Genomic DNA, 44,403 nt, shown 5'->3' with positions numbered 1-44,403 from the left:
GGTGCGGGTTCAGGCGCGGAACGCGGAGGCGCCGCTGATGGGCGCCGTCCCGTGTGCCCACCCGTCCCGCCCCAGCGGGACGATTGCCCACACGGAGGTGGGCGAGGGGCACCGCCCCGCCGGGCGCGGGTCCCGCGGGCAGGGGCGCCGCCCCGGCGAGCGCGGGGCCCCGTGGGCGCGGGGCCCCGTGGGCGCGGGGCCCGGCGGGCGGCTGGGCTACAAGCGCAGTCGCGCGCGCAAGCCCGGTGTGCGTTCGTCCGTGTCGACCGCTGCCGCCCCGTCCGCCACCGTCTCGTACACCGCCAGGATGTCCGCCCCGACCGTCGCCCAGTCGAAGCGCCGCACGTGGGCCGACCCCCGGGCGCTCAGCTCCGCCCGGCGGGACGCGTCCCCGAGGAGCGCGATCGCCGCGTCCGCGAGCGCGTCGGCGTCCTCGTTGGCGAAGAGTTCGCCCGCGGAGCCCTGGTCGAGGACCTGCGCGAAGGCGTCCAGGTCGGAGGCGAGGACGGGGGCGCCGGCCGACAGCGCCTCGACGAGGATGATGCCGAAGCTCTCGCCGCCGGTATTGGGCGCCACGTACACGTCGACGCTGCGCAGCAGCCGCGCCTTGTCCTCGTCGCTGACCATGCCGAGGAACTCCACCCGGGAGCGCATCTCGACGGGCAGCGAGGCCACGGCCTCCACCTCGTCGCCGCGTCCGGCGACCAGGAGCCGGGCGCCGGGGCGCTCGGTGAGGATCCGGGGCAGCGCCTTCATCAGGACCGGCAGGCCCTTGCGCGGCTCGTCGATGCGGCCGATGAAGCCGAGGGTCTCCCCCTGCCACTCCTCCTTCGGTTCGGCGCGGGCGAAGAAGTCGACGTCGACGCCGTTGGGGATGACGACCGCGTCGCCGCCGAGGTGCTCGACGAGGGTGCGTCGCGCGTACTCGCTGACCGCGATGCGGGCGCTGATCTTCTCCAGGGCGGGCTGGAGGATCGGATACGCGGCGATCATGGCCCGCGAGCGCGGGTTCGAGGTGTGGAAGGTGGCCACGATCGGCCCCTGCGCCGCCCAGCAGGTGAGCAGTCCGAGCGACGGCGAGGTCGGCTCGTGGATGTGGACGACGTCGAAGGTGCCGTCGTGGAGCCAGCGGCGGACCCGCGCGGCGGAGAGGAAGCCGAAGCTGAGCCGGGCCACCGAGCCGTTGTAGGACACGGGCACGGCGCGGCCCGCGGAGACGACGTACGGCGGCAGCGGGGTGTCGTCGTCGGCGGGGGCGAGGACGGAGACCTCGTGGCCGAGCCGGACGAGGTGCTCGGCGAGGTCGCGGATGTGGAACTGGACGCCGCCGGGCACGTCCCAGGAGTACGGGCAGACGATGCCGATCTTCACGCGCCCGGTCCCTCCCGCTCGTCCAGGTCGGAGAGCCACAGTCGTTGCAGCATGTGCCAGTCCTCCGGGTGGTCGGCGATGCCGCCGGCGAACGCGTCGGCCAGGGCCTGTGTCATCGAGGACGTCTTCTCGGCGCGCGTACCTGACTCCGGCACCTCGATCGGCGCGTGGATCCGCCCCTTCATGACCGGGGTGTCGTCGTACCAGAGCGTCACGGGCAGCAGCAGCGCGCCCGTCTGCTGGGCGAGGATCGCCGGGCCGGCCGGCATCCGCGCCGTGTCCCCGAAGAACGTGACCTCGGTGCCGGAGGCCGACAGGTCGCGGTCGGCGACCAGGCAGACCAGGCCGCCGGCCCGCAGCCGGCGCGCGAGCGTGCCGAAGGCGGAGCCGCCGGTGTGCGGCAGGACCTCCATGCCGAGGGACTCGCGGTAGGCGACGAACCGGTCGTACAGCGACTCGGGCTTGAGCCGCTCGGCGACCGTCGTGAACGGCACGCCGACCGAGCGGGTCACCCACACGCCCGCGAGGTCCCAGTTGGCCAGGTGCGGCAGGGCGAGGACGACGCCGCGCCCGGAGGCGAGGCCGTCCTCCAGGTGGTGGCGGTCCTTGACGTCGATGGACCGCTCGACCCGCTCCTTGCTCCAGGTCGGCAGCCGGAAGGACTCCATCCAGTACCGCATGTACGAGCGCATGCCGGCCTTCGACAGCTCGGCGAGCCGCTCGGGCGTGGCGTCCGGCACCACGCGCGCGAGGTTGGACTCCAGGCGCAGGACGCTCTTGCCGCGCCGCTTCCAGGCGAGGTCGGCGATCCGCCGGCCGAGGCCCGTCGCCACCGGCTCCGGCAGCTTCTTCACGGTCGCCCACCCGGCGCCGTACAGCCCGTCGCTCAGGCGTTCCCTCAGGGTGCTCACGAGGCAGCCCCGCCGCCCCCGGCCGCGGCGGCGTCCGCCTCGGCCGATTCCCGGCGCACGGTCACGACGCGCTGGCCCAGGGTGACGGCGCTGCCGACGGCCACGATCCACAGGGCGATCGGGAGCAGGACCTCGATGCCGGGCACGCCGAACGCGTGGAGTCCGGCGAGGCCGGCGGCGACCAGCGAGATCACCAGGCGCTCGGCGCGTTCGACGAGGCCGTTCACGGCGACGGGCAGGCCGATCGATTCTCCTCGGGCCTTGGTGTACGAGACGACCTGGCCGCTGGCCAGGCAGAAGATCGCCACCGCGCACAGGACGTCGTCGTCGCCCCTGCCCGCGTACCAGAGCGCGAAGCCGCCGAAGATCGCGCTGTCGGCGACCCGGTCGAGCGTCGAGTCGAGGAAGGCTCCCCAGCGGCTGGAGATCCCCGCCTGCCGGGCCATGTTGCCGTCGACGAGGTCGGAGAAGACGAACAGGGTGATGACGATCGTGCCCCAGAAGAATTCTCCGCGGGGGAAGAAGACCAGCGCACCGGCCACCACCCCCGCCGTGCCGATGAGCGTGACCGCGTCGGGGCTGACGCCCCGCCGGAGCAGAAACGCGGCGAACGGTGTGAGGACACGCGTGAAAAAGGCACGCGCGTACTTGTTCAGCATGGCCTTCCCGAGGTTCGGTGGGCCGCGCGGCCCCTACGACCACCGGCTCGCCCATCGTAGCCACGCGCGTCCCGGCGCACCGGCGGGCACCCGCCCCGTCGCGTCGGCGTCCCGCCGACGTCCCCCTCGGGGGCCCCGGCGTGTACGACGTATGGACGCTTCCCCACGTCGGTGCAAAGCTCGAAGGACCACCGCGGGCACCGCAGGAGCCGTACCGCGACACACCACTCCCCCGCGCCCGCGTCCCGCCGCATCGTGCGAGCAGTCGGGAGGAAACATCATGGGTGACAAGGCGAAGACGCCCGCCGGAGCCGCCGGCAGGGCTCCTACGGCCGACCGGCCCTCGGCCGTGCGGAACGTGGTGCTGGTCGGCCACAGCGGATCGGGCAAGACGACCCTCGTCGAGGCCCTGGCGCAGACCGCCGGAGCGGTCAACCGGGCCGGGCGGGTCGAGGACGGCGCCACCGTCTCGGACTACGACGAGATCGAGCACCGCCAGCAGCGGTCCGTACAACTCTCCCTCGTCCCGCTCGGCTGGGACGGATACAAGATCAACCTCCTCGACACCCCGGGGTACGCCGACTTCGTCGGGGAGCTGAGGGCCGGTCTGCGCGCGGCGGACGCGGCCCTCTTCGTCGTCTCGGCGGCCCAGGAGGCCGACGCCGTCGCCGCCTCCACCCGCATGATCTGGGAGGAGTGCGCCGCGGTCGGGATGCCCCGCGCCATCGTCGTCACCCACCTCGACACCGCGCGCACCGACTTCACCGAGCTCACCGCCGTCTGCGCCGGGCTCTTCGGCCGGGACGACCCCGACGCCGTCCTCCCCCTCTACCTGCCGGTGCGCGGCGCCGAGGGAGCCGACGGGCACGCGCCGGTCACCGGCCTGGTCGGCCTGCTCTCGGAACGGATCTTCGACTACTCCTCCGGGGAGCGCCGGGAGGTCCCGCCCGACGAGGCGCAGCGGGAGCTCATCGCGGAGGCCCGCGCCCGGCTCATCGAGGGGATCATCGCCGAGAGCGAGGACGAGACCCTCATGGACCGCTACCTCGGCGGCGAGGAGATCGACCTGAAGACCCTCGTCGACGACCTGGAGAAGGCCGTCGCCCGGGGCGCCTTCCACCCGGTGCTCGCGGCCGCCCCCGCCGCCGACGGCGGGACGCAGGGCCTCGGCACCCTCGAACTCCTGGAGCTGATCACCGGCGGCTTCCCCTCCCCCCTGGAGCACGAGGCGCCCACCGTCACCACCCCCGACGGCCGCTCCCGCCCCCCGCTCACCTGCGACCCCGAGGGGCCGCTGGTCGCCGAGGTCGTCAAGACGGCCGCCGACCCCTACGTGGGCCGGATCTCCCTGGTCCGGGTCTTCTCCGGCACCCTGCGCCCCGACGAGACCGTGCACGTCTCCGGTCACGGCCTCGCGGACCGGTCCCACGACGGCCACGACCTCCACGAGGCGGACGAGCGGGTCGGCGGCCTCACCTCCCCCTTCGGCAGGCAGCAGCGCCCGCTCGCGGAGTGCATCGCCGGCGACCTGGCCTGTGTCGCCCGGCTCGGCCACGCCGAGACCGGTGACACCGTCTCCGCCAAGGACGATCCGCTCCTGATGGAGCCGTGGACCATGCCGGAGCCGTTGCTGCCGCTGGCCGTCCAGGCCCACGGCAAGGCCGACGAGGACCGGCTCTCGCAGGGCCTCGCCCGGCTCGTCGCCGAGGACCCGACCCTGCGGCTCGAACAGAACCAGGACACCCGGCAGGTGGTGCTGTGGTGCCTGGGCGAAGCCCATCAGGACGTCGCCCTGGAGCGTCTGCGCGGCCGGTACGGCGTGCAGGTCGACGCCGTGCCGTACAAGGTGGCGCTGCGCGAGACCTTCGGGAGCGCCGCGTCGGGCCGGGGCCGGCACGTCAAGCAGTCCGGCGGCCACGGCCAGTACGCCATCTGCGAGATCGACGTGGAGCCGCTGCCGCCGGGCAGTGGCATCGAGTTCGTCGACAAGGTGGTCGGCGGGGCCGTCCCGCGCCAGTTCGTCCCCTCCGTGGAGAAAGGGGTGCGGGCGCAGGCGGCGCGCGGGCTCGCCACCGGCCATCCGCTCGTCGACATCCGGGTCACCCTGCGGGACGGCAAGGCCCACTCCGTGGACTCCTCGGACGCCGCCTTCCAGACCGCCGGGGCGCTCGCGCTGCGCGAGGCGGCCGCCGACGTGCCCGTCCACCTCCTCGAACCGGTCGCCCAGGTCGACGTCCTCGTCCCGGACGAGTACGTCGGGCCGGTCATGAGCGACCTGTCGGGGCGGCGCGGCCGGGTCGTCGGGACCGACCAGGCCGGTCCCGGGCGGACCGTGGTCAGGGCCGAGGTGCCGGAGATCGAGATCGGGCGGTACGCGATCGACCTGCGTTCGATCTCACACGGCACCGGCCGGTTCGACCGCACCTACGCCCGGCACGAGCCGATGCCGCCGCAGCTGGCGGCGAAGGTCCGCGAACAGGCTGAAAAGGGCTCATAGTTGACGGAACACCAGGGGCACTCGTCCGCCCGGCGGCTGCCGGGCGGACGTCATTCGGCCGACGACATCCACAGGCCGTGACGCATCCGGCCGTACCCGGTTACGCTGTGGTGCCCAGCTCAGAAGGTGTGCGGGGGGCGGCAGTTGGGAACAGCCCGCACAGGTACTCGCTCGCGATGGGGGCGGCAGTGGCGATCGACGGTTTCGGACCGGGGGCTCAGATCCCCCTCCAGAACTCGGGGGGCGGCACGGGCGCGACGAACGCGCTCGCGTCCGCCGCGTACCGGGACAGCCCCCTCAAGACGATCCAGGAAGCCGACAACGAGCTCTACAAGACCACGATCAAGGAGGGGAAGTGGGGGCTCTTCAGCCCCGACCTCGGCGAGGCCTTCTCCCGCGCGGTCCAGGTCCGCATGCTCGGCGGCGCCCGCAAGGCCCTGATCCAGTCCTTCGGGGCCGAGCCGCAGCCGGTGGTCGAGCACTGCCTCGCCGCCACCCACCTGCGCAGGCAGCGCGACGTCAAGCTGACCCTGGTCACCTTCTTCTGCGGCGTCCTCTTCCTGCCCGGCCTGCTGCTCTGGCTCGGCGTCATCCAGCTCCGCCGCCTCGTCGCCGGCTCCGACAACAAGCGGAACAGCGCCCTCGGCACCGCCCTCCTGTGGGCCGCCGGGCTCTTCGCGGCGCTCGTCCTGATCAGGCTGCCCTTCGACGGCATCCTGCCGAACTACCTGCGCGCGATGGTCGTCGCCCCCGTCGTCGGCTGGTACCTCGCGAGCCGGATCTGCCTGAACGCCGCGGTCGACCTGCGCGAGCGCTGGTCCGGCCTGCTCGGCGGCGGCGGGATCGGCCCGCACGTCCCCAAGTCCGTCCCGAAGGACCCGGGCGAGAAGGAGGCGGAGGCCCTCCGGCTCAACCTGGAGAAGCTCTCCGCGGAGCAGCAGTCCAACATCGTCTTCTACGCCGGCACCAAGGGCATCCTCGGCCTGGGCACCCGCTGGGGCAGCTGGACGCTCGCCGAGGAGCTGGTCCCCCAGCCCGGCCGGGAGATCCACGCCTTCCGCGCCTGGGACGTCATCCGCAGGATCCACGACGAGCTGACGCTCCTGGAGCGCGGCTCCCTGAAGACCGGCTTCCCCAAGCCGACCGTCAAGCACTGGATCGTCTCCCCGGTCGGCGAGGGCGCCGACGAGGTCACCCGCCCCGAGGGCGACGACATCGTCCACTACCAGGTCAAGCCCCACGAGATACAGCGCATCTGCAACGACCAGCAGTTCGGCGCGGGCAACCGTCACTACCTCGGCGTGCAGTTCACGCTCTGGGACGGGAACCTCGTCCTCACCATGATGGTCACCGTCACCTCGCTCCACCACACCCTCCGGATCGAGGTGACCGGCCACGCACTCGGTCCCGTCCACAGCCTCTTCACCACGAAGCCGAAGGCGAAGACGAGGGAGGTCTCCAAGACCGTCCGCTTCTGGGAGACGAGGGAGATCCAGCAGCCGCTGCTCACGACCAACGACATCGTGCGGCTCGCGGTGCGCGCCCCGTTCACCTGGTACCCGCCGGTCCTGGAGTTCCTCGGCGGCAAGATGACCCTGCCCGAGCCCTTCGGGCTGCGGCACGTCTGGGCCGGGCCGCTCTGGAAGAACCGCTTCATGGCCGACGACGCCATCCGCATGGCCACGCCCGTGCTCCGGGCCGTCCACGCCGCCACGCTCAAGGTGCTCGACGAGCACAACGTGGACACGGAGCGCTTCACCGCCCGCTCGCTGTTCCTCAGCGGCGGCGTCCAGGACCCGGGCCCGAAGAAGGCCGACGTCTACGAGGCCTGACCCGGGTCCTCCACCGCGCTCAGCGCCTCACAGGGTGGCCGGCCAGGCGTCGGCCAGCATCTTCCGGGTGTCGGCGAGCAGCTGGGGCAGCACCTTGGTGTGCCCGACGACCGGCATGAAGTTGGTGTCCCCGCCCCAGCGGGGCACCACGTGCTGGTGCAGGTGCGCGGCGATGCCCGCGCCGGCGACGGCGCCCTGGTTCATGCCGATGTTGAAGCCGTGCGCGCCGGACGCCGCCCGCAGCGCGACCATCGCCCGCTTGGTGAAGGCGGCGAGCTCGGCCGTCTCCGCCTCGTCGAGGTCGGTGTAGTCGGCGACGTGGCGGTACGGGACGACCATCAGGTGACCGCCGTTGTACGGGTAGAGGTTGAGCACCGCGTACACGCCCTGGCCGCGCGCGATCACCAGACCGTCCTCGTCCGACTTCGACGGAATCACACAGAACGGGCAACCGTCCTCGGACCCCGGCCCGGTCGGCTTGTTCTCGCCCTGGATGTACGCCATCCGGTGAGGCGTCCACAGGCGCTGGAACGCGTCCTGCGTCCCCACTCCGATCTGCTGTTCCGGCTCAGTCGTCATGCCGAGCAGCATATTGCGTCGTCCGTTCGGAACGTGTCGCCGGGGCGGAAGATCCATCCTGCGGCCATGCTGATCCGATGAGAGAAAGGCCGCTGATCCCGCCCGCGCAGGAACGCTGGGACGATCTGATGGAGACCCCGCTGACGGTGATGGCCCTGGTCTATCTCGCCGCCTACGCGCTGCGGATCCTCGGTCATGACCTGGCGGGGCCCCTGCGCGACCTGTGCCTCGTGCTGACGTACGCGGCGTGGGCGGTCTTCATCGCCGACTATGTCGTACGGGTCAGGCTGAGCGGTCTCGGCCTGTTCCGCTTCATGCGCCACCACTTCCTCGACACGGTGGTGGTGCTGCTGCCGCTGCTGCGCCCGCTCCGGGTGGTGAGCGTGTACGACCGGGTGCAGCGCCGCCGCGACAAGCCCCGGCTCACGCTCTACGCCCGGGTCATGGCGTACGCGGGAATGACGGCGGGGCTGCTGGGCTTCGCGGGGGCGCTGACCGTCTACCACTACGAGTACACCGCCCCGGGCGCGACGATCCGCACGTTCGGGGACGCGGTGTGGTGGGCGTGCGCGACCCTGGCGACGGTGGGCTACGGAGACGTGACCCCGGTGACGCCGATGGGCCGCCTGACGGCGGTGGGCATGATGGGGGTGGGGCTCGCCCTGCTCGGCGCGGTGACGGGTTCGTTCTCGTCCTGGCTGATCCAGGCGTTCACCCGGGAGGACGAGAAGGAGGACGGGAAGAGGCCCCCGGGGGATTCCCCGGGGGCCTCCTGAAGGATCGGGTCGTCAGACCTGGACGCGGTCCTCGACGATCTTGGCGAGCTTGGCGATCGCCTCGTCGACGGGGATGCCGTTCTCCTGCGAGCCGTCGCGGTAGCGGAAGGAGACGGCGCCGGCGGCCATGTCCTCGTCACCCGCGATGATCATGAACGGGACCTTCTGCTTCTGGGCGTTCCGGATCTTCTTCTGCATCCGGTCCGAGGAGGAGTCGACCTCCACCCGCAGGCCCTGCTTCTTCGCCTTGGCGGCGAACTCGTGCAGGTAGTCGACGTGGGCGTCGCCGATCGGGATGCCGGTCGCCTGCACCGGGGCCAGCCACGGCGGCATGGCGCCCGCGTAGTGCTCCAGGAGCACGGCGAAGAAGCGCTCGATCGAACCGAACAGCGCGCGGTGGATCATGACCGGGCGCTGCTTGGTGCCGTCCGGCGCGGTGTACTCCAGGTCGAAGCGCTCCGGCAGGTTGAAGTCGAGCTGGACGGTCGACATCTGCCAGGTGCGGCCGATGGCGTCCCGCGCCTGCACCGAGATCTTCGGGCCGTAGAAGGCGGCGCCGCCCGGGTCGGGGGTCAGCGGGAGGCCCTGCTTCTCGGCGACCTGCTGGAGGACCGCGGTGGCCTCCTCCCACACCTCGTCGGAGCCGACGAACTTCTCCGGGTCCTTGGTCGACAGCTCCAGGTAGAAGTCGTTCAGACCGTAGTCGCGGAGCAGGTTCAGGACGAAGGTGAGGGTCTTGTCGAGCTCCTCCGCCATCTGCTCGCGGGTGCAGTAGATGTGCGCGTCGTCCTGGGTGAAGCCACGGGCCCGGGTGAGGCCGTGGACGACGCCGGACTTCTCGTACCGGTACACGGTGCCGAACTCGAACAGGCGCAGCGGCAGCTCGCGGTAGGAGCGCCCGCGCGCGTCGAAGATCAGGTTGTGCATCGGGCAGTTCATGGGCTTGAGGTAGTAGTCCACGCCCTCGTCGAGCTGCATGGGGGGGTACATGCCCTCGGCGTACCAGTCCAGGTGGCCGGACTTCTCGAACAGCTTGCCCTTGGTGGCGTGCGGCGAGTAGACGAACTCGTAGCCCTCCTCCTCGTGGCGCTTGCGCGAGTAGTCCTCCATGACCCGGCGGATGATGCCGCCCTTGGGGTGGAAGACCGCGAGGCCGGAGCCGATCTCGTCCGGGATGGAGAAGAGGTCGAGCTCGTTGCCCAGCTTGCGGTGGTCGCGCTTCTCGGCCTCGGCCAGGAAGTCGAGGTGCGCCTTCAGCTCGTCCTTCGACGGCCAGGCGGTGCCGTAGATGCGCTGGAGCATCGGGTTCTTCTCGCTGCCGCGCCAGTAGGCGGCCGCGTTGCGCATCAGCTTGAACGCCGGGATGTTCCGGGTGGTCGGCAGGTGCGGACCGCGGCAGAGGTCCTTCCAGCACAGCTCGCCGGTCTTGGCGTCGAGGTTGTCGTAGATGGTCAGCTCGCCGCCGCCCACCTCGACGTTCGCGCCGTCGTCGGTCGACGCGGAGCCCTTGATGCCGATGAGCTCCAGCTTGTACGGCTCGTCCGCCAGCTCCTCGCGGGCGGCCTCGTCGGTCACCACGCGGCGGGCGAAGCGCTGGCCGCGCTTCTGGATCTCCTGCATCTTCTTCTCGATGACCTTGAGGTCCTCGGGGGTGAAGGGCTTCTCGACGTCGAAGTCGTAGTAGAAGCCGTCCCGGACCGGCGGGCCGATGCCCAGCTTGGCCTCGGGGAAGAGCTCCTGCACGGCCTGGGCCATGACGTGCGCGGTCGAGTGGCGCAGGATGTCGAGACCGTCCGGGGAGGAGATCTCGACGCCCTCGACGACATCGCCGTCGCGGAGCTCGTACGACAGGTCCTTCAGCTCGCCGCCCACGCGGGCGGCGATGACGGTGCGGTCGTCGGCGAACAGGGCGCCGGCGGTGGTGCCCGCGCTCACCGCCCTCTCCTCTGCCTCCGAGGCGGACTGGACGGTCACACGGACATCAGACACGGGTACTCCATACATAAGGGCGCAGGCAGACACGAGGTGCCGGCGCCGGCGACGCGCGGCAGAGACGAGGTGCCGCGTCGTCACCGATCTTACCGAGCGGCCCGCACCGCCCGCGAAACGGTTTCCCGTCCCCGACCCGCTCCCGCCGCTCCTCCGCCTCCGTCCCCGGCCCGCTCCCGCCGCTCCTCCGCCTCCGTGCCCGACCCGCTCCCGACGTTCCTCCCCGTCCGCCCCCGGCCCGCTCCCGCCGCTGCTCCCCGTCCGGCTCCGCACCCCTGCGAGCCGACCGCTCCCCGTCCGGCCGGGCTCCTCACTCCCCGTCCGGCTCGCACATCTCCTCGAAGAGGTCGAGGTGCTCGTGCAGGCCCTTCAGGAGCCGGTCCCGTTCCGTCTCGTCGACCTGGACGGGGACGACCCCGGTGGCGTCGGTGAGGCGGCGGAAGCCGCCACGGCTCTCCAGCCGGCCCGCGACCCGGATCGGGAGGCCGACGAGGTGGGCCTGCCCGGCCGTCCGGTACGCCTCCTCGTCGAGGGCGACCCGGACGTGCGGCACCTCCGCGCCGGCGAGCACCCGCAGCCGCACGATCCCCTCGCCGCGCGGCCCGGAGCGGCGCATGCGGACGACGACGCCGGTGAGCCGGACCGGCACGGACGGCTCGTCGGTCAGATAGCGGGCGCTCGCCTCCCGCAGGGCGGGCAGGTCGCCGGGCGAGAACTCGACCGGTTCGGGCCGGGCCGCGCACCCCTCGGGCGCGCCGGCGGCCGGCGCCCACTCCAGGGCGACGCGGGCGCCCTCGGTGCCCCGGACGAGCGCGACGAGGGCCTCGGTGAGCTCGCGGCTGACGCCCGCCTCGACGGCGGCGTCGAAGGCCTCCATGCCGCCGGTGGCCCGCTGGTAGTCGGTGGCCTCACGGGCCGCGTGGAGCGCGTGGTAGAGCCGGACGGCGATCGGGCGGCCCGGTTCGACCGGCAGGAAGGCGGTGAGGCCGCGGCCGCCGGGCGCCGCGCCGACGACGACGGTCTCCAGGGAGGCCCGGGCGGCCCGGCGGTGGCGGGCGCCGTGGTAGCCGGCCTGGCCGCGCACGGCGAGGGCGCCGGCGAGGAGGAGCTGGCGGGCGGCGGACCTGAGCTGCTCCTGCACGGTCCAGGGGACGGTGCCGGCCGGCCCCGGGGGGACGTCGCGCCACCAGCGGATCTCGTCGCTGGGCACGGAGAGGCCGGTGAGGACCTCGCGGGCGGAGGGCGTGGCGCTGTGGGCGAGGGCGGTGAGCGCCTCGCCGAGCAGGTCCTCGCAGTCCGGGAAGGCGCGGCTCTCCGGGACGAGGAGGCTGGTGCTGGTGCCGCTGCCGGGCGGGGTCCAGCGGCTGTAGCGGCCCGCGGCACCGCCGCGCCGCCGCCAGCCGTGCCGGGCGAGCAGCGCGCCGAGCACCCGCGGGTCGACCCTGCCGGGGTCGGGCGCGCCCTGGGTGTCGGCCCAGGGGCCGACGGGCGGGGCGGGGACGCCGGTCCAGGGTCCGGGGGTCTCGCCGGGTGCCGGATGGGGTCGGTAGGGCGGGGGGACGGGGCCGCGCCCGGCCCCGTCCCCCTCGTGCCCGAATCCGGGTTCGTCGATCGGTCGGTGCATCAAGGTCTCCCTCCCACGCCGACCCGGGTCATGATCTCGCAGAGCGCCCGGTCGTCGAAGATCCGCGTCGTCGGGATGCGCACGGTGGTCCGGCGCCGTCCCGTGACCGGGTGCCCGGCCAGGTTGATCCAGTAGCAGCAGTGCCGCAGGTCGAGCCGGTCGTGGCTCGCCCTCAGCCAGTCGTCCTGCGACCTCGGGACGAGCATCACGACCAGGATCTTGTGCACGGACACCGGTGTCCGGGCGAGTTTCACCAGGTGGTCGTTGTCGAGGGTGAACGAGAACGTGCTGCCCGGCGGGCGCGGCGGTATCTGGTAGGTGCACTTGAGCTGCACCTTGATGGTCACTTCGTCGTCGACGGTGTGCCCGGGAGCGCTGTGGCTCACGTGCCAGTCGATGCCGTTGTCCGGAAAGGGCTGGGACAGCGAGCAGCCGGCCGCGGCGGCGACGGCGTGCAGGTATCCCACCTGAAGGGTCTCCATGCAGGCGGTGGTGGCGAGTGAGCCGCGCGTCGGTACCGCCCGCTGGGGCGGCAGCCCTCCCGACTCGGGCTGGGCGAGCGCCATGTCGTCTTCCTTCCCCGTCCCTTGTGTTGTGACCGGTCCGCGTACGACGCAAACAGTCCGGGTATCACCGTTTCGGGGCAGGGGGTTGGCCATCTGCCGCACGTGTGCAGGGAGTTCGGGGATGTCGATGCACTGGTACGAAGGGCCCCTGGCGGCTTTCGACACGGAGACCACGGGAATCGACGTCGAGGAGGACCGGATCGTCTCGGCCGCCCTCGTCGTCCAGGACACGGAGGGGGCGCGTCCGCGGGTGACGCGCTGGCTGGTGAACCCGGGCATACCGGTGCCGGAAGGGGCGACGGCCGTCCACGGCCTGACGGACGATCACCTCCAGCGGAACGGCCGGTGGCCGGCCCCGGTGATGGAGGAGCTGGCGCGCGCGCTGGCCGAGCAGTCGGCGGCGGGGCGGCCGCTGGTGGTGATGAACGCGCCGTTCGATCTGACGATCCTGGACCGCGAACTGCGCCGGCACCGGGCGTCGACGCTGGGCGACTACACGGCGGCCAACCCCCTGTGCGTGCTCGATCCGCGGGTCCTGGACAAGCACCTGGACCGCTACCGGAAGGGCCGCAGGACGCTGACGGACCTGTGCGCGCACTACGAGGTCGAGCTGTCGGGCGCGCACGACGCCGCGGCGGACGCGACGGCGGCGATGGACGTCGTACGGGCGGTGGCGCGGCGCTTCTCGTCCCGTCTGGAACGGCTGACGCCGGCGGAGCTCCACACGCTCCAGGCGGTGTGGCACGCGGCGCAGGCGCGGGGGCTCCAGGCCTGGTTCACCCGGCAGGGCACGCCGGAGACGGTGGACCCGGCGTGGCCGCTGCGGCCGGAGCTGCGCACGGCGGCGTGACGGGGCCGGAAATGCGGAAGGCCGGTCCGCCTTTCGACGGACCGGCCTCTCCCGGTGGGCGATACTGGGATCGAACCAGTGACCCCTTCGGTGTGAACGAAGTGCTCTCCCGCTGAGCTAATCGCCCGGGAACGGGTTGAACCATACAGGCCCGCGCGCCCTTCGTTCAAACCGCGCCGAGCAGGGCGGCGAGTCCGCGCCGTCCCCCGCGCATCATCAGGGCGTGGTTGGCGCGGAAGACCGGCCGCCCCGGGACGGCGAGGGCCCGCAGGAGACGGGTGCGTACCTCCACCTCCTGCTCGTACAGGGCGCGGGTGCCGGCCCCGTCCGCCGTGAGGGTCCAGCGGGCCCATCCCTCCAGGTCCCCGCCGAGGCCGATCTCCAGGACGCCGGCGTCCGGGTCGCGGCGCAGGGCCCGGACGGTGACGACGAGGTCGTACGGGAGGAGGGAGCGGAAGCGGGCGGTGCCGGCGGTGTCGTCGAGGGGGGCGACCTCACGGACCTGGGGCCACCAGCGGGGGTAGTCCTCGGCGCGTTCGAGGACCGTGTAGACGGCGTCGGGCGGGGCGGCGAGCCGCCAGACGCAGCGGAAGCGGTACCGGCACCAGTCCATGCCCCCAGTGTGGGCGTACTCAGGCGGGAATCTGAGTACCGGGACGCATTCCGGCCGGCTGTGGCCGGAGCCACACTCCGGGTATGGACAACTCCCTGCCGCCCGCGGACGAGCTGGTGCTCGTCGACCGCGAGCTGGCGCAACTCGACGCGCGCCGGTCCCAGTTGCTGGCCCGCCGCGCCTGGCTGATCCAGGTGCTGTACCCGCCGGTCGCGGCGGCGGCCCCGCTCCGCCCGCGACCGCCGGTCGCGGACTCGACGCCCCGGAGCGCGCAGAACGTGCTGCTGATGCTCGGCGGCACGCTGCTGACGATCGCCGCGGTCGCCTTCACCCTGGTGAGCTGGGGCTCGATGGGGATCGGCGGCCGCGCGACGGTGCTGGCCGTGGTGACGGGCGCGGCGCTCGCGGCGCCGGTGGCGCTGCTGCGCAGGGGCCTGGCGTCGACGGCCGAGTCGGTGGCCGCGCTGGGGCTCGTCCTGACGGTGCTCGACGCGTACGCGCTGCACCGGGTGGCACTGGCCGAGACGGACGGCCCGGGGTACGCGGCGGTGGCGTCGGCGGTCCTCGCGGGCGTGTGGGCGGCGTACGGCTCGGCGCTGTCCCGGCTGCGGACCCCGCTGCCGGCCGCGGTGGTCGCGGCGCAGCTGCCGCTTCCGCTGGGTGTGCTCGCGGCCGGGGGCGGGGCGACGGCCTTCGCGTGGGCGGCGCTCCTGACGGCGACGGCGGACGCGGCGGTCGTGCTGTGGACCCGGCCGGTGTCCGTCCGGATCACGGCGGGCGCGGCCGCGACCGCGCTGGGCGGCTGGGCCCTGCTGACGGGCGGCTGGCTCTCCCTCGTCACCCCGTGGAGCGGCGCGCCGCTCCTCCTGGCGGGCGCGGCGGTGACCCTGTACGCGGCCTGGCGCGTCCCCGCCTTCGCGGCGGCGGCCTCGGCGGTCGCGGGTCTGGCGGTCCTGGCGGCCGCGGGTGGCCTCCTGCGGGCGGCCCTCCCACCGGACTGGACGGTACCGGGCTACGTCCTCTGCGCCCTGGCCCTGACCTCGACGTGGCGCCTGGGCGGTGCGCAGCCGGTCCGGCCGGAGCCCGCCCCGGCGGGCACGGCCCTCGGTCCGGTGGCCCCCGCCGGGGAGGCCGGTCCGGCCGACGTGCGGCCCGGCGCGGTCGGTGCCGGCTCGGGATCGGCGGGCGCGCGGTCCGTCCCGGCGGCTCCCGTCGGCGCGGGCGGCTTCGGAGCGCGTGTGCCGCGTGGGATACGGACCGGCCTGGCCGGCGCGGGTGCCGGTGTCGTGGCGCTCGGGGTCGTGTGGGCGCTGCCGCCGGTGGTGGCGGGGCTCCTCGGGCCGGTGGCCCGGACGACCGGGGTCTGGTCGGGCGAGCACGCCGCGCGTCCCCTGGCCTCCTTTCCGGCGACCGCCCTCCTCGTCCTCGCGGCGGCCGTGGCCGCCCTCGCGGCCCTCCCCCGCCTCTGGGCCCGGTGCGGGGCCCTCGCCCTCGCCTGGGCGCTGCTCACGGCCCTGCCGGTCTCCCTCGGCCTGCCGTACGCGGCGACGCTCGCCCTCCAGCTGCTGACCTCGGCGGCGGCCCTGTGGCTCGCGGTCCGTCCCGGCCCGCTGAGCCGCGGCCTGCGCCCGGCCACTGCTCCGGCCGGACGCGCCCACGCGCCGGGTACGGACGCGCGGGACCCGCACGCCGCTCCCCGGGAAGCCGCCGGCCCGGCCGTGTCCGGGGCCTCCGCGCCGACGACCGCCGGCCCGCCGGTCCCCGGGGCCGGGACCTCCTGGCCCGCCTGGGCGCCCTCCCGGCCCCGGGCGCAGGCTCCGGCCGTGGAGCCGGCGGCCGTGCTCGGGTGGACGGCGTACGTCGTCGGGCTCGCGTCCGCCGGGAGCGCGGTGGCGCTCGCCCTGGACGTGCGGGGCGCCACCTTCGCCGCGCTCGGCGTGGTCCTCGCGCTCCTCACGGGCGTCGCGGTGCTCGGCACGGACGCCCGCCGGGTGGTCTCCGCCGTCGGCGCGGTGCTCGCGGCGACGGGGCTGGTGTTCGCGGTGGCGGCCGCCGGCGGGTTCGAGGACCGGTGGACGGCTCTCGCGCTGCTGCTCGTCCCGGCGGCGACCGCCGCCCTCGGCTCCGGGGCGCCCCGCCCGGTGGCCCTGGCGGTCGAGGTCGCGGGCGGGTCCGTGGGGCTGCTCGCCCTCGGGATCGCCGCGTCCCGGCCCGCGTTCCTCGCGCTCACGCTGGCCCTCGGCGGGGTGATCGCGGCGGCCACGGCCGTACGGCCCGAGCGGCGGCGGTTCGCCTCGTGGACGGCGGCGGTGCTGTTCCTGCTGGCCACGTGGGTGCGGCTGGCGGTCTGGGACGTGACGGCCCCGGAGGCGTACACGCTGCCGGTGTCGGTTCCCGCGCTGGTCGTGGGGTACCTGCGGCGGCGCCGGGACCCGGAGGCCTCGTCCTGGACGGCGTACGGCCCCGGTCTGGCGGTGACGCTGCTGCCGAGCCTGCCGGCGGCCTGGGTGGACCCGGAGTGGGCGCGCCCGCTGGCCCTGGGGGTCGCGGCGCTCGGGGTGACGCTCCTCGGCGCCCGTTTCCGGCTCCAGGCGCTCCTGGTGCTGGGCGGCGCGGTGCTCGCCCTGGACGGACTGCACGAGCTGGCGCCGTACGTGGTGCAGGTGGTGGGCGCGCTGCCGCGCTGGCTGCCGCCGGCCCTGGCGGGGCTGCTGCTGCTCGCGGTGGGTGCCACGTACGAGCAGCGGCTGCGGGACGCCCGGAGACTGCGGGAGCGGCTCGGACGGATGCGGTGAGACGCCGAAGGCCCGGAGACGGTGTGTCCGTCTCCGGGCCTTCGGGCCGGGTGGTGGGCGATACTGGGATCGAACCAGTGACCCCTTCGGTGTGAACGAAGTGCTCTCCCGCTGAGCTAATCGCCCCGGCGCACCGCAAACATTACCGCATGTCAGCGGTGTTTCCGAACCATCGGAAGGTCACTCGTCGATCTTCCACGGCATGACGAAGCCGAACTTCCAGAGGTAGACGCCCAGCAGGGCGGCGACGATCACCAGACCGATGGTGGTGAGGATGATGTTCCGGCGGCGGACCTTGGGGTCGAGGGCGCGCTGTGCGGCCTCCGTGACCTTGCGCTTGGTCCAGCGGAGCACGAGCTGGGCCCAGACGAACTCGGTCGCCCAGATCGCCATGCCGCCGAAGATGACCAGCCAGCCGGGTCCCGGGAGCGGCAGCATCACCACTCCGGCGCCGACCACGGCGAGCCCCACGACGAAGACGCCGACCTGCCAGCTCAGGTGCAGGCCTCGCCGGGACTTGATGAACTCCGGCGCGCGGGATCCCAGTTCGGCTTCCTGGCCGTCCGCGGACTCCCCGGCGCGCTCGTCACTCTCCGCATTCATGCCCCCAACCTACCGGACCGGGGGGCCGCACCGGAATGGAGGTATTACCGCAGGTCACACACCCCCATACGAGCTACCTGAACACGCACAAAAACGACAGAGGGGTTTACAACGCCACCGGAGGTGGCATGTCGATTTCGCCGACGTGCGAATCCCCGAGCGCACACTGAGCGAAAGGCCCTGGCGCTTATGAACACCACGGTCAGCTGCGAGCTGCACCTGCGCCTCGTTGTGTCGAGCGAGTCCTCACTGCCTGTACCCGCGGGCCTGCGGTATGACACGGCCGATCCGTATGCCGTGCACGCCACCTTCCACACCGGAGCCGAGGAGACGGTCGAGTGGGTCTTCGCCCGCGACCTTCTCGCCGAGGGGCTGCACCGGCCCACCGGCACGGGCGACGTCCGCGTCTGGCCGTCCCGCAGCCACGGTCAGGGAGTCGTCTGCATCGCGTTGAGCTCCCCCGAGGGAGAAGCCCTGCTCGAGGCCCCGGCGAGGGCCCTGGAGTCGTTCCTGAAGAGGACCGACGCCGCCGTGCCACCGGGCACCGAGCACCGGCACTTCGACCTGGATACGGAGCTCTCCCACATCCTGGCCGACAGCTGAGCCAGGCCGAGAGCCGCACGGCGCCGTCCGACTCGGGGAGACGGCGCCGCGCGGACAGTCACATAGGCACGAGATCCGGCGCTCCCACCGCGCAGCCGGCGCGGTGGTGGGCGCCGGTGTCGTTTTCCGGGGCGCGCTAAAGTCAGCGCCATTCCGCAGGCGCCCGCCCGCGGCCGGCCAGGGAGCGAATCGTGCTGATCCCCCACGACACCCGGATCGCCCTCGACACCGTCGTCGATCTGATGAACACCGCGCCCCAGGGCGACCGCGCCGACGAGCTCGCGGGCGTCCCGGCGCTCCACGACTTCCTGCGCGCGCACAAGGTCAGCGGCGTGGGCGAGCTCGGCCCCGACGACCTGCGCGCCGTGCGCGAGGTGCGCGAGAAGTTCGCGGCGGTCTTCTCCGCCCCCGAGGCCCGGATCGCGGCTCCCCTGATCAACCAGCTGGTGGCGGGCGCGGGCACCACTCCCCAGCTCACCGACCACGACGGCTACGACTGGCACGTGCACTACTTCGCGCCGGGCGCCTCGGTGGCGGACCACCTGGCGGCCGACTGCGGCATGGCCCTGGCGTTCATCGTCGTGGCGGGCGAGCAGGAGCGGCTGCGGCGCTGCGAGGCGCCGGACTGCGGCCGGGCCTTCGTGGACCTCTCGCGCAACCGCTCGCGCCGGTACTGCGACAGCCGCACCTGCGGCAACCGTCTGCACGTGGCCGCGTACCGGGCGCGCCGCAAGGAGGCCGCGGGCTGAGCCCCGCCGGGGGGAGCCCAGCCCGGGAGGGAGCCCAGCCCGGGAGGGAGCTCCGCCCGGGAGGGTCGGAAAGGCCGGAGGGTCAGAGCACGAAGAGGTCGTGCACGGCGGCCATCAGCAGCAGACAGCCGATCACCCCGAGGAAGATCATCAGCGGGGGCTGGGAGAGCGCGAACAGGCAGCCGCGCGGCTCTTCGGCAGGGGCGTCGGTGGCGGCGGGCACGGGCTCCCGCGAGGTATCCAGCATCTCGGGGGGATGATGACGCACCCCGCACCCGGCGAATCCCGCAACACGCCCCACCGCGGGGGCCGTTCACCCCTTCCCGTGGTTCACGGAAAGGGGACGGACAGCGGAACCGCCAGAAGTGATCAGATTCCGTGCTTCTTCAGAATCGCCTCGATGTCGCTGAAGTCCTCACCGGCGGACTGGCCGGCCCGCGGCTTCGCCGCCGCGCCGCGGGAGGGCGCCGACGCGGCCGGGGCCACGGCTCTCGGCTCGGCTCCCCCGGCGGGCACCTCGCGGCCGGCCCGGCGGCGCTCCACGGCCCGGGTGGACATGAACAGCAGCCAGGCGACGCCCAGCACGCCGAAGCCGGCCCAGGCCACCGGGCTGAAGGCCGTGTCGGCGATCCACTCGACCGCGCCCGTCATCACCAGACCGAGCGGCACCAGGGCGTAGGCCGCGATCCGTGCGGCGGACAGGAATCGCTTCCGGTACGCCGAGATCGCGGCGATGCCCAGGCCCGCCGCGGACACCGCGGAACAGATGGTCTCGGCGAGCATGCGGTCCTCCAGGTGCCGGACGATACGTCTCCTCCATCGTGCACCGCGGGGACGGCCCGGGGCCATGTCCCGGCCCCGGTCTCAGGGAGATCTCCGGGTCGTCCCGGCCGGGATCTCCTCCCCGGGTCCCGGTGAGGGAGACTGCTGCCATGAACGACTCCACCACCGCACCCGCCTCCCCCGTCGTCCTGGAGGCGTGGTTCGACCTCCAGTGCCCCGACTGCTTCCAGGCCCTCGACGACGTCCGCGCGCTCCGCGAGAAGTACGGCGACCGGCTCGACGTACAGCTGCGCCACTTCCCGCTGGCCAAGCACAAGCACGCGTACGCCGCCGCCCAGGCCGCCGAGGAGGCCGCGGAGCAGGGCAAGGGCTGGCCGTACGCGGAGGCGCTGCTCGCCAGGACCGCCGAGCTCGGCGAGCGGGGCGAGCCGGTCCTCCTGGAGGTGGCGGCCGGGCTCGGCCTGGACGCCGAGGAGTTCGACACCGCGCTGATCGACGGCCGGCACCTGCTGACCGTGGACGCCGACGAGGCCGAGGGCAAGGCGATCAAGGTCACCGGCACCCCCACCTACGTCATCGGCGGCGAGCGCCTGGACGGCGGCAAGAGCCAGGAGGGCCTGCGGGAGCGGATCGAGACGATCGCCGACCGGCTTCTGGGAGCGTAGCGCGGCTCAGACCAGCGGCTTCGCGTTGTTGTGGAGGGTCGTGCGGTAGCCGAGCGACTCGTAGAGCCGGATCGCCGGGGTGTTGCCCGCGAACACGTGCAGTTCGATCAGGCGCTCCCCGGCCTCCAGGGCGATGTGCTCGGCGAGCAGCATGAGGGCCCGGCCGTACCCCTTTCCGCGCTGCCCCTCGACGACCTCGATCTCGAAGACGAAGCCCGTCCCCTTCCCGGGCTCGCGCTCCAGCCGGCCGACCCACAGGTAGCCGACGACCTGCCCGTCGCGCACGGCGACGGACACGGTGACGCCCGGGGTCGCGAGGCCCTGTGGGAGGAAGCGGCGGCGGCCGTCCTCGGCCTTGGCGAGCGCCTGCTCCTCCGGGACGCCCCGGTCGATCCAGCTCTGCGCGAAGGCGGCCGTGGACTTCCTCGACCACTCCTCGAACTCCGCCTCGGTCACCGGCCGGTGCGCGAAGCCCTCCGGCAGCGGCGGCGGCTCGGCCGGCAGCTCCTTGACCATGTTCCGGCTGCGCTCGGTGTACCCGAGGGAGCGGGCCATCCGCAGGGCCGCCTCGGCGTCGGCGGGCACGGAGATCTGCACCTCGCCGCAGCCCCAGCTCCGCAGGACCTCCTCCGCGGCGAGCGCCGCCACCGTGCCCCGGCCACGGCCCCGGTCGGGCTCGTCGACCCGGAGGCGGTCGATCAGGCCCGAGGCGGTGCCGAAGGCCCGGTCGGTGGCGACGCGGACGGACCCGACCCGGCGGCTGTTCACGCAGATGTCGTAGCTGCGGGAACGGCCGCCGTCGGCGGACTGCTGAAGCGGCTCGGTCGGCCGCAGGGTGGTGGTCATCACGGGTGTTCTACCCATCCTCCCGGCACCCGTCATCCGGATTTACCCGAGCCGCGGATCCCGGTTCCCGGCCGCCCGCTCGTCGAAGATCCGCATCGCCTTGGCCGTGACGGGGCCGGGCGCGGCCGCGAGTTCGCGGCCGTCGACCCGGTGCACGGCCTGGACGTCGCGCAGGGTCGAGGTCAGGAAGATCTCGTCGGCGCTCTCCAGCACCTCCAGCGGCAGATCGGCCTCCTCGGCGCCGGTCCACTCCACGGCGAGCGCGCGGGTGATGCCCGCGAGGCAGCCGGAGGAGACGGGCGGGGTGAGGATCCGGCCGTCGACCACGACGAAGACGTTGGAGCCGGTGCCCTCGCAGAGCCGCCCCGCCGTGTTGGCGAAGAGCGCCTCGGAGGCCCCCTGCTCGCGCGCCCTGGCGAGGGCGACGACGTTCTCGGCGTACGAGGTGGTCTTGAGACCGGTGAGGGCCCCGCGCTCGTTGCGCGTCCAGGGGACGGTGATCACGGCGGTGGAGTCGGGGCGGCGGCCGGTCTCGCCGAGGGCGACGACCAGGCTCGTCCCGGCGTCGCCGCGCTCCGAGCCGAGCGGGGAGAGCCCGCCGGTGTACGTGATGCGGAGCCGGCCGAGCTCCATCGGGTTGGCCTCCAGGACGGCCGCGCAGGCGCGCCGGACCTCGTCGAGGTCGGGGTCGGGCAGGCCGAGGCCGCGGGCGGAGCGGGTGAGCCGCTCCAGGTGGAGCGTGAGAGCAAACGTTTCGCCGCGCTCCGCCTTGACCGTCTCGAAGATGCCGTCGCCGACGGTCAGTCCGTGGTCCAGTACGGAGACCCGGGCGGTCTCCGCGTCGTGCAGCCCGCCGTTGACCCAGAGTTTCATCGAGAGATGGCCTTTCCGCTCGCCTCAGAGGCGCCTGCCTCGTAGGCGCCCGACGCTATCGCGACCAGCCGGGCCGCCTTCAGCTCGGTCTCCTCCCACTCGCGCTCCGGATCGGAACCCCAGGTGATCCCGGCGCCCGTGCCGAAGCGGAGCACGCCCTCGGGGCGGTCGATCCAGAAGGTGCGTATGCCCACGGCCAGCTGGGCGGTGTCCGCGTCGGCGTCGACCCAGCCGATGCCCCCGCAGTACGGCCCCCGGGGCGCGGTCTCCAGCGCCTCGATGATCCGCAGCGCGCTGGACTTGGGCGCGCCGGTGACGGAGCCGGGCGGGAAGGTGGCGGCGAGCAGCTCGGGCCAGCCGGCGTCCTCGCGCAGCAGTCCGGTGACCGTGGACACGAGGTGGACGAGGCCGGGGTGCTCCTCGACGGCGCAGAGCTCGGGGACCGCGACGGTGCCGGTCTCGCTGACGCGACCCAGGTCGTTGCGGACCAGGTCGACGATCATCACGTTCTCCGCGTGGTCCTTGGGCAGGAGGTCGTCGGCGGTGCGGCCGGTCCCCTTGATGGGCCCCGAGGAGATCAGGGCCCCTTCCCTGCGCAGGTACAGCTCGGGGGAGGCGGTGGCGATCTCCACGCCGTGGGCGGGCAGCCGGATCGTTCCGGCGTAGGGGGCGGGGTTGCCCCGGGCCAGGAGCGCGGTGAGGGCGTCGACGTCGGCCCCCGCCGGATCCGGCAGGGGCGCGGTCAGCACCCGGCAGAGGTTCGCCTGGTAGACCTCGCCGCGCGCGATGTGCTCGCGCACGCGCCGTACGCCCGCGGTGTACGCGGCGCGGTCGAGCGAGGACGTCCAGTCACCGGCGGCGGGTCCGCGCCAGGCGCCCGGGACGGGCAGGGGAACCGGGTCGGGCCGGACGTCTCCGAAGCGCGCGCAGGTGAGGCGCCCTTCGAAGTCCGCGCAGACGGCCCAGAAGCCCGCGGAGTCCAGTGCCTCGGGATCATGGGTGACGTCCCGGAGGTCGGTCGCGACGAGGCCGCCGAAGCGGGCCAGGGGAGCAAGGTCGTGCACGCATCGAGTCTAGGTCCGGCGGGGCGGGGGCACGGGGGCGTGTGCGGAGGCGCGCGGGGCGGGGGACGGAAGACGTGACCGGGGGAGGCTCCCCGCCACCTCGGGGACACGGCGGGTGAACGGCGTGCGAACCCTCCGTGAGGCCCCGCGGGGCACGGGGAAGGGCCCGCAGGTCAGCACGCTGCGGAAACGCGTTTTTGTACTGGCCCAGGAATCCGCTAGAGTTCAACACGTCGCCGGGACGCGCAAGCGGAACGGAAACGACAAGCGGACGTGGCTCAGTTGGTAGAGCATCACCTTGCCAAGGTGAGGGTCGCGAGTTCGAATCTCGTCGTCCGCTCGATGTGGGGGATCTTCCCGAACCCCCGTATTCACTCCTGGTGGAGTGGCCGAGAGGCGAGGCAACGGCCTGCAAAGCCGTCTACACGGGTTCAAATCCCGTCTCCACCTCCAAGGACGATTAGCTCAGCGGGAGAGCGCTTCCCTGACACGGAAGAGGTCACTGGTTCAATCCCAGTATCGTCCACTGGACCTTCGGGTCCTGGGTCTTCGGATCCCCCGCGCGATTAGCTCAGCGGGAGAGCGCTTCCCTGACACGGAAGAGGTCACTGGTTCAATCCCAGTATCGCGCACCACAGTTCACGCGCCCTTCGGGTGCGCCCGCGCGATTAGCTCAGCGGGAGAGCGCTTCCCTGACACGGAAGAGGTCACTGGTTCAATCCCAGTATCGCGCACGCAGTACCGGCACCCCTCGGGTGTACCCGCGCGATTAGCTCAGCGGGAGAGCGCTTCCCTGACACGGAAGAGGTCACTGGTTCAATCCCAGTATCGCGCACCAGCAGGAAGCCCCCGGCCGCAGCTCGCGGCCGGGGGCTTCTTCGCGTCCGGTCAGGAGGAGAAGAGCATCCGTCCGAAGCCGCCCTTGCGGTAGTGGCCGCCGTGGTGACCACCGTGGTGGCCGCCGTGGTGCGGGGCGCCCCAGGCGGGCGCGGCGGGCGCACCCTGCGCCGGGTACGCCGGCGGGGCGGGCGGGGCCTGCTGGACCCACTGGGACTCCAGGCGGGTCAGGGCCTCCAGCTCGCCGTAGTCCAGGAAAATGCCCCGGCAACCGCTGCACTGCTCGATCTGGACGCCGTTGCGGTTGTACGTGTGCATGGCCGCATGGCACTTGGGACACTGCATGCTCGGCTCAACTCCCTGACATTGCCGTTCGAATGGTGGCTTCACCTTACGTGGACGCCGAAAGGGCCTACCCGGTTCGATGTCCGGCGATGCGGGCACAGGTGTCGATCATCACTTCCTCGACCTCGTCGAGGGGCCGGCGCTCGGCCGTGGACTTGGCCAGGGCCAGCGCGGCGGTCTGGACCGTCAGCGCCCGGGCGGGCACGTCGAGTCGGCCCCAGGGCTCCGCCTCCACTGCGGGACCGCCCGCCTCCTGGTACGCGCCGAGGAAACGCGTCCAGACCTCGGGCGGCAGGAGACCGGCGGCGAACCAGGCGGCGGGCCTGGCCAGATCCCACGCCGGGTCGCCCAGGCCGAGGTCGTCGATGTCGATGAGCCGCCAGGGCGCGGCGCCGGCCGTGCCCCCCTCGGTCCCGGAGCGGGTGTCGCGGACCAGCTGGCCGAGGTGGAAGTCGCCGTGGCACAGGAGCCGGTGCGTACCGGCGCCGTCGGGAACCGTCCGCCAGGCGCCCAGGACCGTGGCCGCCGCCGGATGGTCCGGGGCCGTGCGGCGCATCCGCTCCACGGCGAGCGCCACCTTCTCCGGGGCCCGCATGTCCGGGAGCCGGACGGCCCAGCCCGGCGGGGGCGGGGTGCGGTGCAGCAGGGCGAGGAGCCGCGCCGCCTCCTCCCACGGCGCGGCGTCGGGGTCCCCCGGGTCGACGGGCGGACCGTACGGCCAGACCGTGACCGGGCGGCCGTCCAGCTCCTCGGGGCCCGTCCGCGGCGGCGGCAGGGGTGGCAGGAAGACGCCGCCGACGTCCTGGTGCGCGGCCAGCGCGAGCCGTACGCGATGGGCCTCCGGGTCGGTGCCGGGCGCGTGCGCCTTCGCGACCAGCCCCCCGTGCCGTACGACGGTCCCGTCGTCCCGGTCCGCCAGCGCCCCGACGAGGCCGCCCGCACAACGGCAGGGCTCGCCGGAGGGGTGGGCGGCCGTGTGCGCGAGGGCGGCCAGGCCGTGGAGCGTGCCTCGGTCGGCGGGCGCGGAGGGCGGGGGTATCGGGGGCGGGGGCGACGTCGGGGGTGTCGGGGGTGCTGGGGCCACCCCCGGAGCGTACGGGGTGGCTGTTCGTGCGGGTGGCCGGTCCTGCGGCTGCTGCTCGCGTTCGGGGCGGTCGTGTCGGCTGGTGCCCGTGCCGGTGGCCCGCCGTGCCGGCTGCCGCTCGGTGGGCGGCCGGTCCTCGGGAACGCGCGAGGGCCGGTCAGCTCCCCAGCTGACCGGCCCCACGCTGCCGTCCGCCGCACCCCCGTCCCCACGGGGCTGATGGCCGGATGTCCCGACCCGGGCCGCTCTCCCGGGTCCGGGGCGCCGCTCAGCGCCCCAGCATCACGCCCACGGACGACGCCTGTGTGACCACCGCTTCCCAGCCGCCGAAGACGACCACGAGCAGGGCCGCGAGAGGGAGGACCATGGCCGTGGCCACCAGGGGGTGACGGCGGCCGGAGGGCCGGGTGGTCCGCGGTGCCGTGTACGCCATGGTTCCTCTCCTGTCGTGTCTGGTGCGGCGGGTGCGTGACCTCGGGGGACGAGTGCTGCACCCGCCGCATGACCTCAACACTAGGGAGCGGGAAGCGCCGGGACGTCATGCCCGCGTACCGACTTCCGGGCCTCCCGAAGGATGACGCCCGCCCCTGCGGCGTACTCCCCTGGGTGGAGACGGCGGCCCGGAACCCGGGGTCTTCCCGGAAGGGACGGGGTGCGAGTGACTTCGATCACTTCCCGGACGCCGGAGGTGCCCCCCGGTGCCCGGGCCCCGTCCGGCGGTCCCGGGAAGCGCCCGCCGGGATGTCCGGCCGCACTCGCGTCCGCACGTCAAGTGGGTTTTCCGGCAGGGGGGTTGGGGCCCGCCGCTGTTACCGCCGGTCCCCCGGTCTCCCCCTCAGCACTGACAATCGATCCCGGTGCGAGGGCGCGGCCTATGAGCGCGTACGGGCGCCACTACGTAAGCTGTGCCACGTCGAACGGACGAGGGGACGGACATGGCGATGATGCGGCTCCGGCGCGAGGACCCGCGGATCGTCGGGTCGTTCCGGCTCCACCGCAGGCTGGGGGCCGGCGGGATGGGCGTCGTGTACCTGGGGTCCGACCGGCGCGGCCAGCGGGTGGCGCTGAAGGTGATCCGGCCCGACCTCGCCGAGGACCAGGAGTTCCGCTCGCGGTTCGCCCGTGAGGTGTCGGCGGCCCGGCGGATCCGCGGCGGCTGCACCGCCCGGCTCGTCGCCGCCGACCTGGAGGCCGACCGCCCCTGGTTCGCCACCCAGTACGTGCCCGGCCCCTCCCTGCACGACCGGGTCGCCGAGGAGGGTCCGCTGCGGGCCGCCGACGTCGCCTCCATCGGGGCGGCGCTCTCGGAGGGCCTCGTCGCCGTCCACGAGGCCGGGGTCGTCCACCGCGACCTCAAGCCCTCGAACATCCTCCTGTCGCCCAAGGGGCCCCGGATCATCGACTTCGGGATCGCCTGGGCCACCGGAGCCAGCACCCTGACCCATGTGGGCACGGCCGTCGGATCCCCCGGATTCCTCGCGCCCGAGCAGGTGCGCGGCGCGGCCGTCACCCCCGCCACCGACGTCTTCTCGCTCGGTGCCACCCTGGCGTACGCGGCGATGGCCGACTCCCCCTTCGGGCACGGCAGTTCCGAGGTCATGCTCTACCGCGTCGTGCACGAGGAGCCCCAGCTGCACGGGGTGCCGGACGCACTGGCGCCGCTCATCAGGGCCTGTCTCGCGAAGGACCCCGAGGACCGTCCCAGCACCCTCCAGCTGTCGATGCGCCTCAAGGAGATCGCGGCCCGCGAGGCCCAGGGGCTGCCCGTCTCCCGGCCGCCGGTGCAGCGGGAGCGCGCCGAGGAGCGGAACACCGTCCGGCCCACCGAGCGGTACACCGATCGGGACGTGCCCGGCCGTGGTCCCGAGCGGGAGCGGGGCGCCGACCGGGGGCAGCGTGCGACCGGGGCCTCGTCGCGGCCCTCGGCCGGGCCCCGGACCGGTGGCTCCCGGGGGCCTCAGTCCCGCCCCGGGACCCGGCCCGGCGCCCGCTCCACCTCGACCGGCCGCCGGCCCGCCAACCCCCGGCTGCTGCGGCAGCGGCTCTTCGTCTTCGTGGTCGTAACCCTCGTCGTGGCCCTCGGCATCGCCGCCGCGCAGGCCCTTCAGAGCTGAGGCCTCAGGCCTCCGGGCGGCCCGTCGCCACCGCGTAGAACGCGACGGCCGCCGCCGCGCCCACGTTGAGCGAGTCGACGCCGTGGGCCATCGGGATGCGGACCCATTCGTCGGCGGCGCGCAGGGCCTGCGTGGACAGGCCGTCGCCCTCCGCCCCGAGCATCAGCGCCACCCGGTCCAGGCGGTGCGGGGCGGCCTCGTCGATCGAGGTCGCCTTCTCCGCCGGGGTCAGGGCGAGGAGTTTGAAGCCCGCCTCCCGTACCGTCTCCAGGCCTCGGGGCCACGACTCCAGGCGGGCGTACGGCACCGAGAAGACCGCGCCCATCGAGACCTTCACCGAGCGTCGGTACAGCGGGTCCGCGCAGTCCGGGGACAGCAGGACCGCGTCCATGCCCAGGGCGGCGGCGCTGCGGAAGATGGCGCCGATGTTGGTGTGGTCGTTGACCGACTCCATGACCACCACCCGGCGGGCGCCCGCGAGCAGCTCCGCGGCCTCCGGGAGCGGCTTGCGCTGCATGGAGGCGAGGGCGCCGCGGTGCACGTGGTAGCCGGTGACGCGTTCCGCGAGGTCCGGCTGGATCGCGTACACCGGGGCGGGGACCTCGTCGATGACGTCGCGCATGACGTCGACCCACTTGGCCGAGAGCAGCATCGACCGCATCTCGTAGCCGGCCTGCTTCGCGCGACGGATGACCTTCTCGCCCTCCGCGATGAACAGGCCCTCGGCCGGCTCGCGCCTGCGGCGCAGCTCGACGTCGGTCAGACCGGTGTAGTCGCGCAGGCGCGGGTCGTCGGGGTCGTCGATCGTGATGAGTTCGGCCACGAGGTGATACTGCCTTGTCCGGGGTGTGGTGCCAATGTGTGCGACGGGGTTCCGTTACCCCGGGTTACTTCGTGAGCTTGTCCGGCCCCTCGGCGACCACCGGACCGATGACGATGACGGCCGGGGGACGCACCTCCTCCGCCTTGACGACGTCGGCGACGGTGGCGAGGGTGGCGTCCACGCGGCGCTGGGTCGCGGTGGTGCCTTCCTGGACCAGGGCCAGGGGGGTCTCCGGGGACTTGCCGTGGGCGATCAGCGCCTCGGCGATCTTGCCGATCTTGTCGACGCCCATGAGGACGACCAGCGTGCCCGTCAGCTTCGCCAGGGACGCCCAGTCCACCAGCGAACGCGGGTCGTCGGGGGCCACGTGGCCGCTGACCACCGTGAACTCGTGGGCCACCCCGCGGTGCGTCACCGGGATGCCGGCCGCTCCCGGGACCGAGATCGAGCTGGAGATGCCCGGCACCACCGTGCAGGCGATGCCCTCGGCCGCCAGGGCCTGCGCCTCCTCCATGCCCCGGCCGAAGACGAAGGGGTCCCCGCCCTTGAGGCGGACCACCGACTTGCCCTGCTTGGCGTGCTCGATGAGCGCGTTGTTGATGGCCTCCTGGGCCATGAAGCGGCCGTACGGGATCTTCGCCGCGTCGATCACCTCGACGTGCGGCGGCAGCTCGTCCAGGAGGTCGCGGGGGCCGAGGCGGTCCGCGATCACCACGTCCGCCTCCGCGAGGAGCCTGCGGCCCCGGACGGTGATGAGGTCCGGGTCGCCGGGACCGCCGCCCACCAGGGCGACGAAGGGGGTGCGGTCGCGGTGCGCGGGTGCGGCGAGGGACCCGTCGCGGAGGCCCTCGACGATCGCGTCCCGTACGGCGGCGGAGCGGCGGGGGTCGTGGCCCGTGAGCACGGCCACCGTGACGCCCGCGTCACGGCCGGTCGCCGGGGTCCACGCGGTGGCCGCCTCGGCGTCGTCCGCCCGTACGCACCAGGTCCTGGTCCGCTCGGCCTCGGCGGAGGCAGCGGCGTTCGCCTTCTCGTCCGTGGTCGCCACCAGGGCGTACCAGGCGTCGGCGAGGTCGCCTTCTTCGTACCGGCGCTTGATCCAGGTGATCTCGCCCGTCTCCGCCATCGCGTCCACGGACGGGGTCGCGGAGGGGGAGATCAGGGTGATCTCCGCGCCCGCGGCGATCAGGGCCGGGAGGCGGCGCTGGGCGACCTGGCCTCCGCCGAGGACGACGACGCGGCGGCCGGCGAGGCGCAGGCCGACGGGGTAGGCGGGGTGCTCGGCGTTCTCTGCCATGGGTGAGCGGCTCCTCGGAGGGTGTGCGGTGCGGGCGAGGGTGCCGCTGCTGCGGTGGAGCGGCTCTGCACGATCACGATAGCGGTGACCTGGGGGTTGCCGGGTGTGACGGATGTCCCCCGGCCGGTTGGCGCGTGCGTGGGGGACGCTCCGGAACCGGGTTCGGGACCGCATGACTCACGGCGCCTGCGGGCCCACCAGAGGGTGGGCCTCCCACAGGCGCCCCACATCACGCTTCACGTCCCGAACCCGGCCCCTGCGCGTCCCCCACTCCCGCGGGTGGGTGGGGGACGCGTCCGTGGTGCTACTTCTCGGTGACTCCCGCCGAGTCGAACGTGGCCACCTCGTGCATCGCGCGTGCTGCGCTCTGGACCAGGGGGAGGGCCAGGAGCGCGCCCGTGCCTTCGCCGAGGCGGAGGTCGAGGTCGACCAGCGGGCGCAGGCCCAGCTTGTTCAGGGCCGCCACGTGGCCCGGCTCGGCGCTGCGGTGGCCCGCGATGCACGCCGCGAGGGACTCGGGGGCGATGGCGCGGGCGACGAGGGCCGCCGCGCCCGTGGAGACGCCGTCCAGGATGACCGGGGTACGGAGCGAGGCCGCGCCCAGGACCAGGCCCACGAGGGCCGCGTGCTCCAGGCCGCCGACCGCCGCCAGGACGCCGATCGGGTCCGCCGGGTCCGGCTTGTGCAGGTCGAGGGCGCGCCGGACCACGTCCACCTTGCGGGCGTGCGTCTCGTCGTTGATGCCCGTGCCCCGGCCCGTGACCTCGGCCGCGTCCACCCCGGTGTAGACCGAGATCAGTGCCGCGGACGCCGTGGTGTTCGCGATGCCCATCTCGCCCGTGAGCAGGGCCTTGTTGCCGGCCGACACGAGGTCGCGGGCCGTTTCGATGCCCACCTCGATCGCCGCCAGGACCTCCTCGCGGGTCATGGCCGGGCCCGTGGTGAAGTCGCCCGTGCCCGGGCGGACCTTGCGGGGCAGGAGGCCCGGGGTGGCGGGGAGGTCCGCCGCCACGCCCACGTCGATGACGCAGACCTCGGCGCCCACCTGGTTCGCGAAGGCGTTGCAGACCGCTCCCCCGCCGAGGAAGTTGGCCACCATCTGGCCCGTGACCTCCTGCGGCCACGGGGTGACGCCCTGGGCGTGGACCCCGTGGTCGCCGGCGAAGATCGCCACGGCGGCCGGCTCCGGGATCGGGGGCGGGCAGACGCGGGAGAGACCCGAGAGCTGCGCGGAGATGATCTCCAGCATGCCCAGCGCCCCGGCGGGCTTGGTCATGCGCTTCTGCCGCTCCCACGCCTCGCCGAGCGCCTTGGCGTCCAGCGGGCGGATGTTCGCGACGGTCTCCTGGAGCAGGTCGTGCGGCTCCTCGCCGGGCAGCGCGCGGCGGCCGTACGTCTCCTCGTGGACGACCCAGGCCAGCGGGCGGCGCTTGGACCAGCCCGCCTGCATCAGCTCGGGCTCCTCGGGGAACTCGTCGACGTAGCCCACGCAGAGGTACGCGACCACTTCGAGGTGCTCGGGGAGGCCGAGCGCACGGACCATCTCGCGCTCGTCGAAGAAGCTGACCCAGCCGACGCCGAGGCCCTCGGCACGGGCCGCCAGCCAGAGGTTCTCCACGGCGAGCGCCGAGGAGTACGGGGCCATCTGCGGCTGCGTGTAGCGGCCCAGCGTGTGGCGGCCTCCCCGGGTGGGGTCGGCGGTCACCACGATGTTCACCGGGGTGTCGAGGATGGCCTCGATCTTCAGTTCCTTGAACTGCTTCGCCCGCGCCTTCGGCAGCGACTTGGCGTAGGCCTCGCGCTGACGCTGGGCCAGCTCGTGCATCGTCTGCCGGGTCTCGGCGGAGCGGATGACGACGAAGTCCCAGGGCTGCGAGTGGCCGACGCTGGGCGCTGTGTGCGCCGCTTCGAGGACCCGGAGGAGCACCTCGTGCGGGATCGGGTCGCTGCGGAAGCCGTTGCGGATGTCGCGGCGCTCGCGCATCACGCGGAGGACGGCCTCCCGCTCGGCGTCGTCGTAGGCCGGGGCCGGGGAGTCGGGGCGCGGTTCAGGTTCCGTCGCCGGTTCCTCCCCTGCCTGTTCCGCCTGCGCCTGCTCCTCCTGGGCCTGTTCCGCCTGCGCCTGCTCTTCCGCCGTCTGCTCTTCGGTCGCGGGCGTGTGCTCTTCCGTCGCGGGCGTGGAGTCGTCCTCCGCCTGCGGCGATGCCGGGGCGGGTTCGGCCGGGGCTTCGTGGGTGGCCTCTGCCTGAGGGACGGCCTCTGCCCCGGGGGCGGCCTCTGCCGCGGCCGGTGCGGCCTGAGCCTCCAGCGGGGCCTCGGGGGCGGTCTCGGCCGCGGCCGGGGCGTCCTCCGCCGTCGCCTCCACCGGCTCTTCGGCGAGGGCCGGGGCCGGGGGCTCCGCCACCGGCTCGACGGCGGCGGGCTGCTCGACGGCGGGCTGCTCCGCGACCGGCTCCACCGTGGTTTCCACGACCTCGGGGGCGGCCTCCACCAGGGCCTCGGCGGGCGCGACCTCGGGGGCCTGGACAGGCTCCTCGGGGGCGGCCTGCTGGGCCTGCGCGGGCTCCTCCACAGGCTGCGGGGCCTCGGGGGCGACCTCCGCGGGGGCCTCGGCCACCGGTTCGACGGCCTGGGGCTCGGTCTCCTGCACCGCCTGTACGGGCGCTTCCGCCACCGGCTCGCCCTCGCGGGGCGCGGGCACGGTCGCCTGGGCCTCCACGACGGGCTCGACCACGTCCGCCGGGGCCTCCGCCACCGGCTCCACGGGCGTCTCCGCCACCGGCTCGGCCGGAAGCTGCGGCTCCTCTGCCGGGGCCTGCTCCGCGACCGGTGCCGGCTCGGCGGCCTGGGGCGCCTCGGCGGGGACCGGGGCCAGGTGCGGGGTCGTCGGGACGGAGCCCTCGACCTGGACGAACTGGGCCGCCTGCGGGACGACCGTTTCTGCGGGTGCATGCGGCGCGGCCGGCTCCTGCGGCTGCGCGACCCACGGCTCGGCGCCCTGCGGGGCGAGCTGCTGGTCCTGCGCGATCTCGAAGTACTCGGGGCCGGTGGTCGGCGGGCCCGGGTTCCGCACCGGCATCGGGGCGGGGGCCGTGGCCACGACCGGCTCGGGAGCCGGAGCGGGCTGCGGGGCCGGAGCGGGCGCGGTGGCCGGGCCCCGGTCGGCGAGGGAGAGGACGACGCCGCTGGTGGCGTCGGGCACCGGCGGGCCCATGTGCAGCGGGCGGCGGGCCGGCGGCGGGGTCGGGGCCGCGGCCGGCGGGGGCATGCGGACGCCGCCGAGGTCGACGGAGCCGGAGTCGCGGCCGGCCGCCTCGTGGGCGCCGGTGTCGAGGATGCCGGGCTCGTAGCCGTGCTCGGTGGGCACGGGGACGCCGTGCGCCGGGGTGCCGAGCGGCACGCCCTGCGGCGGGGTCTGGCCCTGCGGGGCGGTCAGCACGTCGGCGAGCGCGACCCCGTCGGGGAGCGGGCCCGTGAGCGGGTCCGGCAGCGGGTCGGTGAGCGGGTCGCCCATCGGGGCCTGCGCCTCCGGGACGGCCGGGGCCGGGACGGCGACCGGCGGCGCGGGCACGACGCCCGGCGGGTGCTCGCTCCAGGCGCCCTGGGCGCCCGGCATCAGGAGGATGTCGTCGTCCTCGGTGGGGTGGCCGGAGGGGTCCAGGAAGGTGTAGGCGTCCGGAGCGGGGATGCCCGGCTGCTCGACCATGCCTGCGTTCTCCGGCAGCCCCTCGCCCGGGACCTGGCCGGTGTCCGTCATGCGTACCCCTCGCCCATCGCTTGTGCTCCTTCAGACCTGCGCCCGTCGACAAGAACGAGCGCGCGCGCCGCGCGGCACGAAACACGCGCGGACACCCACACATTGTCGCGGCCTTCGGCCATCGTGGCAGGGAGATCTGCCACGGTGCGCTGTGGACTGCGCCACGTCGCGCGGTCCCCCCGTTGTCAAGTACCACATCAGTGGCACAAAGCGGCCACCCATTCGGGACATTGGCGAACAGACTGCCGAACGTCCCGGCGCGGTACAACAATCGGCCAGCCTACCCTGCCCCGGTGGGGCGGCCTGGTCACGGGTGGGGGTCCCCCGGCGGAGCTAGGGGGAGTTCGCCCTGCGTCCGGACAGCAGGAAGACGACCGAGCGCTCGCGTTCCGACCAGTCGTCCGGGTCGAGCCCCACGGTCTGGAGGAGGACGCTCTCGACGGCGTAGCCGCCGTCGGCGAGGGCGGCACCGATCGCCTCGGCCTCGTCGCGGGTGGAGGCGTGGACCACGATCCGCTCCGGGCGCCGGTCGGTGCAGGCGGTGACGACGGGAACGCCGCCGGCCCCGATCCGCACGACGTCGGGTTCGGGCAGGCTCTCCAGGACGTGCGGGGCGCGGCCCGGGACGGTCTGGAGGAGGACCCCGTGCCGGCGGGCGGCCCGTTCGGTGCGGGCGCAGGCGTCCGGGTCGATGTCCACGGCGATGACGGCGGCCCCGAAGCGGGCGGCCTCGACGGAGAAGGCGCCGCCCGCGCAGCCGATGTCCCAGACGAGGTCGCCGGTGCGGGGCCCGAGGCGGGCCAGTTGGGCGGCTCGGAGGGCGGGGTCCGTGCCCGCGCCGGTGTGGGCCGGGCCGGTTCCGGGGCCTTCGCCCTCGGAGTCGTACTCCTCGGTGGGAAGGCCCCAGCCGCGTACCGTGCGCGTGGCCGGGTCCCGGCCCATCAGCCAGGGGGCGGTGGGGGTGCCGCCGAGCGCGCCGCCGATGACGAGGACGACGTTCGGGTCGCGCCAGCTGTGGTCGGCGGCCTTGTCGGAGGTGAGGACGGAGACCTGTTCGCGGTCGGTGCCGAGTTCCTCGCAGACGACGAAGGTGCGGTGGACGCCGTCGAGGAGGAGGGCGAGTTCGGCCGGTCCCGCGCCGGGCGAGGTGAGGACGGCGACCTTGGGGTGGGCGCGGCAGACGTTGACGGCGCGGCGCAGGGTGCGCTGGTGGGCGACGACGATCCGGGCGTCCTCCCAGGGCATGCCGGCGCGGGCGAAGGCGGCGGCGACGGACGAGACGGCGGGGACCACCTCGACCTCCAGGCCGTGCTGGGGGGCGCGCAGGGTGCGGACGACGCCGAAGAAGCCGGGGTCGCCGTCGGCGAGGACGACGGCGGTGCCGCGGTGCGACGCGATGCGGCGGGCGGCGAGGTCGACGCTGCCGAGGCGGATGCGTTCGGCGCCCGGCGGCACTTCGGGCAGCGCCAGGTGGTGGCCGGCGCCGGCCACGAGGGTGGCGGCGGAGAGCGCGGACCGGGCCGCCGCGGTGAGGGGCGAGCCGTCCCAGCCGATCACCGTGACGCGGTCGGCCATCGTCGTCTGTCTCCCTGGTGTCGTCGCAGGTCGGGGGCGTGCCGAGCGTACCCCGGGATCGCTCCGGGGGCTCAGCTCCAGTCGGTGTAGGAGGAGTAGCCGGCTTCGGCCATCTGGTCGGCGACGCCGTCGAGGTCCTCGGGGAGGAGGCCCCAGACGATGAAGTCGGTGCGCAGTTCGGTCCAGCTGCCGTCCTCGGTGCGGGTGCGGGCTATGCAGGCGTTGCGCAGGACGCCCTCGCTGATGCAGCCGATCTTCTGGGCGACCTGCTGGGAGGCGGTGTTGTCGGCGGCGGTGCGCAGTTCGAGGCGTTCGAACTTCTGGTCGCCGAAGAGCCACTGGGCGGTGGCGAGCGCGGCCTCGGAGGCGTAGCCCTCGCCGCGGGCCCAGGGGGCGATGATGTAGGACATCTCGGTGGAGCGGACCCGCCAGTTCGTGTTGCCCAGCTGGACGACGCCGACGAGACGCTGGGTCAGGAACTCGGTGACGGCGAGGTCGAGGCCCCGGCCGGCGGTGCGTTCGGTGGGGGCGTACTCGGTGATCCAGCGGTGTGCGGCGGCCTCGGTGAAGGGCTGGGGCACGGCGGTCCAGGCGGCGACCATCTCGTCGTTCATCATCTCGGCGAGGGCGGGGGCGTCCGTCTCCTCGAGCGCGCGCAGCACCAGCCGGTCCGTGTTGATGGAGATGTCCGGGAAGGTGGTAGTCATGCGCAGCTCCATGCCGTGGACCGTCCGAATCGACCGTGAACGCACAGCATGCAGCATGCGGCCGCCGGTGCGCATGGCCGGGTCGGGTGTGCCGGGGGTGTGGGGGGGGTGGGTGTGGCGAAGGCCCCGCGCACCGGACGGGGTGCGGGGGCCTTCTGCTCAAGGACTGTACGGGGGATCCGGTCTGACGGTCCCTCGGGCGCCGTGCCTTACTTCGCGGCGCCGAAGGCCGGGACGACCGAGCCCTTGTAGGTGTCCTCGATGTACTTCTTCACCTCGGGCGAGTTGAGGAGCTCGGCGAGCTTCTGCACGCGGGCGTCCTTCTCGTTGCCCGCCTTGACGGCGAGGAAGTTGGCGTACGGGTTGCCCTCCGCCTTCTCCAGGACGAGGGCGTCCTTCGCCGGGGAGAGCTTGGCCTCGATGGCGTAGTTGCCGTTGATGACGGCGGCGTCCACGTCGTTCAGGGCGCGGGGCACGGTGGCGGCCTCCAGCTCCTTGAACTCCAGGCCCTTCTTGTCGGTGATGTCGGAGAGCTTGGCGTCGGTGCCGACACCGGACTTGAGGGTGATGAGGCCGTTGTCGGCGAGGAGGTGGAGCGCGCGGCCCTCGTTGGTGGTGTCGTTGGGGACGGCGACGGTCTGGCCGGCCTTGATGTCCTTCACCGACTTGACCTTCTTGGAGTAGAGGCCGAGCGGCTCCAGGTGGACGTTCACCACCGGGACGATGTGGGTGTTGTTCTTCTTGTTGAAGTCGTCGAGGTACGGCTTGTGCTGGAAGAAGTTGGCGTCGACCTGGCCGGACTCGGTGGCGGTGTTCGGCAGGACGTAGTCCGTGAACTCCTTCACCTCCAGCTTCAGACCGGCCTTCTCGGCCAGGTTGTCCTTGACGAAGTTGAGGATGTCGGCGTGCGGCGTCGGGGACGCGGCGACGACGAGGGGCTTGTCGGCGGCGCCGGCCGAGTCCTTGGCGGAGGACGGGTCCGAGGAGGTGCCGCAGGCGGTGAGGCCGAGGGCGAGGGCGGCGGTGGCGGCGATACCGGCGGTGAGCTTGATGTTCTTGCGCACGAAGAGTGCCTCTTTCCGGTGGAGCGGATTCTTTGCCTGGACAACAAGTCCGGGCTGTTCTTCGGGAAACGAAGCCTGGGGTGGCCGGGGGCCGTTACGCGGTACGGCCCCGGCGGGCGAGGAGTCGGACGACCCCGTCGCCGATGAGCTGGACGACGGTCACGATCAGGACCAGGACGACGACGGTGACCAGCATGAACGTGGTGTCGAAGCGCTGGTATCCGTAGGTGACGGCCTTGGAGCCGAGGCCCTCGCCGCCGACCGCGCCGGCCATCGCGGAGTAGCCGATGAGCACGATCACGGTGGTGGTGACGGCGGAGACCAGCGAGGGCAGGGCCTGCGGGAGCAGCACCTTGCGGATGATGGTGGGGATGCCGCCGCCCATGGCCTGGACGGCCTCGACGAGTCCGTGGTCGACCTCGCGGATCGCCGTCTCGACGAGGCGCGCGAAGAAGGGGATGGCGCCGATGGCGAGCGGCACGATCATCGCGGTCGGGCCGATGAAGGTGCCGACGACGAAGGTCGTGAAGGGGATGAGGGCGATCAGCAGGATGATGAACGGCAGTGAACGCCCGATGTTCACGATCGCACCGACGACCTTGTTCACCGGCCGGTTCTGCAGCAGTCCGCCCTTGTCCGTGAGGACGAGGAGGATGCCGAGGGGCAGGCCGCCGACGATGGTGACGACGGTGGCCCACAGGACCATGTAGAGGGTGTCGACGGTGCCCTGCTCCAGGAGGGGCTGCATCTCCGACCAGGTCACTTGGCACCTTCCTTGACCAGTACGGGCGCGGCGCCCGACTCCTGTGCGTCGTCCTCCACGAGCTCGACCTGGAGGCCCTGCTCGCGCAGGAAGCCGACCGGGACGACGTTCTCCTCGTACCGTCCGGGGAGTTCGATCCGCATCCGGCCGATCTGCTTCCCGCCGACGGTGTCCATCGCCGCCCCGAGGATCGAGATGTCGATGTTGTACGTGCGGGAGAGCTGCGAGATGACCGGCTGGGTCGCGGCCTCGCCGTGGAACGTGACGTCGACGACGGTGCGGTCGGGGCCCGTGGGGGCGCCGCCGACCGGGAACAGCTCGGCCGCCAGCTGGGAGCCGGGGGTGGCGAGCAGTTCGCCGACGGTGCCGGACTCGACGACGCGGCCCTTCTGCATGAGCGCGGCGGAGTCGCAGATCGTCTTGACGACGTCCATCTCGTGCGTGATGAGCAGGACGGTGAGTCCGAGCTGCCGGTTGAGGTCGCGCAGGAGCTGGAGGATGGAACGGGTGGTCTCCGGGTCGAGGGCGCTGGTGGCCTCGTCGGAGAGCAGGACCTTGGGGTTGCCGGCGAGGGCGCGGGCGATGCCGACGCGCTGCTTCTGGCCGCCGGAGAGCTGGCCGGGGTAGGACTTCGCCTTGTCGGCGAGGCCGACCAGATCGAGGAGTTCCAGGGCCCGGCGGGAACGCTCGGCGCCGGAGACGCCGAGGATCTCCAGGGGAAGTTCGATGTTGTCCTTGACCGTGCGGGAGGACAGCAGGTTGAAGTGCTGGAAGACCATGCCGATGCTGCTGCGCGCCCGGCGCAGGTCCTTGCCGGCGCGGCGGCCCTTTCCGGCGAGGGCGGTGAGGTCGACGCCGTCGACGGTCACGGTGCCGGAGGTGGGGCGCTCCAGGAGGTTGACGCAGCGGATGAGCGAGGACTTGCCGGCGCCGCTCTGGCCGATGACGCCGAAGACCTCGCCCTCGCGGACGTGGAGGTCGACTCCGTCCAGAGCGGTGACCTGTCGGCCGCGCGACTCGTAGACCTTGGTCAGGCCCGAAGTGGTGATCACAGGGGTTTCCGTCACTGTCGAGTGCGCGACGCGGGGTCCGTCGTGCACGGGGCATTCGTCTTCGGACAGTCAGGCGCACGGGAGGCTGTTCCGGTCGGCTGGTGGCCGGTGGAAAGCGGTGCGCGGGGCAGGCACGGTCCGGCGCCGGGTGGCGGGCGGATCGGCTCGGCCGTCGGGGTCTCGCTTCGGGGCGCGAGGCTCAGGCGGGGGCCCTCAGATGGCGCACATTCGACACGTACAACGAGCACCGGGCGTCGTGTTCGCCTCGGTCGCAAGGGTGCGGCTGCTCGTCGTGGTCATGGCTGCAAGTAAAACATGCGCAGCTGCGAAGGGAAGCGGCCTGTCCGAATAGCGGACATCGCTGAGACGACATGCGGACGCGTCCGCACCGCTCCGCGGCGCGCCTTTCCGTGCGTGGCCTGGCGGGGAGGGTGCCGGGCCGGTCGCGGAGGGGACGGCGATCGGGTACGGGATGTGGCGGAGGCCACGCGCCAGGCGGGGTCCGGCGGGCCGGGGGGAGACCTTGGTGGGCCGGGGGGATGGATCTCGGCGGGCTGGGGGGTGGGCCTTGACGAACCGGGAGGTGGGCCTCGGTGAGCTAAGGGGCGGGCCTTGACGAACCAGGGGGGTGGGCCTCGGTGGGCCGGGGGGTGAGCGCATCGGGTGCTTCGGGCCGTAATACCCTCGGGCGCATGCTTGACGCCCTGACGGTCGCGGTCTCCGTGGCCGCGCTCGCCCTCGCCGCCTGGTGCGGCTTCGCCGCCTTCCGGGACCAGTCGACCAAGGACTGGCACTTCATCGGCATGGCCGTGGTGACCTTCCTGGTCCTGGTCCAGCTGATCGTCGGCATCGTGCAGCTGGCGCGCGGCGAGAAGGCGGAGGAGGGCACGACGATCTTCGTCGCCTATCTGCTCGGCGCGCTGTGCGCGGTGCCCATCGCCGGTTTCATGTCGCTCGCGGAGCGCAGCCGGTGGGGTTCGGCGACGGTGGCGGCCGGCGCGGTCGTCCTGGCCGTGCTCGAAGTGCGTCTCTACGACATCTGGACGGTGGGCTGACCATGACCGCGACCGAGGGAACGACCCGTCTGGTCAAGGGCCCGGGGATGCTGCTCGTCTGGCTGTACGGCGTGATGTCGGTCGGCGCGGTCTCGCGCTCGATCTACCAGATCGCGAGCGAGTTCGACCGGGCCCCGCTGGCGTACTCCCTGTCGGCGGTGGCGGCGGTCGTCTACGTCTTCATCACGTACACGCTGGTACGGGGCGGGGAGAAGGCCCGCAGGGCGGCGCTGGTGTGCTGCGCCGCCGAGCTCGCGGGCGTGCTGGTCGTGGGGACCTGGACGCTGGTCGAGCCGTCCGCCTTCCCGGACGCGACGGTCTGGTCGGACTTCGGCTACGGCTACGTCTTCATCCCGGTGCTGCTGCCGCTGACCGGCATCTGGTGGCTGCGGAAGTCCGCCAAGGCCGCCTAGGCTCAGGCGGCCTTCTCCAGGGTCACCAGGGTGAGCTTCGGGCCGAGCTCGCGGGTGGCGACCTGCTCGTACCCCTTGCTGCGGTAGAGGCGCAGATTGCCCTCGCTGCGGTGACCGGTGAAGAGCTGGAAGCGCTTGGCGGACGTCGTCGCCTCGGCGCCGGCGGCCGCGAAGTGGCGCTCGATGCCGTCGAGGAGACGTCCGCCGAGGCCGTGCCGCCGCATGCGCGGGTGGACGATCAGCTTGGCGATCCGCACGGTGCCGTCCTCGTCGAGGCGGGCCCGCACGGAGGCGACCACCTCGTCGCCGAGCCGGGCCACGAGTCCGTGGCCCTCGGCCAGTTCGGCGCGCAGGGCGTCGAGCGACTGGGTGAGGGGCTCGATGGACCAGTCCCCGTACAGCTCCGCCTCGCTCTGGTAGCAGAGGTACTGCAGCTTCAGGATGTGCTCCGCGTCCCGCGCGTCCGCCGCTGAGATGGTCACGCTCAGGCCCATGTGCGCATGCCTCCCGCTCATCTGTCGATCATCGGTTTACCGCACCCTTCCCCGTCGGCCGGGAGCGGGAACCTCCGCAGCCAGCATTCTGCGCAGGCATCCCAGGCAACGGGAACGCATCGGCCCCAGACTGCCCTGTGAGATACCCAACTCTCCTGCGATTTCTCGGTAGGTGGGGTCCTTCGGGTCGAGCATCGCGGTCAGCACCTTCGGGCAGCGGCCCGGTGTCCTGGTGACGGCGGCGCGCAGGGTGCGGCGGCCCTCGGCGACCAGCAGGGAGTGCTCCGGGGAGCCGTGGGGCTCGGCGCCGCCCGGCTCGTGGACGGGCTCGTCCCGGTAGGGGCGTTCCCGGTCGTGGGTCCTGCGGGCGCGGCGTGCCTCCGCGCGGACGGCGCGGCGCAGCCATTCGGCGGGCCGTTCGGGGGCGGCGCCGGTCTGCCGGAGCTGCTCCAGGAGGCGGAGCCAGACGGCCTGTTCGAGGTCGCCCGGGTCGACGCCGGCGGCCGGCGCCTCGGCGTCGGACTCGGCGGAGAGGAGGGGGGCGAGGGCGGCGAGGAGGCCGGGGGCGTGGGCTTCCGGGGCGAGGGCGGCTTCCGGGGCCGGGGCTTCCTCGGCGGGGGCGGTCTCGGGGAGCGTTTCGGGGGTGGTCATGACCGGCACGATGCCGGGGTGCGCGGCCGTGGTTGCGGTGCGGGGCGTAAACCACCCGGGAGGGGGGCGCACGTCCGGCGGGCCGGTCGTACGCCCCCTCGTCGGGTCAGTCGCGGGCGGTGAGGTCCGCGGCGGCGAGCAGGGCGGTGTCCGGGTTGTCGGAGAAGATGCCGTCGATCCCCGTCTCCAGGTACCGCTTGAGCGCCCCGAAGGCGTCGCCGTACGCCGTCGGGTCGGTGCCCTTGCGGAAGTCCGCGGGCAGGAAGGTGTTCTCGTTGCGGTGCGTGTACGGGTGGAGGATCAGCCCCTCGGCGTGCGCGTCGCGGACCAGGGTGGTCGGGGTGCCGAGCCGGCCGCCCGCGTCCTTCGGGATGACCAGGTCGAGCGTGGGGCCGATGCCCCGCGCGTACGAGGCGATCCAGGCGAGGCCCTCGGGCGTGACCAGGTCGGCGACCGTGCGCGGGTCCCCGGCCTCGACGAAGTCCCAGGGGCGGCTGCCCGCGCCGGAGAGCAGGACGACGCCGGGGGCGTCCACCAGCTTCGCCAGGCGCTGGATGCTGCTGGGCTCGAAGGACTGGAGGAAGACGGGGGAGTTCGCGCGGTGGCGTCCGTACCGGCGCAGGAGCTTCGCGAGCCGCTCCTCCAGGCCGAGGCCGAGGGAGCGGAAGTAGCTGGGGTGCTTGGTCTCGACGTGGAGCCAGATCTCGCGGCCCCGGCGGCGGCCCTCCTCCTCGGCCCAGATCAGGACCTCCTCGAAGGTGGGGACCGTCCAGCGGCCGTCGTAGAGGGTGTTCTCCTGGCGGGTGCCGGGGATGCGCTCCTTGGCCCGCAGGGTCTTGAGCTCGGCGAGCGTGAAGTCCTCGGTGAACCAGCCGGTGAGCGCGGTGCCGTCGACGGTCTTGGTGGTCTTCCGGGAGGCGAACTCGGGGTGGTCGGCGACGTCGGTGGTGCCGGTGATGTCGTTCTCGTGGCGGCAGACCAGGTGCCCGTCCCGGGTGGGCACGAGGTCCTGCTCGACGACGTGGGCGCCGAGGTCGAGGGCGTGCCGGTAGGAGCCGAGGGTGTGCTCGGGGCGGTAGCCGGCGGAGCCGCGGTGGCCGATGACGGTGGGGACGGGGAGGGAGCGGTAGCCGTGACCGCGGCCGGGCGCGCGGTCCTGGCCGGCGGCCCGCTGCTCGTCGGCCCGCGCGGTGCCGGCCGCGAGGGCCGTGGAGGCGCCGAGGACGGTGGCGCCCGCCGCTCCGAGAACCGTCCGCCGTGCCGGGGTCCGGCGTTCGCCCTGGGTCATGAGGGATCCTCCTGTGTGAGCCGCGGTGTGATGTCCCGCACCTGTCAACTGTTGTCCCCGACGCTAGGCAGCGGGGCCCTACGGGCGGCAGACCTCGGCGGAACATGGCGGAAACACGCGTCAACACTGCGTATCCGTTCGATGAACCCGATGTGCGCGTGGGGGTGACCCGCGAGTATCGTCGCCAGCTGCGACTGTCGTCTCGACAGCTCGACCGACCCGCTTCCCACCCGGAGGAACCGTTGTCCCGTCTCGCGATCATCAAGGCAGTGCTCGGGCCGGTCATGCGCCTGATGTTCCGCCCCCGCGTGGAGGGCGCCGAGAACATCCCCGGGACGGGTCCCGTGATCCTCGCGGGCAACCACCTGACCTTCATCGACTCGATGATCATGCCGATCTGCCTGGACCGTCCGGTCCACTTCATCGGCAAGGACGAGTACGTGACGGGCAGGGGCCTCAAGGGCCGGGCGATGGCCTGGTTCTTCACCAGCGTCGGCATGATCCCGGTGGACCGGGACGGCGGCCGCGGTGGTGTGGCGGCGCTGATGACGGGCCGTCGCGTCCTGGAGGAGGGCAGGATCTTCTCGATCTACCCGGAGGGCACCCGCTCCCCCGACGGCCGGCTGTACCGGGGCCGTACGGGCATCGCGCGGCTGACCCTGATGACGGGGGCGCCGGTGGTGCCGTTCGCGATGATCGGCACCGACAAGATCCAGCCGGGCGGGTCGGGCTTCCCGCGTCCGGGCCGGGTGACGGTCCGCTTCGGCGAGGCGATGGAGTTCTCGCGGTACGACGGGATGGACCGCGACCGGTACGTCCTGCGGGCGGTGACCGACTCGGTGATGTCCGAGGTGATGCGGCTGTCCGGGCAGGAGTACGTGGACATGTACGCCACGAAGGCGAAGGCCGCGTAGGCGCGGTGCGGTGGTGACGAGGGCGGCGTCCTGGACAGGACGCCGCCCTCGCGCGTTCGCGGCCTCTACTTCTCCAGCCTCTGGCCCCTGAGGAGGAACCAGGCCGCGACCGCCGCGGCGAGGAGGACCGCCGCGCCGACGCCGGCCGCGATCCGCAGGCCGTCGACGAAGGCGTCCTGGGCGGAGGCGACCAGGGCGGTCGCCGTCCCGGGGGCGAGGCCGGCGGAGGCCTCGACCGCGCCGCCGAGCGACTCGTGGGCGGCCGACGCGATGTCCGAGGGGACGCCGGCCGGGGTGACGAAGCCCTGGTAGACGCCGGTCACGATGGAGCCGAGGACGGCGATGCCGAGCGCGGCGCCGAGTTCGTACGCGGTCTCGGAGACGGCGGAGGCGGCTCCGGCCTGCTCCTTCGGGACGCTGGAGAGGATCACGTCGGCGGTCACGGTGAAGGCGAAGCCCGCGCCCACGCCGACGACGAGGAGGCTCGCGCCGAGCAGCGGGTAGCCGGTGTGCGGGTCGAGCGTCGTCAGGACGCCGAGGGCGAGGCCGACCGCCGCGAGGCCGCCGGCCACCACGGACCGTACGGAGAAGCGGCGGGCCACGAGGCCGGCGACCAGGCCGGCCGCCACCGCGCCGATCGCGGCCGGCAGTTCGGCGAGTCCGGCCTCCAGGGGCTGGCGGCCCTGGACCAGCTGGAAGAACTGGGACAGGAAGAACACCAGGCCGGAGAGGCCGAGGACGGTCAGCAGGTCGGCGAGGACGGCGCCGGAGAAGCCGCGGTGACGGAAGAGCCGCATGTCCAGGAGCGGCGCGGGCAGGGTGAGCTGCCTGCGGACGAACCAGGTCAGGGCGGCGGCGCCGGCGAGGGCGGCGATCCCGGCGTCGAGGGAGGGGCCGTGGGAGGCCAGTTCCTTGACGGCGT

Annotated in this window: 41 protein-coding genes and 8 tRNA genes (1 of these 49 only partly in view); 18 read left to right on the top strand and 31 right to left on the bottom strand. The window is 73.4% G+C overall.

The genetic code is table 11. The annotated features are described in order from the left end of the window. Positions 1 to 216 precede the first annotated feature (216 nt). The 3 genes from ACIGW4_RS31120 to pgsA are packed head-to-tail and all read right to left on the bottom strand — an operon-like array spanning position 217 to position 2,941. Positions 217 to 1,371, bottom strand: coding sequence for a glycosyltransferase family 4 protein (locus ACIGW4_RS31120; RefSeq protein ID WP_399584314.1), 1,155 nt, complete (start codon positions 1,369 to 1,371; stop codon positions 217 to 219). Further along, positions 1,368 to 2,273, bottom strand: coding sequence for a phosphatidylinositol mannoside acyltransferase (locus tag ACIGW4_RS31115; RefSeq protein WP_398710760.1), 906 nt, complete (start codon positions 2,271 to 2,273; stop codon positions 1,368 to 1,370). The genes ACIGW4_RS31120 and ACIGW4_RS31115 overlap by 4 nt, the downstream gene beginning before the upstream one ends. 5 nt (positions 2,274 to 2,278) lie before the next feature. Beyond that, positions 2,279 to 2,941, bottom strand: a complete 663-nt coding sequence (gene pgsA, locus ACIGW4_RS31110) for a phosphatidylinositol phosphate synthase (RefSeq protein ID WP_123450422.1) — start codon at positions 2,939 to 2,941, stop codon at positions 2,279 to 2,281. A gap of 280 nt (positions 2,942 to 3,221) precedes the next feature. On the opposite strand from pgsA, the gene ACIGW4_RS31105 reads away from it, so the two are divergent. Continuing rightward, complete coding sequence (locus ACIGW4_RS31105) at positions 3,222 to 5,438, top strand: elongation factor G-like protein EF-G2 (RefSeq protein ID WP_399584311.1); 2,217 nt, start codon at positions 3,222 to 3,224, stop codon at positions 5,436 to 5,438. A gap of 176 nt (positions 5,439 to 5,614) precedes the next feature. Next, positions 5,615 to 7,270, top strand: a complete 1,656-nt coding sequence (locus tag ACIGW4_RS31100; protein ID WP_185094487.1) for a hypothetical protein — start codon at positions 5,615 to 5,617, stop codon at positions 7,268 to 7,270. Positions 7,271 to 7,297: 27 nt separating this feature from the next. Here ACIGW4_RS31100 and ACIGW4_RS31095 read toward each other — a convergent pair whose 3' ends face one another. Then, positions 7,298 to 7,861 (bottom strand): HIT domain-containing protein, encoded by a 564-nt coding sequence (locus ACIGW4_RS31095; RefSeq protein WP_359590805.1) that lies wholly within the window; start codon positions 7,859 to 7,861, stop codon positions 7,298 to 7,300. A 65-nt stretch (positions 7,862 to 7,926) separates the two neighbouring features. Between ACIGW4_RS31095 and ACIGW4_RS31090 the strand changes: the two genes are divergently transcribed. Then, positions 7,927 to 8,625: a potassium channel family protein gene (locus ACIGW4_RS31090; protein WP_123450430.1), complete on the top strand. Its 699-nt coding sequence runs from the start codon at positions 7,927 to 7,929 to the stop codon at positions 8,623 to 8,625. A gap of 12 nt (positions 8,626 to 8,637) precedes the next feature. Here ACIGW4_RS31090 and thrS read toward each other — a convergent pair whose 3' ends face one another. The 3 genes from thrS to ACIGW4_RS31075 all read right to left on the bottom strand — a co-directional run bounded on the left by thrS (position 8,638) and on the right by ACIGW4_RS31075 (position 12,804). Beyond that, a complete protein-coding gene (gene thrS / locus ACIGW4_RS31085) occupies positions 8,638 to 10,614 on the bottom strand; it encodes a threonine--tRNA ligase (RefSeq protein WP_041128280.1) in 1,977 nt (658 codons plus the stop codon). Between the two features lie 310 nt (positions 10,615 to 10,924). Next, the gene (locus ACIGW4_RS31080; protein WP_399584306.1) at positions 10,925 to 12,238 is read right to left on the bottom strand and encodes a hypothetical protein; all 1,314 of its coding nucleotides are present in this window, start codon (positions 12,236 to 12,238) and stop codon (positions 10,925 to 10,927) included. Then, positions 12,238 to 12,804 carry a DUF4365 domain-containing protein gene (locus ACIGW4_RS31075; RefSeq protein WP_123450435.1) on the bottom strand — a complete coding sequence of 189 codons (567 nt, stop codon included), beginning with the start codon at positions 12,802 to 12,804 and terminating at the stop codon, positions 12,238 to 12,240. The genes ACIGW4_RS31080 and ACIGW4_RS31075 overlap by 1 nt, the downstream gene beginning before the upstream one ends. Positions 12,805 to 12,925: 121 nt before the next feature. On the opposite strand from ACIGW4_RS31075, the gene ACIGW4_RS31070 reads away from it, so the two are divergent. Next, positions 12,926 to 13,654: a 3'-5' exonuclease gene (locus ACIGW4_RS31070; protein ID WP_185094488.1), complete on the top strand. Its 729-nt coding sequence runs from the start codon at positions 12,926 to 12,928 to the stop codon at positions 13,652 to 13,654. A gap of 55 nt (positions 13,655 to 13,709) precedes the next feature. Here ACIGW4_RS31070 and ACIGW4_RS31065 read toward each other — a convergent pair. Together ACIGW4_RS31065 and ACIGW4_RS31060 are read right to left on the bottom strand one after the other, a co-directional pair. Beyond that, positions 13,710 to 13,781: transfer RNA gene (locus ACIGW4_RS31065), tRNA-Val, on the bottom strand. 39 nt (positions 13,782 to 13,820) lie between these two features. Next, positions 13,821 to 14,267, bottom strand: a complete 447-nt coding sequence (locus ACIGW4_RS31060) for an SRPBCC family protein (RefSeq protein WP_123450437.1) — start codon at positions 14,265 to 14,267, stop codon at positions 13,821 to 13,823. A gap of 83 nt (positions 14,268 to 14,350) precedes the next feature. Here ACIGW4_RS31060 and ACIGW4_RS31055 point away from each other — a divergent pair, with 83 nt between their 5' ends. Beyond that, a complete protein-coding gene (locus ACIGW4_RS31055; RefSeq protein ID WP_399584302.1) occupies positions 14,351 to 17,062 on the top strand; it encodes an SCO7613 C-terminal domain-containing membrane protein in 2,712 nt (903 codons plus the stop codon). A 51-nt stretch (positions 17,063 to 17,113) separates the two neighbouring features. Here ACIGW4_RS31055 and ACIGW4_RS31050 read toward each other — a convergent pair. Both ACIGW4_RS31050 and ACIGW4_RS31045 read right to left on the bottom strand, forming a co-directional pair. Next, positions 17,114 to 17,188: transfer RNA gene (locus tag ACIGW4_RS31050), tRNA-Val, on the bottom strand. 54 nt (positions 17,189 to 17,242) lie between these two features. Continuing rightward, the gene (locus tag ACIGW4_RS31045; protein ID WP_093877043.1) at positions 17,243 to 17,665 is read right to left on the bottom strand and encodes a TIGR02611 family protein; all 423 of its coding nucleotides are present in this window, start codon (positions 17,663 to 17,665) and stop codon (positions 17,243 to 17,245) included. A gap of 189 nt (positions 17,666 to 17,854) precedes the next feature. On the opposite strand from ACIGW4_RS31045, the gene ACIGW4_RS31040 reads away from it, so the two are divergent. After that, a complete protein-coding gene (locus ACIGW4_RS31040; RefSeq protein ID WP_015032345.1) occupies positions 17,855 to 18,268 on the top strand; it encodes an SsgA family sporulation/cell division regulator in 414 nt (137 codons plus the stop codon). Positions 18,269 to 18,459: 191 nt separating this feature from the next. Beyond that, positions 18,460 to 19,017 (top strand): CGNR zinc finger domain-containing protein, encoded by a 558-nt coding sequence (locus ACIGW4_RS31035; RefSeq protein ID WP_123450441.1) that lies wholly within the window; start codon positions 18,460 to 18,462, stop codon positions 19,015 to 19,017. Positions 19,018 to 19,099: 82 nt separating this feature from the next. Here the strand turns inward: ACIGW4_RS31035 and ACIGW4_RS31030 are convergent, their stop codons facing one another. Continuing rightward, positions 19,100 to 19,264 (bottom strand): hypothetical protein, encoded by a 165-nt coding sequence (locus tag ACIGW4_RS31030; RefSeq protein ID WP_177181792.1) that lies wholly within the window; start codon positions 19,262 to 19,264, stop codon positions 19,100 to 19,102. Between the two features lie 122 nt (positions 19,265 to 19,386). Then, a complete protein-coding gene (locus tag ACIGW4_RS31025) occupies positions 19,387 to 19,800 on the bottom strand; it encodes a hypothetical protein (protein WP_123450443.1) in 414 nt (137 codons plus the stop codon). A gap of 149 nt (positions 19,801 to 19,949) precedes the next feature. Between ACIGW4_RS31025 and ACIGW4_RS31020 the strand changes: the two genes are divergently transcribed. Next, a complete protein-coding gene (locus ACIGW4_RS31020; protein ID WP_398710746.1) occupies positions 19,950 to 20,465 on the top strand; it encodes a DsbA family protein in 516 nt (171 codons plus the stop codon). 6 nt (positions 20,466 to 20,471) lie between these two features. Here ACIGW4_RS31020 and ACIGW4_RS31015 read toward each other — a convergent pair whose 3' ends face one another. From ACIGW4_RS31015 to ACIGW4_RS31005, 3 genes are read right to left on the bottom strand one after another with little or no spacing between them, the layout of a single operon-like run. Beyond that, the gene (locus ACIGW4_RS31015; RefSeq protein WP_398710745.1) at positions 20,472 to 21,311 is read right to left on the bottom strand and encodes a GNAT family N-acetyltransferase; all 840 of its coding nucleotides are present in this window, start codon (positions 21,309 to 21,311) and stop codon (positions 20,472 to 20,474) included. A gap of 42 nt (positions 21,312 to 21,353) precedes the next feature. Next, a complete protein-coding gene (locus ACIGW4_RS31010) occupies positions 21,354 to 22,184 on the bottom strand; it encodes an aminotransferase class IV (RefSeq protein WP_399584295.1) in 831 nt (276 codons plus the stop codon). Next, complete coding sequence (locus ACIGW4_RS31005) at positions 22,181 to 23,248, bottom strand: chorismate-binding protein (RefSeq protein WP_123450451.1); 1,068 nt, start codon at positions 23,246 to 23,248, stop codon at positions 22,181 to 22,183. Before ACIGW4_RS31005 ends, ACIGW4_RS31010 begins: the two co-directional genes overlap by 4 nt. Positions 23,249 to 23,515: 267 nt before the next feature. Between ACIGW4_RS31005 and ACIGW4_RS31000 the strand changes: the two genes are divergently transcribed. The 6 genes from ACIGW4_RS31000 to ACIGW4_RS30975 all read left to right on the top strand — a co-directional run bounded on the left by ACIGW4_RS31000 (position 23,516) and on the right by ACIGW4_RS30975 (position 24,086). Continuing rightward, positions 23,516 to 23,588, top strand: a tRNA-Gly gene (locus ACIGW4_RS31000). Between the two features lie 39 nt (positions 23,589 to 23,627). Continuing rightward, positions 23,628 to 23,701, top strand: a tRNA-Cys gene (locus ACIGW4_RS30995). 1 nt (position 23,702) lies between these two features. Then, positions 23,703 to 23,774 (top strand) — tRNA-Val (locus tag ACIGW4_RS30990). Positions 23,775 to 23,808: 34 nt separating this feature from the next. Further along, a tRNA-Val gene (locus ACIGW4_RS30985) sits at positions 23,809 to 23,883 on the top strand. 27 nt (positions 23,884 to 23,910) lie between these two features. Continuing rightward, positions 23,911 to 23,982, top strand: a tRNA-Val gene (locus ACIGW4_RS30980). A 29-nt stretch (positions 23,983 to 24,011) separates the two neighbouring features. Continuing rightward, positions 24,012 to 24,086, top strand: a tRNA-Val gene (locus ACIGW4_RS30975). Positions 24,087 to 24,136: 50 nt separating this feature from the next. On the opposite strand, the gene ACIGW4_RS30970 is transcribed toward ACIGW4_RS30975, so the two are convergent. The 3 genes from ACIGW4_RS30970 to ACIGW4_RS30960 all read right to left on the bottom strand — a co-directional run bounded on the left by ACIGW4_RS30970 (position 24,137) and on the right by ACIGW4_RS30960 (position 25,947). Next, on the bottom strand, positions 24,137 to 24,430 hold the full coding sequence (locus ACIGW4_RS30970; RefSeq protein ID WP_123450453.1) for a zf-TFIIB domain-containing protein: 294 nt from the start codon (positions 24,428 to 24,430) through the stop codon (positions 24,137 to 24,139). Positions 24,431 to 24,497: 67 nt separating this feature from the next. After that, the gene (locus ACIGW4_RS30965) at positions 24,498 to 25,469 is read right to left on the bottom strand and encodes a phosphotransferase family protein (RefSeq protein WP_399584322.1); all 972 of its coding nucleotides are present in this window, start codon (positions 25,467 to 25,469) and stop codon (positions 24,498 to 24,500) included. Between the two features lie 313 nt (positions 25,470 to 25,782). Continuing rightward, on the bottom strand, positions 25,783 to 25,947 hold the full coding sequence (locus ACIGW4_RS30960) for a hypothetical protein (protein WP_030691991.1): 165 nt from the start codon (positions 25,945 to 25,947) through the stop codon (positions 25,783 to 25,785). 502 nt (positions 25,948 to 26,449) lie between these two features. Here ACIGW4_RS30960 and ACIGW4_RS30955 point away from each other — a divergent pair. Further along, positions 26,450 to 27,628: a serine/threonine-protein kinase gene (locus ACIGW4_RS30955; protein WP_399584291.1), complete on the top strand. Its 1,179-nt coding sequence runs from the start codon at positions 26,450 to 26,452 to the stop codon at positions 27,626 to 27,628. Between the two features lie 4 nt (positions 27,629 to 27,632). Here the strand turns inward: ACIGW4_RS30955 and ACIGW4_RS30950 are convergent, their stop codons facing one another. The 8 genes from ACIGW4_RS30950 to ACIGW4_RS30915 all read right to left on the bottom strand — a co-directional run bounded on the left by ACIGW4_RS30950 (position 27,633) and on the right by ACIGW4_RS30915 (position 38,666). Beyond that, a complete protein-coding gene (locus tag ACIGW4_RS30950; protein ID WP_359590813.1) occupies positions 27,633 to 28,451 on the bottom strand; it encodes an RNA methyltransferase in 819 nt (272 codons plus the stop codon). Positions 28,452 to 28,515: 64 nt separating this feature from the next. Next, complete coding sequence (cobA, locus tag ACIGW4_RS30945) at positions 28,516 to 29,748, bottom strand: uroporphyrinogen-III C-methyltransferase (RefSeq protein WP_123450459.1); 1,233 nt, start codon at positions 29,746 to 29,748, stop codon at positions 28,516 to 28,518. A 304-nt stretch (positions 29,749 to 30,052) separates the two neighbouring features. Beyond that, entirely contained in the window at positions 30,053 to 33,505 is a 3,453-nt protein-coding gene (gene cobT, locus ACIGW4_RS30940) for a nicotinate-nucleotide--dimethylbenzimidazole phosphoribosyltransferase (RefSeq protein ID WP_399584289.1), read from the bottom strand. A 333-nt stretch (positions 33,506 to 33,838) separates the two neighbouring features. Continuing rightward, positions 33,839 to 35,080 carry a precorrin-6y C5,15-methyltransferase (decarboxylating) subunit CbiE gene (gene cbiE / locus ACIGW4_RS30935; protein ID WP_123450463.1) on the bottom strand — a complete coding sequence of 414 codons (1,242 nt, stop codon included), beginning with the start codon at positions 35,078 to 35,080 and terminating at the stop codon, positions 33,839 to 33,841. Positions 35,081 to 35,151: 71 nt separating this feature from the next. Next, the gene (locus ACIGW4_RS30930; RefSeq protein WP_123457216.1) at positions 35,152 to 35,787 is read right to left on the bottom strand and encodes a GNAT family N-acetyltransferase; all 636 of its coding nucleotides are present in this window, start codon (positions 35,785 to 35,787) and stop codon (positions 35,152 to 35,154) included. Positions 35,788 to 35,996: 209 nt separating this feature from the next. Continuing rightward, a complete protein-coding gene (locus ACIGW4_RS30925) occupies positions 35,997 to 36,851 on the bottom strand; it encodes a MetQ/NlpA family ABC transporter substrate-binding protein (RefSeq protein ID WP_398710742.1) in 855 nt (284 codons plus the stop codon). A 94-nt stretch (positions 36,852 to 36,945) separates the two neighbouring features. Continuing rightward, positions 36,946 to 37,614, bottom strand: coding sequence for a methionine ABC transporter permease (locus tag ACIGW4_RS30920; protein ID WP_123450467.1), 669 nt, complete (start codon positions 37,612 to 37,614; stop codon positions 36,946 to 36,948). Continuing rightward, entirely contained in the window at positions 37,611 to 38,666 is a 1,056-nt protein-coding gene (locus tag ACIGW4_RS30915; RefSeq protein WP_359590817.1) for an ATP-binding cassette domain-containing protein, read from the bottom strand. Before ACIGW4_RS30915 ends, ACIGW4_RS30920 begins: the two co-directional genes overlap by 4 nt. 692 nt (positions 38,667 to 39,358) lie before the next feature. Here ACIGW4_RS30915 and ACIGW4_RS30910 point away from each other — a divergent pair. Both ACIGW4_RS30910 and ACIGW4_RS30905 read left to right on the top strand, forming a co-directional pair. Continuing rightward, positions 39,359 to 39,721, top strand: a complete 363-nt coding sequence (locus ACIGW4_RS30910; RefSeq protein ID WP_041128303.1) for a hypothetical protein — start codon at positions 39,359 to 39,361, stop codon at positions 39,719 to 39,721. 2 nt (positions 39,722 to 39,723) lie between these two features. Then, the gene (locus tag ACIGW4_RS30905; RefSeq protein ID WP_359590818.1) at positions 39,724 to 40,134 is read left to right on the top strand and encodes a hypothetical protein; all 411 of its coding nucleotides are present in this window, start codon (positions 39,724 to 39,726) and stop codon (positions 40,132 to 40,134) included. 2 nt (positions 40,135 to 40,136) lie between these two features. On the opposite strand, the gene ACIGW4_RS30900 is transcribed toward ACIGW4_RS30905, so the two are convergent. The 3 genes from ACIGW4_RS30900 to ACIGW4_RS30890 all read right to left on the bottom strand — a co-directional run bounded on the left by ACIGW4_RS30900 (position 40,137) and on the right by ACIGW4_RS30890 (position 42,567). Beyond that, entirely contained in the window at positions 40,137 to 40,628 is a 492-nt protein-coding gene (locus ACIGW4_RS30900; RefSeq protein ID WP_123450473.1) for a GNAT family N-acetyltransferase, read from the bottom strand. Between the two features lie 36 nt (positions 40,629 to 40,664). Further along, positions 40,665 to 41,279 (bottom strand): sigma-70 family RNA polymerase sigma factor, encoded by a 615-nt coding sequence (locus tag ACIGW4_RS30895; RefSeq protein ID WP_398710741.1) that lies wholly within the window; start codon positions 41,277 to 41,279, stop codon positions 40,665 to 40,667. A 106-nt stretch (positions 41,280 to 41,385) separates the two neighbouring features. After that, positions 41,386 to 42,567 (bottom strand): glycerophosphodiester phosphodiesterase, encoded by a 1,182-nt coding sequence (locus ACIGW4_RS30890; protein WP_398710740.1) that lies wholly within the window; start codon positions 42,565 to 42,567, stop codon positions 41,386 to 41,388. A 242-nt stretch (positions 42,568 to 42,809) separates the two neighbouring features. Between ACIGW4_RS30890 and ACIGW4_RS30885 the strand changes: the two genes are divergently transcribed. Further along, entirely contained in the window at positions 42,810 to 43,481 is a 672-nt protein-coding gene (locus ACIGW4_RS30885) for a lysophospholipid acyltransferase family protein (RefSeq protein ID WP_399584281.1), read from the top strand. A 65-nt stretch (positions 43,482 to 43,546) separates the two neighbouring features. Here the strand turns inward: ACIGW4_RS30885 and ACIGW4_RS30880 are convergent, their stop codons facing one another. Next, positions 43,547 to 44,403 carry the 3' portion of an MFS transporter gene (locus tag ACIGW4_RS30880; protein WP_399584318.1) on the bottom strand. 673 nt of this gene lie beyond the right edge of the window, so the window shows 857 of its 1,530 coding nt (coding positions 674-1,530); its start codon lies off the right edge, out of view — the gene reads right to left on this strand; it ends in the stop codon at positions 43,547 to 43,549.

The organism is Streptomyces sp. NPDC053513 (assembly GCF_044544765.1).
Taxonomy (GTDB): domain Bacteria; phylum Actinomycetota; class Actinomycetes; order Streptomycetales; family Streptomycetaceae; genus Streptomyces; species Streptomyces litmocidini.
The sequence above is the reverse complement of the archived record's forward strand: the minus strand, read 5'-3'. Positions and strand labels throughout refer to the sequence as shown.

What these genes read in the sequence shown, in the direction of transcription:
- pgsA (WP_123450422.1), bottom strand. Translation starts at nt 2,941, where the DNA reads ATGCTGAACAAGTACGCGCGTGCCTTTTTCACGCGTGTCCTCACACCG.
- ACIGW4_RS31105 (WP_399584311.1), top strand. Translation starts at nt 3,222, where the DNA reads ATGGGTGACAAGGCGAAGACGCCCGCCGGAGCCGCCGGCAGGGCTCCT.
- ACIGW4_RS31100 (WP_185094487.1), top strand. Translation starts at nt 5,615, where the DNA reads ATGGGGGCGGCAGTGGCGATCGACGGTTTCGGACCGGGGGCTCAGATC.
- ACIGW4_RS31095 (WP_359590805.1), bottom strand. Translation starts at nt 7,861, where the DNA reads ATGCTGCTCGGCATGACGACTGAGCCGGAACAGCAGATCGGAGTGGGG.
- ACIGW4_RS31090 (WP_123450430.1), top strand. Translation starts at nt 7,927, where the DNA reads ATGAGAGAAAGGCCGCTGATCCCGCCCGCGCAGGAACGCTGGGACGAT.
- ACIGW4_RS31080 (WP_399584306.1), bottom strand. Translation starts at nt 12,238, where the DNA reads ATGCACCGACCGATCGACGAACCCGGATTCGGGCACGAGGGGGACGGG.
- ACIGW4_RS31075 (WP_123450435.1), bottom strand. Translation starts at nt 12,804, where the DNA reads ATGGCGCTCGCCCAGCCCGAGTCGGGAGGGCTGCCGCCCCAGCGGGCG.
- ACIGW4_RS31070 (WP_185094488.1), top strand. Translation starts at nt 12,926, where the DNA reads ATGTCGATGCACTGGTACGAAGGGCCCCTGGCGGCTTTCGACACGGAG.
- ACIGW4_RS31060 (WP_123450437.1), bottom strand. Translation starts at nt 14,267, where the DNA reads ATGGACTGGTGCCGGTACCGCTTCCGCTGCGTCTGGCGGCTCGCCGCC.
- ACIGW4_RS31055 (WP_399584302.1), top strand. Translation starts at nt 14,351, where the DNA reads ATGGACAACTCCCTGCCGCCCGCGGACGAGCTGGTGCTCGTCGACCGC.
- ACIGW4_RS31045 (WP_093877043.1), bottom strand. Translation starts at nt 17,665, where the DNA reads ATGAATGCGGAGAGTGACGAGCGCGCCGGGGAGTCCGCGGACGGCCAG.
- ACIGW4_RS31040 (WP_015032345.1), top strand. Translation starts at nt 17,855, where the DNA reads ATGAACACCACGGTCAGCTGCGAGCTGCACCTGCGCCTCGTTGTGTCG.
- ACIGW4_RS31030 (WP_177181792.1), bottom strand. Translation starts at nt 19,264, where the DNA reads ATGCTGGATACCTCGCGGGAGCCCGTGCCCGCCGCCACCGACGCCCCT.
- ACIGW4_RS31025 (WP_123450443.1), bottom strand. Translation starts at nt 19,800, where the DNA reads ATGCTCGCCGAGACCATCTGTTCCGCGGTGTCCGCGGCGGGCCTGGGC.
- ACIGW4_RS31020 (WP_398710746.1), top strand. Translation starts at nt 19,950, where the DNA reads ATGAACGACTCCACCACCGCACCCGCCTCCCCCGTCGTCCTGGAGGCG.
- ACIGW4_RS31015 (WP_398710745.1), bottom strand. Translation starts at nt 21,311, where the DNA reads ATGACCACCACCCTGCGGCCGACCGAGCCGCTTCAGCAGTCCGCCGAC.
- ACIGW4_RS31010 (WP_399584295.1), bottom strand. Translation starts at nt 22,184, where the DNA reads ATGAAACTCTGGGTCAACGGCGGGCTGCACGACGCGGAGACCGCCCGG.
- ACIGW4_RS30970 (WP_123450453.1), bottom strand. Translation starts at nt 24,430, where the DNA reads ATGCAGTGTCCCAAGTGCCATGCGGCCATGCACACGTACAACCGCAAC.
- ACIGW4_RS30960 (WP_030691991.1), bottom strand. Translation starts at nt 25,947, where the DNA reads ATGGCGTACACGGCACCGCGGACCACCCGGCCCTCCGGCCGCCGTCAC.
- ACIGW4_RS30955 (WP_399584291.1), top strand. Translation starts at nt 26,450, where the DNA reads ATGGCGATGATGCGGCTCCGGCGCGAGGACCCGCGGATCGTCGGGTCG.
- cobA (WP_123450459.1), bottom strand. Translation starts at nt 29,748, where the DNA reads ATGGCAGAGAACGCCGAGCACCCCGCCTACCCCGTCGGCCTGCGCCTC.
- cobT (WP_399584289.1), bottom strand. Translation starts at nt 33,505, where the DNA reads ATGACGGACACCGGCCAGGTCCCGGGCGAGGGGCTGCCGGAGAACGCA.
- cbiE (WP_123450463.1), bottom strand. Translation starts at nt 35,080, where the DNA reads ATGGCCGACCGCGTCACGGTGATCGGCTGGGACGGCTCGCCCCTCACC.
- ACIGW4_RS30930 (WP_123457216.1), bottom strand. Translation starts at nt 35,787, where the DNA reads ATGACTACCACCTTCCCGGACATCTCCATCAACACGGACCGGCTGGTG.
- ACIGW4_RS30910 (WP_041128303.1), top strand. Translation starts at nt 39,359, where the DNA reads ATGCTTGACGCCCTGACGGTCGCGGTCTCCGTGGCCGCGCTCGCCCTC.
- ACIGW4_RS30905 (WP_359590818.1), top strand. Translation starts at nt 39,724, where the DNA reads ATGACCGCGACCGAGGGAACGACCCGTCTGGTCAAGGGCCCGGGGATG.
- ACIGW4_RS30900 (WP_123450473.1), bottom strand. Translation starts at nt 40,628, where the DNA reads ATGGGCCTGAGCGTGACCATCTCAGCGGCGGACGCGCGGGACGCGGAG.
- ACIGW4_RS30895 (WP_398710741.1), bottom strand. Translation starts at nt 41,279, where the DNA reads ATGACCACCCCCGAAACGCTCCCCGAGACCGCCCCCGCCGAGGAAGCC.
- ACIGW4_RS30890 (WP_398710740.1), bottom strand. Translation starts at nt 42,567, where the DNA reads ATGACCCAGGGCGAACGCCGGACCCCGGCACGGCGGACGGTTCTCGGA.